The organism is Nocardia sp. NPDC051463 (assembly GCF_040681975.1).
GTDB lineage: Bacteria > Actinomycetota > Actinomycetes > Mycobacteriales > Mycobacteriaceae > Nocardia.
This window is the reverse complement of sequence record NZ_JBFBAB010000032.1, coordinates 1-57671: the sequence shown is the minus strand read 5'-3', so window position 1 is coordinate 57671 and position 57671 is coordinate 1. Positions and strand designations below refer to the sequence as shown.

The 57671-nt window shown below is 66.1% G+C and carries 53 protein-coding genes (1 of these 53 running past the window's edge); 26 read left to right on the top strand and 27 right to left on the bottom strand.

Going from position 1 to position 57671, the window contains the following annotated elements; all coding sequences use genetic code 11:
• Positions 1-2637, top strand: partial view of an amino acid adenylation domain-containing protein gene (locus AB0M74_RS30105; RefSeq protein ID WP_366529677.1) — the 3' portion only. 3546 nt of this gene lie to the left of the window's left edge; only the last 2637 of its 6183 coding nucleotides appear in the window; the start codon falls outside the window, past its left edge; its stop codon occupies positions 2635-2637.
• A gap of 210 nt (positions 2638-2847) precedes the next feature.
• Here the strand turns inward: AB0M74_RS30105 and AB0M74_RS30100 are convergent, their stop codons facing one another.
• The 5 genes from AB0M74_RS30100 to AB0M74_RS30080 form a co-directional block, all read right to left on the bottom strand.
• Positions 2848-4302: an NAD-dependent succinate-semialdehyde dehydrogenase gene (locus AB0M74_RS30100; RefSeq protein WP_366529713.1), complete on the bottom strand. Its 1455-nt coding sequence runs from the start codon at positions 4300-4302 to the stop codon at positions 2848-2850.
• Between the two features lie 55 nt (positions 4303-4357).
• Positions 4358-5701 (bottom strand): 4-aminobutyrate--2-oxoglutarate transaminase, encoded by a 1344-nt coding sequence (gabT, locus tag AB0M74_RS30095; protein ID WP_366529676.1) that lies wholly within the window; start codon positions 5699-5701, stop codon positions 4358-4360.
• A gap of 140 nt (positions 5702-5841) precedes the next feature.
• Positions 5842-7422 carry an APC family permease gene (locus tag AB0M74_RS30090; protein WP_366529675.1) on the bottom strand — a complete coding sequence of 527 codons (1581 nt, stop codon included), beginning with the start codon at positions 7420-7422 and terminating at the stop codon, positions 5842-5844.
• Complete coding sequence (locus tag AB0M74_RS30085; RefSeq protein ID WP_366529674.1) at positions 7412-8302, bottom strand: universal stress protein; 891 nt, start codon at positions 8300-8302, stop codon at positions 7412-7414. The genes AB0M74_RS30090 and AB0M74_RS30085 overlap by 11 nt, the downstream gene beginning before the upstream one ends.
• A 13-nt stretch (positions 8303-8315) precedes the next feature.
• Positions 8316-9746 carry a gamma-aminobutyraldehyde dehydrogenase gene (locus AB0M74_RS30080; RefSeq protein ID WP_366529673.1) on the bottom strand — a complete coding sequence of 477 codons (1431 nt, stop codon included), beginning with the start codon at positions 9744-9746 and terminating at the stop codon, positions 8316-8318.
• Positions 9747-9880: 134 nt separating this feature from the next.
• Between AB0M74_RS30080 and AB0M74_RS30075 the strand changes: the two genes are divergently transcribed.
• From AB0M74_RS30075 to AB0M74_RS30065, 3 genes are all read left to right on the top strand, one after another.
• Positions 9881-11407: a PucR family transcriptional regulator ligand-binding domain-containing protein gene (locus AB0M74_RS30075; protein WP_366529672.1), complete on the top strand. Its 1527-nt coding sequence runs from the start codon at positions 9881-9883 to the stop codon at positions 11405-11407.
• Between the two features lie 138 nt (positions 11408-11545).
• A complete protein-coding gene (locus AB0M74_RS30070; RefSeq protein WP_366529671.1) occupies positions 11546-12022 on the top strand; it encodes an Lrp/AsnC family transcriptional regulator in 477 nt (158 codons plus the stop codon).
• 143 nt (positions 12023-12165) lie between these two features.
• Entirely contained in the window at positions 12166-13554 is a 1389-nt protein-coding gene (locus tag AB0M74_RS30065; RefSeq protein ID WP_366529670.1) for an aspartate aminotransferase family protein, read from the top strand.
• Between the two features lie 169 nt (positions 13555-13723).
• On the opposite strand, the gene AB0M74_RS30060 is transcribed toward AB0M74_RS30065, so the two are convergent.
• Together AB0M74_RS30060 and AB0M74_RS30055 are read right to left on the bottom strand one after the other, a co-directional pair.
• The gene (locus AB0M74_RS30060) at positions 13724-14383 is read right to left on the bottom strand and encodes a hypothetical protein (protein ID WP_366529669.1); all 660 of its coding nucleotides are present in this window, start codon (positions 14381-14383) and stop codon (positions 13724-13726) included.
• A gap of 230 nt (positions 14384-14613) precedes the next feature.
• Positions 14614-15573, bottom strand: a complete 960-nt coding sequence (locus tag AB0M74_RS30055; protein ID WP_366529668.1) for a polysaccharide deacetylase family protein — start codon at positions 15571-15573, stop codon at positions 14614-14616.
• A gap of 156 nt (positions 15574-15729) precedes the next feature.
• Between AB0M74_RS30055 and AB0M74_RS30050 the strand changes: the two genes are divergently transcribed.
• The 4 genes from AB0M74_RS30050 (at position 15730) to AB0M74_RS30035 (ending at position 19523) form a co-directional block, all read left to right on the top strand.
• Positions 15730-17337 carry a putative glycoside hydrolase gene (locus tag AB0M74_RS30050; protein ID WP_366529712.1) on the top strand — a complete coding sequence of 536 codons (1608 nt, stop codon included), beginning with the start codon at positions 15730-15732 and terminating at the stop codon, positions 17335-17337.
• A gap of 56 nt (positions 17338-17393) precedes the next feature.
• On the top strand, positions 17394-17894 hold the full coding sequence (locus tag AB0M74_RS30045; protein WP_366529667.1) for a helix-turn-helix domain-containing protein: 501 nt from the start codon (positions 17394-17396) through the stop codon (positions 17892-17894).
• A gap of 79 nt (positions 17895-17973) precedes the next feature.
• The gene (locus AB0M74_RS30040; protein ID WP_366529666.1) at positions 17974-18489 is read left to right on the top strand and encodes an SRPBCC family protein; all 516 of its coding nucleotides are present in this window, start codon (positions 17974-17976) and stop codon (positions 18487-18489) included.
• Positions 18486-19523, top strand: coding sequence for an LLM class flavin-dependent oxidoreductase (locus AB0M74_RS30035; protein WP_366529665.1), 1038 nt, complete (start codon positions 18486-18488; stop codon positions 19521-19523). The genes AB0M74_RS30040 and AB0M74_RS30035 overlap by 4 nt, the downstream gene beginning before the upstream one ends.
• A 79-nt stretch (positions 19524-19602) precedes the next feature.
• Here the strand turns inward: AB0M74_RS30035 and AB0M74_RS30030 are convergent, their stop codons facing one another.
• Positions 19603-21309 (bottom strand): hypothetical protein, encoded by a 1707-nt coding sequence (locus AB0M74_RS30030; RefSeq protein WP_366529664.1) that lies wholly within the window; start codon positions 21307-21309, stop codon positions 19603-19605.
• Between the two features lie 317 nt (positions 21310-21626).
• Here AB0M74_RS30030 and AB0M74_RS30025 point away from each other — a divergent pair, with 317 nt between their 5' ends.
• The gene (locus AB0M74_RS30025; RefSeq protein ID WP_366529711.1) at positions 21627-22892 is read left to right on the top strand and encodes an APC family permease; all 1266 of its coding nucleotides are present in this window, start codon (positions 21627-21629) and stop codon (positions 22890-22892) included.
• 149 nt (positions 22893-23041) lie between these two features.
• Here AB0M74_RS30025 and AB0M74_RS30020 read toward each other — a convergent pair whose 3' ends face one another.
• The 3 genes from AB0M74_RS30020 to AB0M74_RS30010 all read right to left on the bottom strand — a co-directional run bounded on the left by AB0M74_RS30020 (position 23042) and on the right by AB0M74_RS30010 (position 25776).
• The gene (locus tag AB0M74_RS30020) at positions 23042-23821 is read right to left on the bottom strand and encodes a DUF72 domain-containing protein (protein ID WP_366529663.1); all 780 of its coding nucleotides are present in this window, start codon (positions 23819-23821) and stop codon (positions 23042-23044) included.
• Positions 23822-23891: 70 nt separating this feature from the next.
• Entirely contained in the window at positions 23892-24755 is an 864-nt protein-coding gene (locus tag AB0M74_RS30015; protein ID WP_366529662.1) for a Sir2 family NAD-dependent protein deacetylase, read from the bottom strand.
• 172 nt (positions 24756-24927) lie between these two features.
• Entirely contained in the window at positions 24928-25776 is an 849-nt protein-coding gene (locus AB0M74_RS30010; RefSeq protein ID WP_366529661.1) for an alpha/beta fold hydrolase, read from the bottom strand.
• 54 nt (positions 25777-25830) lie between these two features.
• On the opposite strand from AB0M74_RS30010, the gene AB0M74_RS30005 reads away from it, so the two are divergent.
• Positions 25831-26415 carry a TetR/AcrR family transcriptional regulator gene (locus tag AB0M74_RS30005; RefSeq protein WP_366529660.1) on the top strand — a complete coding sequence of 195 codons (585 nt, stop codon included), beginning with the start codon at positions 25831-25833 and terminating at the stop codon, positions 26413-26415.
• Here the strand turns inward: AB0M74_RS30005 and AB0M74_RS30000 are convergent, their stop codons facing one another.
• On the bottom strand, positions 26416-27204 hold the full coding sequence (locus tag AB0M74_RS30000; RefSeq protein WP_366529659.1) for a hypothetical protein: 789 nt from the start codon (positions 27202-27204) through the stop codon (positions 26416-26418).
• Between the two features lie 319 nt (positions 27205-27523).
• The gene (locus tag AB0M74_RS29995) at positions 27524-28981 is read right to left on the bottom strand and encodes an MFS transporter (protein WP_366529658.1); all 1458 of its coding nucleotides are present in this window, start codon (positions 28979-28981) and stop codon (positions 27524-27526) included.
• Between the two features lie 53 nt (positions 28982-29034).
• On the opposite strand from AB0M74_RS29995, the gene AB0M74_RS29990 reads away from it, so the two are divergent.
• Positions 29035-29745, top strand: a complete 711-nt coding sequence (locus AB0M74_RS29990; protein WP_366529657.1) for a TetR/AcrR family transcriptional regulator C-terminal domain-containing protein — start codon at positions 29035-29037, stop codon at positions 29743-29745.
• An 8-nt stretch (positions 29746-29753) separates the two neighbouring features.
• Here AB0M74_RS29990 and AB0M74_RS29985 read toward each other — a convergent pair whose 3' ends face one another.
• Positions 29754-30890 (bottom strand): serine hydrolase domain-containing protein, encoded by a 1137-nt coding sequence (locus AB0M74_RS29985; RefSeq protein WP_366529656.1) that lies wholly within the window; start codon positions 30888-30890, stop codon positions 29754-29756.
• 144 nt (positions 30891-31034) lie between these two features.
• Positions 31035-31493 (bottom strand): SRPBCC family protein, encoded by a 459-nt coding sequence (locus tag AB0M74_RS29980; protein ID WP_366529655.1) that lies wholly within the window; start codon positions 31491-31493, stop codon positions 31035-31037.
• Between the two features lie 410 nt (positions 31494-31903).
• Between AB0M74_RS29980 and AB0M74_RS29975 the strand changes: the two genes are divergently transcribed.
• On the top strand, positions 31904-32320 hold the full coding sequence (locus tag AB0M74_RS29975) for a nuclear transport factor 2 family protein (protein WP_366529654.1): 417 nt from the start codon (positions 31904-31906) through the stop codon (positions 32318-32320).
• A 63-nt stretch (positions 32321-32383) separates the two neighbouring features.
• Here the strand turns inward: AB0M74_RS29975 and AB0M74_RS29970 are convergent, their stop codons facing one another.
• The gene (locus AB0M74_RS29970) at positions 32384-32620 is read right to left on the bottom strand and encodes a hypothetical protein (protein WP_366529653.1); all 237 of its coding nucleotides are present in this window, start codon (positions 32618-32620) and stop codon (positions 32384-32386) included.
• Positions 32621-32791: 171 nt separating this feature from the next.
• Between AB0M74_RS29970 and AB0M74_RS29965 the strand changes: the two genes are divergently transcribed.
• The 3 genes from AB0M74_RS29965 (at position 32792) to AB0M74_RS29955 (ending at position 35136) form a co-directional block, all read left to right on the top strand.
• Positions 32792-33886, top strand: a complete 1095-nt coding sequence (locus AB0M74_RS29965) for an LLM class flavin-dependent oxidoreductase (protein ID WP_366529652.1) — start codon at positions 32792-32794, stop codon at positions 33884-33886.
• A complete protein-coding gene (locus AB0M74_RS29960; RefSeq protein WP_366529651.1) occupies positions 33883-34494 on the top strand; it encodes an FMN reductase in 612 nt (203 codons plus the stop codon). The genes AB0M74_RS29965 and AB0M74_RS29960 overlap by 4 nt, the downstream gene beginning before the upstream one ends.
• Positions 34495-34587: 93 nt before the next feature.
• Positions 34588-35136, top strand: coding sequence for a YceI family protein (locus AB0M74_RS29955; RefSeq protein WP_366529650.1), 549 nt, complete (start codon positions 34588-34590; stop codon positions 35134-35136).
• A gap of 25 nt (positions 35137-35161) precedes the next feature.
• Here the strand turns inward: AB0M74_RS29955 and AB0M74_RS29950 are convergent, their stop codons facing one another.
• On the bottom strand, positions 35162-35323 hold the full coding sequence (locus AB0M74_RS29950; protein WP_366529649.1) for a hypothetical protein: 162 nt from the start codon (positions 35321-35323) through the stop codon (positions 35162-35164).
• Positions 35324-35627: 304 nt separating this feature from the next.
• Between AB0M74_RS29950 and AB0M74_RS29945 the strand changes: the two genes are divergently transcribed.
• From AB0M74_RS29945 to AB0M74_RS29925, 5 genes are all read left to right on the top strand, one after another.
• Positions 35628-37259, top strand: a complete 1632-nt coding sequence (locus tag AB0M74_RS29945; RefSeq protein WP_366529648.1) for an LCP family protein — start codon at positions 35628-35630, stop codon at positions 37257-37259.
• 117 nt (positions 37260-37376) lie between these two features.
• Positions 37377-38597 carry an Ig-like domain-containing protein gene (locus AB0M74_RS29940; protein WP_366529647.1) on the top strand — a complete coding sequence of 407 codons (1221 nt, stop codon included), beginning with the start codon at positions 37377-37379 and terminating at the stop codon, positions 38595-38597.
• A 36-nt stretch (positions 38598-38633) separates the two neighbouring features.
• Positions 38634-38963, top strand: a complete 330-nt coding sequence (locus AB0M74_RS29935) for a hypothetical protein (RefSeq protein WP_366529646.1) — start codon at positions 38634-38636, stop codon at positions 38961-38963.
• Positions 38964-38988: 25 nt separating this feature from the next.
• Positions 38989-40413, top strand: a complete 1425-nt coding sequence (locus tag AB0M74_RS29930) for a WGR domain-containing protein (RefSeq protein ID WP_366529645.1) — start codon at positions 38989-38991, stop codon at positions 40411-40413.
• A 137-nt stretch (positions 40414-40550) separates the two neighbouring features.
• Positions 40551-42038, top strand: coding sequence for a mannitol dehydrogenase family protein (locus tag AB0M74_RS29925; RefSeq protein WP_366529644.1), 1488 nt, complete (start codon positions 40551-40553; stop codon positions 42036-42038).
• A 13-nt stretch (positions 42039-42051) separates the two neighbouring features.
• Here AB0M74_RS29925 and AB0M74_RS29920 read toward each other — a convergent pair whose 3' ends face one another.
• A complete protein-coding gene (locus AB0M74_RS29920; protein ID WP_366529643.1) occupies positions 42052-43068 on the bottom strand; it encodes a helix-turn-helix domain-containing protein in 1017 nt (338 codons plus the stop codon).
• Between the two features lie 109 nt (positions 43069-43177).
• Here AB0M74_RS29920 and AB0M74_RS29915 point away from each other — a divergent pair, with 109 nt between their 5' ends.
• Positions 43178-43615 (top strand): nuclear transport factor 2 family protein, encoded by a 438-nt coding sequence (locus tag AB0M74_RS29915; protein WP_366529642.1) that lies wholly within the window; start codon positions 43178-43180, stop codon positions 43613-43615.
• Positions 43616-43648: 33 nt separating this feature from the next.
• Here AB0M74_RS29915 and AB0M74_RS29910 read toward each other — a convergent pair whose 3' ends face one another.
• From AB0M74_RS29910 to AB0M74_RS29890, 5 genes are all read right to left on the bottom strand, one after another.
• Positions 43649-44092 carry an Rv3235 family protein gene (locus AB0M74_RS29910; RefSeq protein WP_366529641.1) on the bottom strand — a complete coding sequence of 148 codons (444 nt, stop codon included), beginning with the start codon at positions 44090-44092 and terminating at the stop codon, positions 43649-43651.
• 285 nt (positions 44093-44377) lie between these two features.
• Entirely contained in the window at positions 44378-45544 is a 1167-nt protein-coding gene (locus AB0M74_RS29905) for an ROK family protein (protein ID WP_366529640.1), read from the bottom strand.
• Positions 45545-45570: 26 nt separating this feature from the next.
• Entirely contained in the window at positions 45571-46989 is a 1419-nt protein-coding gene (locus tag AB0M74_RS29900) for an ABC transporter permease (protein WP_366529639.1), read from the bottom strand.
• A 32-nt stretch (positions 46990-47021) separates the two neighbouring features.
• Positions 47022-47795 carry an ATP-binding cassette domain-containing protein gene (locus AB0M74_RS29895; protein WP_328410091.1) on the bottom strand — a complete coding sequence of 258 codons (774 nt, stop codon included), beginning with the start codon at positions 47793-47795 and terminating at the stop codon, positions 47022-47024.
• A gap of 10 nt (positions 47796-47805) precedes the next feature.
• On the bottom strand, positions 47806-48975 hold the full coding sequence (locus tag AB0M74_RS29890; RefSeq protein WP_366529638.1) for a substrate-binding domain-containing protein: 1170 nt from the start codon (positions 48973-48975) through the stop codon (positions 47806-47808).
• A gap of 350 nt (positions 48976-49325) precedes the next feature.
• Here AB0M74_RS29890 and AB0M74_RS29885 point away from each other — a divergent pair, with 350 nt between their 5' ends.
• On the top strand, positions 49326-49778 hold the full coding sequence (locus AB0M74_RS29885; RefSeq protein ID WP_366529637.1) for a hypothetical protein: 453 nt from the start codon (positions 49326-49328) through the stop codon (positions 49776-49778).
• Positions 49779-50012: 234 nt separating this feature from the next.
• Positions 50013-50720, top strand: a complete 708-nt coding sequence (locus AB0M74_RS29880) for a TioE family transcriptional regulator (RefSeq protein ID WP_366529636.1) — start codon at positions 50013-50015, stop codon at positions 50718-50720.
• A gap of 55 nt (positions 50721-50775) precedes the next feature.
• Here the strand turns inward: AB0M74_RS29880 and AB0M74_RS29875 are convergent, their stop codons facing one another.
• The 3 genes from AB0M74_RS29875 to AB0M74_RS29865 form a co-directional block, all read right to left on the bottom strand.
• Positions 50776-51276 carry a CGNR zinc finger domain-containing protein gene (locus AB0M74_RS29875; protein WP_366529635.1) on the bottom strand — a complete coding sequence of 167 codons (501 nt, stop codon included), beginning with the start codon at positions 51274-51276 and terminating at the stop codon, positions 50776-50778.
• 240 nt (positions 51277-51516) lie between these two features.
• Positions 51517-52815, bottom strand: a complete 1299-nt coding sequence (locus AB0M74_RS29870) for a diguanylate cyclase (RefSeq protein WP_366529634.1) — start codon at positions 52813-52815, stop codon at positions 51517-51519.
• Positions 52816-52848: 33 nt separating this feature from the next.
• Positions 52849-53658, bottom strand: coding sequence for an SAM-dependent methyltransferase (locus AB0M74_RS29865; protein WP_366529633.1), 810 nt, complete (start codon positions 53656-53658; stop codon positions 52849-52851).
• Between the two features lie 438 nt (positions 53659-54096).
• Between AB0M74_RS29865 and AB0M74_RS29860 the strand changes: the two genes are divergently transcribed.
• Entirely contained in the window at positions 54097-54978 is an 882-nt protein-coding gene (locus AB0M74_RS29860; protein WP_366529710.1) for a cation diffusion facilitator family transporter, read from the top strand.
• Between the two features lie 17 nt (positions 54979-54995).
• On the opposite strand, the gene AB0M74_RS29855 is transcribed toward AB0M74_RS29860, so the two are convergent.
• Positions 54996-55577: a TetR/AcrR family transcriptional regulator gene (locus tag AB0M74_RS29855; RefSeq protein WP_366529632.1), complete on the bottom strand. Its 582-nt coding sequence runs from the start codon at positions 55575-55577 to the stop codon at positions 54996-54998.
• A 217-nt stretch (positions 55578-55794) separates the two neighbouring features.
• On the opposite strand from AB0M74_RS29855, the gene AB0M74_RS29850 reads away from it, so the two are divergent.
• Positions 55795-56022, top strand: coding sequence for a DUF6196 family protein (locus AB0M74_RS29850; protein ID WP_366529631.1), 228 nt, complete (start codon positions 55795-55797; stop codon positions 56020-56022).
• A 243-nt stretch (positions 56023-56265) separates the two neighbouring features.
• Positions 56266-57522 (top strand): hypothetical protein, encoded by a 1257-nt coding sequence (locus AB0M74_RS29845; RefSeq protein ID WP_366529630.1) that lies wholly within the window; start codon positions 56266-56268, stop codon positions 57520-57522.
• Positions 57523-57671 lie beyond the last annotated feature (149 nt).

Here is a 57671-nt window from a genome sequence, read left to right as displayed (position 1 = left end):
TGTGTCGTGACCACCAGTGGTGACGCATTCACCATTGCTCCCGCGCACGCGGTCGACACCCTGGATCTCTCGCAACTGAGTCCCGAACCGGTGCTCGATGCCGAGCGCGGCGCGGCACTGCGCGGCGACCATCCCGCCTACGTGATCTACACCTCCGGCTCAACCGGTCGACCGAAAGGTGTGGTGGTAAGCCACGACGCAATCGTCAATCAGCTCGCGTGGATGCAGCAGCAGTACCGTGTCAGTGCTGCCGACAGGTACCTGCAGAAGACTCCCGCGACGTTCGATGTCTCGCTGTGGGGGTATTTCCTACCGCTACGTGCCGGCGCCCGGCTGGTGCTCGCCGGACCGAGCGAGCACCGCGACCCCGCGGCATTGGGCAAGCTGATCGCAACGCACCGGGTTACGCTCACCGATTTCGTGCCCGCCATGCTCTCGATGTTCGCCGCGCACGCCACTTCGGCCGAATTGACTTCACTGCGTGCGGTTTTCGTCATCGGCGAGGCGCTGCCACCAGAGACCGCACGGGCGTTCGCCGCGGTCTGCGGCGCCGAACTGCACAATCTGTACGGTCCGACAGAAGCCGCGGTGAGCATCACCCATCATCGAGTCGAGGCCACCGACCTGACCTCCGTGCGCGTGCCGATCGGTGCACCGGAAGGGAACTCCCGCAGCTTCGTCCTCGACACCCGGTTGCGGCCGGTGCCGGTCGGCGCGGTGGGTGAGCTCTATTTGGCCGGAGTCCAACTCGCCCGCGGCTATCACGGCGCGCACGCTCTGACGGCGGGCCGATTCGTCGCGAATCCGCTCGGCGGCCCGGGCGATCGGATGTATCGGACCGGCGATCTGGTGCGGTGGACGCCGCGCGGCGCACTGGACTACATCGGGCGCAGCGACTTCCAGGTAAAGGTCCGCGGTCACCGCATCGAACTCGGCGAGATCGAAGCCGCACTGCTCGCCGACCCCACCGTCGGTCAAGCGGCTGCCGCGGTGAAACCGGCGCAGGACGGGGACCAGCTCGTCGGCTATGTCGTCACAGCGCCCGGTGCGGCAGTCGACCCCGATGCCCTGCGGCGCTCGGTATCTCGGGTGTTGCCCTCGTACATGGTGCCGTCGGCGGTTCTGCCGCTGGATGCGCTGCCGGTCAACGCCAGCGGCAAACTCGACCGTCCGGCGCTGCCACTGCCGGTGTTCGCCGCACGGGCCGGTATCGCGCCGTCGACCGCGCTCGAACACGCGATCGCCGAGGTATTCGCCGAGGTCCTCGCGGTGTCACCGATCGGGGTCGAAGATGATTTCTTCGAGCTCGGCGGGTCCTCGTTGATGGCTTTCACACTGCACCAACGACTTTCGTCCCGCCTCGACCGCGAGGTACCGATGTCGGTGCTGCTCACCACACCCACGGTGGGCGGCCTCGCCGCGCAGCTCACCACGGCCACGGGGCCGACACGAACGGACCTACCGTCGCCGGCCGAGGACGCCGTGCTCGACGCCGCGATCACCGTCGACGGGATCGCCGCCGCCCATACCGCACCACCGCGTGAGCTGCTGCTGACCGGTGCCACCGGGTTCCTCGGCGCCCACCTGCTGCGCGAACTGCTACACCGCACCGACGCCAGGGTGTCGTGCCTGATCCGGGCGAACACCGAGGTCGAGGGCGCCAACCGAATTCGGTTGGCGCTGCACCGCTACCGGTTGTGGGACGAGGCCGTCGCCGATCGGATCATCGCGGTCCCCGGCGACCTCGCCGCACCGCGCCTTGGCCTCTCCGACGCCGACTACGACCGCCTCGCCGAAACCGTCGACGTCATCTATCACAACGGCGCTCGCGTCAATCACCTCGACCCCTATGCTCGACTACGCGCCGCCAATGTCGAAGGCACCAGGAACATACTGCGGCTGGCGACGACGCAGCGGGCCAAGCCCGTCCACTTCGTGTCCACTATCGGCGCCGCCGTCTCGACCGCGCCGGAATCCCGCGTCGTCGAAGAGGACACGCGGCTGCGAGCCGACCAAGTCTCCGACAACGGCTACCTCACCTCCAAGTGGGTCGCCGAAGAACTGGTTCGGCAAGCGGGCGAACGTGGGGTGCCGGTCACCGTCTATCGTCCCGGCACCATCAGCGGCGACACGCGCATCGGTGTGAACAGCGCCGACGATTCGATCTGGAACATGATCCGCGCCGCCGCGATCCTCGGAATCGCCCCCGATGTCGGCGACGCGACAGTGTCACTGGTTCCGGTGGACTACGTGGCGAGCGCGCTTGTCGAGATCTCGGCCCATCCAGCGTCGGAAATCGTCTATCACCTGGTCAACCGCGCCCCGGTGACGGTACGCGATATCTTCGACTCGCTGCGCGACCACGGCCTCCCGGTCGAGACCGCCCCGCTGGAGACCGTCCGCGCCGAGCTGGACCGCGAATCCCGCCTGCGCAACGACGCGGGCGACGATTCGCTCGTCCGCGCGGCGCTGCTCAGCGCGAACTTCGCCGGGCTCGCCGGACACCTCGACTGGGACGACAACCACAGCCGTACCGCCTTGGCGGACACCGGCATCGAGTGCCCGCCCCTCACACGCCCGACACTCGACATCTACATCAGGGAGTTCATCGCATCGGGATTCCTACCGCCGCGGTAGTACATGAGCGCATCCACTGGCGCGCCATAAAAACGCGGGGACGGTCTGCTCGGGCGGCCACAGTTTCGGGTGCGCGCGCAAGATGCAAAACACCTTCCGCCGATCGGCAGGACTACACCGGCCGCCGATCGAGTGCTCGGCGGGGTCGCGCCAGAAACGCTCCCGCGGCCCCTCATCTTCGCCGCGGGTGCGGGCCGACCCCGCCGATCGCTACCGCAATGCGATGTATTTGGTCTCGAGGTATTCCTCGATGCCCTCGCTGCCCGCCTCGCGGCCGAGGCCGGATTGCTTCACACCACCGAACGGGGCGGCGACGTCGGAGATGATGCCACGGTTCACACCGACCATTCCGGATTCGAGCGCTTCGGCCACCCGCAAGGCGCGGTCCAGATCTGCGGTGTAAATGTATGCGGCCAAACCGAATTCGGTGTCATTGGCCGCCGCGATGCCCTCGGCTTCGCCGTCGAATCCGGTGATCGCGGCAACCGGCCCGAATACCTCCTCGCGCAGGATCCGCGCGTCGGCGGGCACCTCCGCCAAGACCGTCGGCTCGTAGAAGTAGCCCTCTCCTTCCGCATTCGCGCCGCCGGTAGTCACCACCGCACCCTTCTCGACCGCATCGCGCACCAGCTCGGCCACCGTGGTGCGCTGCTTCTCACTGATGAGCGGCCCCACCTGCACACCGTCGAGATGGCCAGGCCCTACCTTCAGTGCGCGCATCCTCGCGGTCAGCATCGCCGTGAACTGTGCGCGCACTGCGTTGTCGATATGGAAGCGGTTCGCCGCGGTGCATGCCTCGCCGGTATTGCGCATCTTGGCTGCCATCGCACCGTCCACCGCCGCGTCCAGATCGGCGTCCGCGAACACCACGAACGGCGCGTTGCCGCCGAGCTCCATGGAGGTGCGCAGCACGCCCGTCGCCGACTGGGCGAGCAGGAGTTTCCCGACGCCGGTCGAGCCGGTGAAGGTCACCTTCCGCAGCCGATCGTCGGCGAACATCGGGTCGGTGAGTTGCGCGGCCTGCGAGGTCGGCAGGATCGACAGCACACCGGCGGGCAGTCCGGCCTCGGCGAACACCTGTCCGAGCAGCAGCATGGTCAGCGGGGTTTCGGCGGCGGGCTTGACCACCATCGTGCAGCCCGCGGCGAGGGCGGGCGCGATCTTCCTGGTGCCCATAGCGAGTGGGAAGTTCCACGGCGTGATCGCCAGGGTCGGACCGACCGGCTGCTTGGTGACCAGGATGCGGCCGGCGCCCGAGGGTGACTGCGTGTAGCGGCCGTTCACCCGGACCGCTTCCTCAGCGAACCAGCGCAGGAACTCCGCACCGTAGGTGACCTCGCCGTAGCTCTCCGCGAGCGGCTTGCCCATCTCCAGGGTCATCAGCAGCGCGAAATCGTCGCGATGCTCGATGACCAATTCCCAAGCGCGGCGCAGGATTTCCGAGCGTGACCGGGATGATGTTGCGGCCCAGTTTTTTTGCGCACGGGCAGCGGCTTCCAACGCGCGTGCGCCGTCGGCGGCGGCCGCATCGGCCACCTCGACCAGGACCGCGCCGGTCGCCGGATCGTGCACCGGGAAGGTACGACCACCTGCCGCGGGCACTTGCTCGCCGGCAACCCACAGTCCGGTCGGCACCGCGGCGAGCAGAGCAGCCACATCACGCATCGTCAGGTTCTCCTCGATCACATCGAAAGGGTTCGTGGTCAGTGCGCGGCTTCGATCAGCCGGCCAGCCGGCGCAGTGCGTCCGCGAGCACGTCGATGCCGTCGGCGAGCAGCTCGGCGCCGATCACCAAGGGCGGAAGCAGCCGGATGACATTGCCGTTGGTCCCGCACGTCAACAGCACGACACCGGCGGCGAGCGCTTCCGCGGCAACGGCTTTGGTGAGCACCGGATCCGGTTCGGTGCTGCCCGGCCGCACGATCTCGATCGCGAGCATGCCGCCGCGGCCGCGCACCTCGCCGATCACGCCGACCTCCTCGGCCAGCGCACGCAATCGCGGCACGACGGTGGCTTCGATGGCCCGCGCCCGTGCGGGCAGATCGAGCTCCCGCATCACCGACAGCGTGGCGAGCGCGGCCGCGCAGGCGACCGGGTTACCGCCGTAGGTGCCACCTAGACCGCCGGGGTGCACCGCGTCGAGCAGCTCGGCCCGTCCGGTGATGGCCGCGAGCGGCATACCGCCCGCGATCCCCTTGGCCATGGTGATGATGTCAGGCACCACACCCTCGTGCTCGCTGGCGAACCAGGCGCCGGTGCGCGCGAACCCGGTCTGCACCTCGTCGGCGATGAAAACGACGCCGTTGTCGCGCGCCCACTCCGCAAGTGCCGGAAGGAAACCCGGTGCCGGGACGATGAAACCGCCTTCGCCCTGGATCGGTTCGATGATCAGCGCGGCCACCGAGGTGGCGCCGAGCTGTGCCTCGATGCGCGCGATCGCGCGCTGCGCCGCCTGTGCGCCGGTCAGCCCGGCCTCGTCGCGGTACGGGTAGGAGGTCGGCATCCGGTAGATCTCCGGAGCGAAAGGCCCGAAGTTCGTCTTGTACGGCATCGACTTCGCGGTCAAGGCCATCGTGAGATTGGTGCGCCCGTGGTAGGCGTGGTCGAAGGCGACGACCGCGGTGCGTCCGGTGGCCAAGCGCGCCACCTTGATCGCGTTCTCCACGGCCTCCGCACCGGAGTTGAACAGTACGGTGCGCTTCTCGTGGTCACCGGGTGTCAGCGCGTTCAGTTCCTCCGCTACCCGCACATAGCCTTCGTACGGCGTGACCATGAAGCAGGTGTGGGTGAACCGGGCCGCCTGCTCGGCGACCGCCGCGGCGACCGCGGGGTGCGAGGCACCCACACTGGTGACGGCAATGCCGGAACCGAGGTCGATCAACGAATTGCCGTCGACATCGACGATGACGCCGCCGTCGGCATCGGCCGCATACACCGGCACCGCTGAACCGACACCCGCCGCGACCGCGCCCTTGCGGCGGTCGGCCAGCGCCGTCGACCGCGGCCCCGGCAGGGCGGTGACGATGGTGCGCTGCTGCGCCAGTCGGTGGTCGATGGCGATCATCTTCGGGCTCCTGTCCAGTCGAAATATCTGTGTCGAGTCTCGGCGCAATCGGCTGCCCGAACCAGCGCCACTTCGGCCATCCGCCACCCCCCACACGCGCCATTTCGTCGACTGCGCCGATGGGCCGCGGTATGCCGGGTCTACCGCTTGTCCACCTGGATCAATGCGGCGTCATCGCTGATGACCGCAGTCTGCCTGGAGAGCGTGTCGCCACGGAAGAACTCGGGGTTGCGCCACCGCATCACCGACATCAGTACCGCGCCGAAGCACAGCATCCCGAAGCCCATGAAGAACACCAATCCGACGCCGCCCACCGATGCGCCGCTGCCGTTGTCCGGGTTCATGCTCTCGCGTACGGAGATCACGAACACCGTCGCCAGCATCAGCCCGCCGAGCAGCGGGAACAGGAGTTTGAAGACGGCATTGCGGACACTGCCGAACAGCTCTTCGCGGAAGTACCAGACACACGCGAAGGCCGTGATGCCGTAGTACCAGCAGATCATGATGCCCAATGCCGCAACGGTATCCAGCAGTGTGTGCTCCGAGAGCAGTGTGACCACGGTGTAGAAGACGCCGGTAACAACGCCCGCGACGACGGTGCTGAACGACGGCACCAGGAACCGCGGGCTGACCTCGGCGAATTTCTTCGGGAACGCACCGTAGGCACCCATCGCGAGCATAGTGCGGGCGGCGGGCAGGAACGTCGTCTGCAGGCTCGCCGCCGAAGAAGCGAGGACCGCGAGCATCAACAGCGGCCCGGCCCAGCCGCCGAGCACCGGATCGGCGAGCGCGCCGAACACATTGTCGGCACTCTCCTCGTTGCCGAGGCCGAGACCACTGTCACCGACGCCCGCGTACATCATCACCGCGACCGCGACAAGCAAGTAGGTCAACAGAATCGAGAGCACGCAGAGCAGCCCCGCACGCCCGGGCACCTTGGTCGGATCCTTGGATTCCTCGCCGAGGGTCAAGCAGGTGTCCCAGCCCCAGAAGGCGAAGATGGAGCCGGTGAGGCCGATAGCGAACGCGCTCACCGTGATTCCGGTGAACGGGTTGAACCAGTCGAAGCTGAAGCTGAGTGATCCCGGTGCCGCGCCCCGGCCGACGTGCACGAGCGCGACCACCGCGAAGGCGAGCAGCACGACCATCTGGAAGCCGACGAGCACGTATTGGACGTGCTGACTGGTGGTGATGCCGCGACTGGCGATGAAAGTGGCGACCGCGAGGAACAGCAGGGTCGTCGCGATGTTGATGCCCTTGTTATCCGCGAGATCGGCAATGCCGGGATCGCTGAGGACTCTGGCGAGAAAGAGATATAAGAATTCCACGGCGATCGAGGCCAGATTGGACAGCACGATGATCGAGGCCATCACCATGCCCCAGCCGCACATCCACCCGGTATAGGGACCGAAGGCCTTGGTGGACCAGGTGAACGACGCACCACAGTCGGGCACCCGCGAGTTCAGCTCGCGGTAGGCGTAGGCGGTCAAGAACATCGGGATGAAGCCCGCGATGAGAATGGCGGGCATCTTCAAGCCGACGGCGGCCACGATCAGGCCGATGCTCGCGGTCAGCGTGTATCCCGGCGCTACGCACGAAATACCTAGTACCGCACCGGCCAAGGTGCCGACCTTACCCGCGGCCAGCCCCTTGTCGACGAACGGCTCGGCGGCGGTCGGACCGGAGGCGACGGGCGGCGGGATAGCAGTGTCACCGGCCATCGTCGTTCACCCCCGCGTTCGGAACCACCACCATCGGCACCTGGAGAACCCGGAGCATCTTCACGGCGGTAGAGCCGAGGAACAAGCGGCGCGGTTGGGCCAGTCGGCTGGAGCCGACCATGATCAGGTCGCCGTCGTGCCATTCGAGCTTGTCGACGGCGGCTTCGATCGTCGGACCGTCGGTTGTCGAGGACGTCACCGGAAAATCGTCGGGTAGTTCGGATTTCGCGCTGTCCAGGGTTTCTCGTGCGTGTCCGAGCGCGCGGTTGCGGACCGCGGCGGGCAGATCGTCGGCCCGGCGGGAGCCATGCATCGGATCCAGGGCGACCAGTGAGACCAGCCGTAACGGCGTGCCCGCCGCTCTGCTGGCGCGCACTGCGATGTCGAACAGGAGATCCGCGCCGGGGCGGTCGCCGATGGCACAGGTCACCTCACGTACCCGATCGACCGTCGAATGACGGGTGCCGCGCGGCGCCAAGGCCAACGGGACCGGCGCCGAATGCAGCAGGTCACCGGCAACAGAACCGAGGGAGTGGCGGCCGATCAGTCCATCGCCCGCCGCGCCGATGACGATCGCCGTGGCCTCCAATTTCTCGGCCTGTTCGATCAGACCGGCGGCAAACGATTCGTCGAAGCTGATATGCGTTTCGGCCACAATGTCGTTCGGCACCGCCGCCGCAGCCTCGGCCAGCCACCGGTGCGCCTGCCCGACGAGCACATCCTCGTATCCGCCGGTCGGCCCCGCGCCCGCCGCTGCCTGGTCCGGCGGCAGCACCATGCAGATATCCAGCTGCGCGTCCAAGGTCCGAGCAAGCCGAACAGCGAGCGCCACACCGTCCGCGCCGCTCGGGGTGGCGAGGTAGCCGACGACGAGCCTCATGTGCGTGCCCGCCCTACTCGTGCGAACTCATGACGTGCTTGACGCGGGTGTATTCCTCCACGCTGTAGGCCGAGAGATCCTTGCCGTAGCCGGAGTGCTTGAACCCGCCGTGCGGCATCTCCGCGACGAGCGGGATATGGCAGTTCACCCATACCGCACCGAAATCCAGTGCGCGAGTGAGTCGTTCCACTCTGGCGTGGTCCTTGGTCCAGACGCTCGCCGCGAGCCCGTAGCGGACACCGTTGGCGTATTCGATGGCCTGGGCTTCGTCGCGGAACGGCTGCACCGTCAGTACCGGGCCGAAGGTCTCGTCCTGGACGATGCTGTCGTCCTGGTGCACCTCGGTGACGATGGTCGGCTCGACGAAGAAGCCTTTGTCGCCCGAGCGCTTTCCACCGGTGACGAGCTTCGCGTGCGCGGGCAGTGCGTCGAGTTTGCGCAGTACCTCGGTGAAGTGGTTGATGTTGTTGAGCGGGCCGTAGAACGTGTCCGGATCCTCGGGCAGACCGGGCTTCAGCATTTCCGCCTTCTTCACCAATGCGTCCACCAACTGGTCGTGGATCGACTCGTGCACCAGCACGCGGGTGGCCGCGGTACAGTCCTGGCCCGCATTGAAGAACGCCGCTTCGGCGATACCGCTTGCGGCCGTTTCGATATCGACGTCGCCGAACACCACGGCGGGTGCTTTGCCACCGAGCTCGAGATGCGTGCGTTTGACCTGTTGTGCCGCCGTCGCGGCGACCGCGATGCCCGCGCGCACCGATCCGGTGATCGAGACCAGACCCGGCGTCGGGTGGCCGACCAGCTCGGCGCCGGTGCCGCCGTCGCCGAGCACGACATTGAACACGCCATCGGGCAGGATGCCCTTGGTCAGCCGGGCCAGCACCAAGGTGCTCTCCGGGGTGGTGTCGCTCGGCTTGAGCACAATGGTGTTACCCGCGGCCAGCGCGGGGCCGATCTTCCAGATCGCCATCATGAACGGGTAGTTCCACGGTGTCACCTGACCGACCACACCGATCGGCTCGCGACGCACGTAGGAGGTGAAGCCCGCCATGTACTCGCCGGCCGACTTACCCTCCAGCATCCGGGCGGCGCCTGCGAAGAACCTGATCTGATCGGCGCTCACCGCGATCTCCTCGGCGGCGATCACCGCCTTCGGCTGCCCGGTGTTGCGGCATTGCGCCTCCACCAGTTCATCGCTGTGCGCTTCGATGGCATCGGCCAGCTTCAGCAGGGCGGCCTGCCGGACGCTCGGGGTGGTCCGGCCCCAGGATTCGAAGGCTCGCTGTGCGGCCGCCATCGCGGCATCGATGTCGGCCCTGTTGGAGATCGGGGCTTGCCCGATGACGGTTTCGTCCACCGGATTCACCAGGTCGAGGGTTTCGGTGGCGGACGAAGCCACGAATTCGCCGTCGATGTAGTTCTGGAGCGCAGGCCTCGACATTGTTTTCCGTCCATCTCTCGGTGCGTTGTCCGGGGTTTGCCTAGGTCAAGTGTGCCCCGCGACACATCCATGGACACCCTGCCAAGATGGATAAGACGACGGCGGTTCTTCGACATTCTGTACACTCACCGGCGATGGCGGTTCCTGTTAGCTGGGTGTTGTCCCAGCCCGATCTCGCGGTGCGGCTCACAGGCGGCGCGGCAGGCGTCGGCCGCGAGATCGACCTCGTCGTCACCTCCGAACTCGAAAGCCCGTTCCGCTGGCTATCGGGCGGGGAACTACTGCTCACCACCGGGATGCGGTTGCCTGCCGCGCGAGGCGACCGACTGGAGTATCTGCGCGGCCTTGACGAATGCGGTGTCGCCGCAGTCGGATTCGGCACCGGGCTGACCCACGCCGAGGTGCCCGGGGATCTCGCGGACGCGGCCGACGCGATCGGCCTTCCGCTCTTCGAGGTGCCGTTGCCGACGCCGTTCGCAGCCATCGTCAAACGTGTGACCGCGCGGCTGGCGCAGTTGCAATACGACGCACTGCTGCGCGCCTCGCGCGCCCAACCGCGCATGACGAGAGCGCTGGTCAAGGCAGGAGCACAGGCCATCGTCCGCGAATTGGCCGGATCTCTCGGCGCGAAGGTCCTGATGCTGGATTCGACGGGCGCCGTCACCGAATGCCATCCGGGCGCGCCGGATGACGACCTGCTGCGTACAGTGCGCGCGGCGCTGGCCGCGGACCCTGCCGCATCGGCTAGCAGCGTCCACACCGATACGTCGGGGATGTCGATCACCCACCAGCGCATCAGCGTCGGCCGCAGCTCCTATGGCGATCTGGTGGTGGTCAGCCCGGCACCGCTCGGCGCCGTCGATCAGATCCTGCTCGGGCACGCCAACTCGCTGCTCGCGCTCGATTTCGAGAAGCCTGCGCGGCTGCAAGCAGCACAGCACCTGCTCAATAGCACCGCGCTCGGGCTGCTGCTCGGCACCGACGCCGACCTCGCTCCGGCGTGGGCACAGCTGGCCCAGGCCGCCGACGCACAAGGCCGCATCCGTGCCCTGGTCGCCGAGTGCGACACCGCCGGCGCGGTCGCCGGAGTAGGGGTAGCGCTGGAAGGCGCACTCGTCCGAGCCGGGCTTCCCCTGTTCATGCACGTCCGCGAGCGCCAGGTGCTTGTCGTGTTGCCCGCCGCCGAGGGCGCGGCGCCGGCCCGCAGGCTCACGACCGAGATCGACGCCGCGACCAGAAAGCTGGTCCGCCTCGGTTTGAGCGGCGCGCATCCCCTGCACGATCTCACCGAGATGCTGGCGAATGCCGAGCTCGCCGCTGCCGCAGCCGAACGTGGCGGGCCCCCTGCGGAATTCACCGAACTGGCCGGTCGTTCGCTGCTGTCGTTCGACGCCACCAGGCAGGTGCTGAACGCGATGGCCGACACCTTACTCACCCCACTCGTCGACTACGACCGCACACACGGCACCGATCTGCTGAGCTCGCTGCGCGCGTTCCTGGAGTCCAACGGACAGTGGGAATCGGCGGCGGCCGTGACCGGTGCGCATCGGCACACGCTGCGCAAGCGGATCGCCACCGCACAGACTGTGCTGGGCTGCGATCTCGACAATGCCCGGGTGCGCGCGGAGCTGCTGCTCGCGCTACTCGCGCGCGGATCCTGAACCACGACGGCCCGACTCTCGGGCATCACTGCGATATAAGGTCTTCGATCATAGAATTCGACGGATTTCGTTGTTCGCAGCGTCGAATTTCGACGCATCCGATGTTTTCACCACAACTCCCGAGGAAGGACGCAGCGTGTGAGCGATCAGGAGAACCACCGGCCCGCGCCGGTGCTCGACGACATCTCGAAGCGGATCATCGCCCAGCTCCAGGAGGACGGTCGCCGGGCCTACGCCACCATCGGCAAAGCGGTCGGACTGTCGGAGGCGGCCGTTCGGCAGCGGGTGCAGCGGCTGTCGGACGCCGGCGTCATCCAGATCGTCGCCGTCTCGGATCCCCTGCAGGTCGGCCTTTTTCGCCAAGCGATGATCGCGATCACCGTCGATGGACCGTTGCAGCCGGTGGCCGATGCCCTCACCGCCATGGACGAGATCAGTTACGTGGTCGAGTGCGCCGGGCGCTACGACATCCTGTGCGAAGCGGTCTGCGCCGATGACGCGGCACTGCTGGACCTGGCCTCCAACCGGCTGCGCACGCTGCCCGGCGTGCGGCACGCGGAGATCATGGTCTACCTCAAGTTGCGCAAGCAGACCTACAAGTGGAGCACTCGCTGATCGAACAACGAAATCCGCAGCCATATCGACATAGATGATCTTTATTAGTTGCCAATGACGCGTGTGACAGCAGATTTAGTTGCAATGCGCCGGAGGGTGTGGAATAACCGAGTGGACCAGTCCCGCCTCCGAGGAGTCCGTACATGACTGCCACGATCGACTTCCATCCCCTTGCCGCCCCGGACGCCTCGCGCGTCATCCGTGACCACCTGTGGATGCACTTCACCCCGCACACCGGCCTGACCGGCGCGGACGTGCCGGTGATCGTGCGCGGCGACGGCGCCTATGTCTGGGACTCGCACGGCAAGCGGTATCTCGACGGACTCGCGGGCCTGTTCGCGGTCCAGGTCGGCCACGGCCGCGAGGAACTCGCCGAGGCGGCGGCCCGCCAGACGCGCCAACTGGCCTACTTCCCGATCTGGGGCTACGCCCACCCGACAGCGATCGAACTTGCCGAACGTCTCGCCAACGCCGCACCCGGCGATCTCAATCGGGTCTTCTTCACCGTCAGCGGCGGCGAGTCGGTCGAGACGGCATGGAAGCTGGCAAGGCAGTACTTCAAGCTCGTCGGCAAGCCGACCAAGCACAAAGTGATCAGCCGTTCGATGGCGTATCACGGCACCTCGCTCGGTGCGCTGTCGATCACCGGAATCCCCGGCGCGAAGGCCGATTTCGAGCCGCTGGTGCCGAGCACCCAGCGCGTTCCGCACACCAACTTCTACCGCGCCACCGAACACGCCGACGACTACGAGGCCTACGGCCGGTGGGCCGCGGACCGGATCGAAGAGGCCATCGAATTCGAGGGCGCCGACACCGTGGCCGCCGTCTTCCTCGAGCCGGTGCAGAACACCGGCGGCTGTTTCGTGCCGCCACCAGGATACTTCCAGCGCGTCCGCGAGATCTGCGATCGGCACGACGTACTGCTCGTTTCCGACGAAGTGATCTGCGCTTTCGGTCGCCTCGGCCACGATTTCGGCGCGAAGCGCTTCGGCTACCAGCCCGATATCCTCACCACCGCAAAGGGACTCACGTCCGGGTACGCCCCGCTGGGTGCGGTGCTCGTCAGCGACCGGCTGATGGAACCGTTCCAGCACGGCGCCACCTTCATGCACGGCTCCACCTACGGCGGCCACCCCGTTTCCTGCGCGGTCGCGCTCGCCAATCTCGATCTCATCGAACGCGACGGCATCTACGAGCACGTGCTCGCCAACGAGTCCGCGTTCCGCTCCACCCTGGAAAAGCTCTCCGACCTGCCCATCGTCGGCGATGTCCGCGGCACCGGCTACTTCTACGCGGTGGAGCTGGTCAAGGACCGCGACACCAAGGAGCGCTTCACCGACGAGGAAGCCAACCGCATCCTGAAGGGCTATGTCTCCAAGGCAATGTTCGAGGCGGGCCTGCACTGCCGCGCCGACGATCGCGCCGAACCGGTCATCCAGTTGGCCCCGCCGCTGATCTGCGACCAGACTCAGTTCGACGAGATGGAACAGATCCTGCGCCACGCGCTCACCGGAGCTTGGGCCCAACTCTGAGCCACGCACGGCTGCTGACTCACACCGTCGGTGACGCCAGTTGACTCGACAGCGAAGGCGGCGCCGCGGCAGCTCGATCGACGCAGGGACGTAGGCGGATTCGCAAGCGCGCCTAGGGTTTCTGCGCGATGTCGAATCGGGTCGTCTCGCTGTCCCTGATCACGGAGACTCACTGAGTGGAAGTCGCAGGCGCTGTAGACCCCGCTCCGGCGCCGGAGTCAAGAGTTGGAGTCAGTACTCGAAGAGTTGAAGCCACTGCGTCCGCGATCCGACGTGCGAGGTCGATGTACTCGTGTGCGCGCTCACCACTCACATCGACGTCGTCAGCATGGGCGATCTGGCCACGCAGCAGTGACAGCTCGTAGACAACATCCGCCTCGGGAGGACTCAGAAGACCTCGTTCCACAGCGAAACGTGCCACCTGATTGGTGCCACCCCGCCGCTGGAGCCTGCCCACATTGGGGTCATCGACCTTGCCGATCAGCTCACGCAACAGGATGTCGACGCTCGCAAACGTGGTCAGAATCGCAGCGCGGGGCTCGATGTCGGCCACCAAGTGTGCCTGTTCGAAGACATCGCGGGGTGCCGCCGGCGCGGCGTCGTCGGCGCGTGCCGACCGCCCGGTAGCAGGCTCGCCGACCTCGGTGCGTGCGTGGTCCAGTCGGTCCCATTCGATCTCGACACCAGTCGCCCCCGCTTTGAGCCGCGCAATCGGTCCGGCGGTGAGCGCTCTGGTGATAGGTGTGCGCAGCATCCAGACGATAATCACCACGAAGACGGGCCACGCGAGGCTGCCGACCAGTGAACTGACGAGTTCAACTGCACCCATGAGGATTTCACGCTCCCGATTGCAGATACACCGCACGATCTGGAGACCTGGACGTTACGCGGCCCGCATTGACCGGTCAACGGATGGGCTTTGGGCCGTAATCCCTCCATCCGCCCGGCCGCAGGGCGCCAGGCGGGAGCACTTCCCGAGTCATCGAGACGCACGGCCCCTGATCTCGAGAAGGCATGCGAAGCTGATCGACCAGCCTCAGGCCGGAAAGGATCGACCGGTCAATAGGCGTTGACGCGGCGCGCTCGCGGTGAGCTCAGCTCTCCTGCCAGGCTGTGGGGAAAGCTGACCGTGTTCGGATCGCCGTCGGAGGTGTAGCGCTGATCGGGGTGGTCGGCGAGCCGGTCGAGCCAGTAGACCGAGTCGAAAGCGACCTCGCCTTTGCCGGATCGGATACGTGGAACGCCCATGGGGTCGATCGCGCCGAACGGCGAGGGGGCGGGCTCGGCTCCGACCAGCATCACGGCGTCGAATGTGTACAGGGTGCCGTCCCAGTTGCCTCCGGCGGCGAGCGAGTGCTCGGCCGGGAATATCCCGAGGGGCAATGCCATGGTGCGTATGTTATTCCGAGGTGCGGCGGATTCGATGGCGCGAACGTTTTCCGCTAATTCGCGCTGCACGCCCACGACGTCCAGACTCGCCAGGTTGGCGTGGGTCGCGGTGTGCGCACCGATCTCGTATCCGTGTTCGGCCAGCCACGGCAGCGCTCGTGGGTCATCGCCGAAAGGCTCGTTATTGACGTAGAAGGTGGCCCTTGGCGTGAAGTCCGGATTCCTGGCGGCGAATTCCGTGAGAATGCCCAACGCAGTATCCGGGGCGATGGTGCCGTCGTCGGCGAACCGGACCTGGCTGCTGGTCGAGTCGTCGAAGGTGAGTACCACAGGATGAGTGCCCGCGGGGAGGTCGATCCGGCCGGAAATGTAATCGGCGGCGGTCACCGGGCGGTAGCCCTCTCGGTAGAGTCGTTCGAGTTCGAGGCCGAATTCTGTTGCCGTCTGGTCGTATTCGCTGACCGGTGACGACGTGAGCTGGTGGTACATCAGGACGGGCACCAGCCCGAGTTCGTTCGCCGCAACCGCTGCCGCATCGGGCAACGAACTCGTCGGCGGCGGCATACTTTCGACGACAGCGGTGCCGGGATCTGTCGGCGTTTCGCAGGCGATGATCGCGGCGAATGCCACGACCGACACGATAATGATGAGTCCGATGCGAGTATTCCGCGGCACCGATCCAACATTACGTGGCGGCGGGTGAGTTCGGCTTCGAGAAACGCGGAAATACGTGCCTGCTTTCGGTGTCCAGAGTGGATAGTGAGGGAAAGCGAGGAACGAAAGTTGGTGCGCACGTTGAACAAACTGGTCTTGCCTACAGGACGAGGTCGACTGCTGGCAATAGCGGTTATCGCAGCTTTATCAATTCTGGTCGCTTCGGTAACCCTTGGCGCGTTCCGCGCAGAACCCGAGGGTTTGACGCTGACGGGGCTCCCACAGGGCGTTGTCGGCGCGAGCGCCATGGCCGCGCTGGAATTGCGGGTAGACGCCCTCGGTCACGACCCGAAGGACGTGCGACTCGAGCTCGACGGCACACCCGTCACCGGCGCGGTCGCGGGCACTACCGTCAGCTACCGGCCCGGCGACCTCGCCGACGGCACCCACAGGTTCACCGCGGAGATCCGGTCGGGCGGCCTGCCCGGCTTCTTCAAAGCCGGCCCCGGCGTCACCAAGACATTCACCGTCGACACCGAGCCACCGGCGCTGGAGCTCAGCCCGCCCGCGAGTGTGCCCTCCTACCGCCATGCTGTCGTGTTGCGCGGCAGGGCAACCGGTGCCCACCACGTCTCGGTCGGCGATCGGTCGGCACCGACCGCCACGGATGGGTCTTTCGAGATCACGTTGCCGCGCGCACCGATCGGCGCGGAGATAGTCGCCGTCGACGCGGCGGGCAACACAGCGTCGATGGCCATCAACGCCGCTCTCGACATGCCACGAATCAAGGCGGTGCACGTCACCGCCCTTGCGTGGATGCACGAGGGTCTGCGCGCGGGCGTGCTCGACATGGCGCGCGAAGGACGCATCAATACCGTCCAACTCGACATCAAGGACGAGGACGGCGTCGTCGGCTACGACTCCCAGGTGCCGCTGGCCCGGGAATCGGGCGCTACCGCCGGGATCTACGACGCCCGCGCGGCATTACGGGAGCTGCACGACATGAACCTGAGCGTAGTCGGCCGAATAGTGGCATTCCGCGATCCGACGATGGCGGAATGGGCCTGGCGTGCGGGACATCGGGACTGGGTCATCCAGAACCCCTCCGGCCAGCCGTATTCCAGTCACTACGGCCCTATTGCCTTCACCAACTTCGCCAATCCCGAGATCCGGAAATACAACATCGACCTCGCCGCCGAAGCCGCCGAACTCGGCTTCGACGGGATCATGTACGACTACGTCCGACGTCCGGACGGCGCCCTGGCGCAGATGCAATTCCCCGGCTTGACCGACACTCCCAGCACGTCGATCGCACAGTTCCTCCACGAGAGCCGTGACCCGGTGCAGGACAGGGGCGCTCATCTCGGTGCCGCGGTCTTCGGGATCGCCTCGACCCGGCCGGACGCGATCGCCCAGGACATTCCCTTGATCGCCCAGTACGTCGACTACGTCGCGCCGATGCTCTACCCGTCGCATTGGAACCCGGGTGAATACGATGTCGCGCACCCCAACGCACAGCCCTACGACATCGTGTTCCGCTCACTGGCGGACTTCAACACGCTGACCGCGGGCACACACGCGGACGTCATCCCATGGTTGCAGGACTTCAGCCTCGGGGTGAACTACGGCGACGCCGAGGTCCGGGCGCAGATCGATGCCGCCGCGGCCGCGGGCGACAACAGCTTCTTCCTCTGGAACGCCGCGACTCGCTATCACGCCGAGGCCATCACGCCGAACTGACACTCCGCAGTACTTCTATCAGCAGAGTCTCAACATAGGACCCCTATGCTGAGGTCATGAGACGGACTTCTTTCGCACGCTGGCCATGCTCGGTCGCACGGACCATGGACCTGCTCGGCGACTGGTGGACGCCGCTGGTACTGCGCGAAGCGTTCTACGGGATTCGGCGCTTCGACGAGTTCCGCCACGAGCTCGGGATCGCCCGCACCACCCTTTCCGAACGGCTGCACCGGCTGGTCGAGGAAGGACTGCTGGAAAAGCAGGCATACCAGCACGAGCCGGTGCGCTACGAGTATCTGCTCACCGAGAAGGGCGCCGACTTCTGGAGCGTGTTGCTCGCCATGTCGAAGTGGGGCGATCGGTGGCTCGCCTCCGAGGAGGGGCCACCGGTCGTCCTGCACCACACCCGGTGCGGTCACGACACCCAGGTGAACGTCGTCTGCGCACATTGCGGCGACCCGGTCCCTGTCGAGGAGTCCCGCATGCGGATGGGGCCCGGATATCCACCGCATCTGGCCGAGCGGCCCGAGATCGCCCGGCGGTTCGCAGAGGAGTAACCCATTTTTCGCCGCTTGACATGCTAAGTCTATCTACGGGACTATCCCTCGCGAGGCATGTCACAGAGAGGTGGTTGCTATGGAGTGGACGGGCGCCAAGTACGCCGACTGCCCGACTGCGGAGGTCGAGACGTGGATCGAAGCTCCGCCACGGCGGGTCTGGGAGATCGTCACCGATGTCGAGTCGATGCCGCAGATGAGCCAGGAACTGCAAGCAGCGAACTGGCTCGACGCGGTGGGGCCCGCCGTCGGCAGCGCGTTCGTCGGCACGAACAGTCACCCGGCGCTCGGCGAGTGGTCGACAACCTCCTACGTGGTCGAATGCGACCCGGAGCGGGTATTCGCCTGGGCGGTACAGGATCCCGACAATCCGACAGCCACCTGGCGCTTCACCCTGCAGGCCCGCGACGGCGGCACCCAGCTGCGCCAGTGGGTCCGGATGGGTCCCGGTCGGTCCGGGCTCTCGCAAGCGATCGACCAGATGCCGGACAAAGAAGAAAAGATCGTCTTCGTACGGATGCGGGAGTTCGAAACCGCGATGACCGCAACGGTCGCCGCCGTCAAGCAGCGCGCGGAATCCGCGGGTGACCGGTGAGGACCGCGACCACGATCGAGGCGTCCGACGCCGCGGGGCAGACGCTGGACTTCGTGCTCGAGGCCGAGAAGCTCGGCCTCGACATCTGCTGGGTCGCGGAGGCCTGGGGCTCGGACGCACCGTCGGTGCTCGGCTACCTGGCCGGCCGTACCAACCGAATCCTCCTGGGCTCCGGCATCATTCAACTCGGCACCCGAACACCGGTGGTCATCGCCCAGACCGCACTCACGCTCGCCGACCTGTCCGATGGGCGATTCCTGCTCGGGCTCGGCGCCTCGGGTCCGCAGGTCATCGAGGGCCTACACGGCGTCCGCTTCGACCGGCCACTGACCCGCATGCACGAGACGGTGCAGATCATCCGCCGCGCCTTGGCCGGGGAAAAGATCGCGTTCTCCGGCAAGGTATTCCAGATCCCGTTGCCCGGCACGGCCCGGCCGATGCGGCTGTCGAAGGCCGCGAATCCCGACATCCCCATCTATCTCGCCACCCTCTCCCCCAAAATGCTGGAACTGACCGGCGAAATCGCCGACGGCTGGCTCGGCACCAGCTTCGTGCCAGAAGGTGCCGCCGCCTACTTCGACCACCTCGACGCCGGACTCGCCAACGCCGGCCGCACCCGCGCGGACCTCGACACCTGCCAGGGCGCCGAGGTCGCCCTCTTCGACGACGAAGAACTGCTGCGGTCCCACATCCATAGCCGCAAAGGGGAACTCGCGTTCAGCATCGGCGGCATGGGCAGCGCCGACACCAACTTCTACAACGCCGCCTACAGCAGGCAGGGCTGGTCCGAGGTCACCGGCGAGATCCGCGAACGCTGGCAGGCAGGTGACCGTGACGGCGCCACCGCCCTGATCACCGACGACATGGTCTTGGCCACCACGTTGATCGGCACCGAACCCATGGTCCGCGGCCGACTCCGAGTCTGGCGCGACGCGGGCATCGATACCGTCCGGCTGTATCCCGCAGGCGCAACCCTGCCCGAGCGCCTCGCCACCCTCGGCCGCGCCATCGAACTCGTCGCCGAGGTCGACTGACCCCCCGGTCCAGGTACGGCGGAGTGTTCTGTTTCAGATGGTCACTACGATTGCCGCAAGCGCTGAGCGACAACCGTATTCACGGCTGCTGGACGGCAGGCGCGCAGCAGTGCTCCGTGGCCGACTCCCGGCTTTCGTCCGAAGCGACCGACAATCGGCAACAGCACGAGGCTTCGATCGGAACATCCGCCATGGCGGCTGCCAGTTTCAGCTGTTGGCCGATGACCATGGCTTCGCCGGTCTTACCGAGCCGCCTCAGACACTCGTGATAACCGTGCAGGCTCCACACATTCGCGGGATGCTGTGCGGCGCGCGGCAGACTGTCGTCGATGCCGAGATCGGCGCGGTAGACGGCTTCGGCCTCGCGCACGTGACCTTGTTCGAGCAGTAGCGCGCCGTAAGCGTGCCTGGTCGGCTGCATCCAATCCCACGGTTCGTCGTAGGGCAGATGATCGTCGATTTCGATCGATCGCCGCAGAGCTTCGAATGCCTTGTCGTAGTTGCCTTTTCGGTAGTTCAGTTCGCCCTCCAGCATGGCCGAGGCGACGGCGAGGATATCGCGGCAGGTGTTGTTGAACAACGTCCTGGTCTCGGGGACTCGGTCGAGCGCGGCATGGAACAGGCGCTGCTGCTGGTGTGCCTGCGGGATGTCGTCGGTCGCCGAGTACGCGACGCCCTTGGCGTAGTGCAGCATTGCCGTGCTGACGCAGTACAGGTCCTGGTCTTTCGGGAGCGGGAGGTCGATGATCTCCGGCCATTTGCCGAACCTGACGAGCACGTGTGCCCGCATCGACAGAAAGCCCTCAAGCCAGTCGGCCATCGGCGGAACCCGCACCCGCAGAAGTTGTTCGGAGATCGAGTTCTCCAGCTGCGCCACCGTGTCCAGTGCTACTTCGTATTGCCCGAGGAACATCGCGCCGTACACCTTGAAGTGATAGTTGTGGGCGCGATACAACGTGTAGAAGTTGATCTCGCCTGCCTGCTGCACATATTTCCGGTCCGCGACGATGGCCGCAGAGTTGGACGAGACCACGGCCCGATAGTCACCACACAGCACGTCGATGTGCGAGGGCATGTGCTCGAGATGACCGGCATCGGGCACCAGCCCGCGCAACCGATCGGCCGCAGGCCGCGCGGTTTCCGGCGTCGCCGACATCTCCATCAGGTGGATGTACATGTGCAGCACACCAGGGTGCGCCCGGCCTGTTTCGCTGCGCAATGCCCGATCGAGCACCGCCTTGGTCTCCACCGCACCCGCGCCCGGTTCGCCGGTGTGCTGGTCCCACAGGCCCCACGGTGTCAAGTTCATCAAGGCATCGGCGAAGAGGGCGGCCACGTCGATGTCGTCGGGGAACCGCTCGTAGACCGCGCGCATCGCGTCGGCGTAGTCGCGATTCCACGCCGAGCCGTCGCCGTCGGGCCGGTCGCACTGGTAGCGCGCGGCGAGCGATTCGATGAGTGCACGTTCGACCGGCGCCACCGAGCCCCCGAGTTCGAGCGCCCGCCGCGTCGCCTCGAACGTGCGGGTGACGATGTCGGCCAACTCGGCCTCGTCGAAGAACTCCCACGGCTTGTTGTAGTTGGGGCCGAGCGCATAGGCCAGGCCCCACTGTGCCATCGCGCAACCCGCATCCTCATCGGACGCCAGGGAGAAACACCGAACCGCTTCTTCATGATTGAAGGCATAGGTCCAGATCAGCCCCCGGTCGAACCATCGCTGGGCGGCGGCCGACGGCGTCCTCACCGGTCGCGTATATGTCCCGAGATCGTAGTAATCCACAGCCATCTCCTCCAAGCCCCCACGACGAGTCGAGCACAGCATCGGCGATGATCGTGCCATCGCCTGCCCGTACCGCGACAAGGTCCCCGGCGGTGTCGCCCGACGCCGCCGGATCGGGGATGCTCCAATGGATCCACCGCGGATCGTCGCCGCAGTCGGGTCAGACCTCGGACAGTTCGGTCGACAGCCGCGACCACAACGGAGGAACGAACGCTGGGACGGCTTGACGGGAAGGCGTCATGAGCAGTAGCACCGAAAAGATCGCAAGAGGGTGATCGAACCGGCCGAATCGGGTCTGTGACGGGAGCGTGGTGGCCGAGACAATGCCGACGGATTCGCCGGACGAGCTCCGCCGGAGCCTGGGAGTGACCGATGCTGTCCTCATCGGGCTCGGCTCCATGATCGGGGCCGGGATTTTCGCGGCCCTCGCTCCAGCGGCACGAGCGGCGGGATCGGGGCTACTGCTCGGGCTCGCGATAGCGGCGGTGGTCGCGTACTGCAATGCGACCTCGTCGGCGCGGTTGGCCGCGCGGTATCCGGCCTCCGGCGGCACGTATGTGTACGGGCGCGAACGGCTCGGGGACTTCTGGGGGTATCTCGCGGGGTGGTGTTTCGTGGTCGGCAAGACCGCCTCCTGTGCGGCCATGGCGTTGACCGTCGGCGCTTACGCGTGGCCGGAGCAGGCACACGCCGTCGCGGTCGCGGCGGTCGTCGCGCTGACCGCGGTGAACTATCGCGGCATACAGAAATCGGCGCTGGTGACCAGGGCGATCGTCACGATCGTGCTGGCCGTGCTCGCCGCGGTGGTTGCCGCGGCGTTCACCTCCCACGCCTCCGACCTCGCACGGCTGGAATTCGGTTCCGACATCACCGTGGTAGGGGTATTGCAGGCGGCGGGTCTGTTGTTCTTCGCCTTCGCCGGATACGCGCGGATCGCGACACTCGGTGAGGAAGTTCGCGACCCGGCGCGCACGATTCCCCGCGCGATCCCACTCGCGTTGGGCTGCGCCCTGCTCGTCTACACGATTGTCGTGGTCGCGTCACTGGTAGCGCTGGGGCCGCGGGGACTGTCCGAGGCGGGCGCGCCGCTGTCGGACGTGGTCCGGGCGGCCGGCGTCGAGCAGTTGGTACCGGTAGTGCGGGTCGGAGCTGTGATCGCTGCGCTGGGATCGCTGTTGGCGTTGATCCTCGGTGTCTCGCGCACGACACTGGCGATGGCACGCGACCGGCACCTGCCGCACGCACTGGCAGCAGTGCATCCCCGGTTCGCGGTGCCATACCGCGCCGAAGTGGCCGTCGGGGTCATCGTAGCCGTCGCCGCCGCGACCACCGATGTCCGTGCCGCCATCGGATTCTCCTCCTTCGGCGTGCTGCTCTACTACGCCATCGCGAACGCGGCCGCCTGGACACTGACACCGACCGAGGGGCGGCCGGTGCGGCTGATCCCGGCGATCGGCCTGCTCGGCTGTCTCCTCCTCGCCTTCACCCTGCCGATGGCGTCGGTCCTGGCAGGCACGGCCGTCGTAGCCGTCGGCGCCGCGATCTACACCGTCCGCCGCAAATTCGTCACCGGTTCGGCCACATCCTGATCCTCGCGGGACTGCTCATGCGACCGCGGAGATTCCGATGATCATCGACGTGCTCGGCGCCCTGCTGATCACGAAACCGCCTATCAGGATGGGCAATTGGTCACAGTTCACCAGCAGATCCTCCGGCGATGGATCGCCGGAATCGCCGGTCAGAACAAGGTCATCGGTTCGACCGGCAGCGGCTCGGGCAGCGGCGCCAATTCCGGGAGCCGCGCCTGTATCTCGTCGTAGAACCGGCGCGCGAGATCCAAAGAGCTTGCGTTGTCCGGGGTATGGAGGAAGACGGTCGGCGATCGACCGTCTCGCAACCAGTCGACAACCGTATCGAGCCACGGCTGCCAGCCCTCGATCGTGCGTTCTTCCGCATCCCGCCCGTGATACCGAACAATCGGGAACTCGGTGAGCGCCCGCATACGACGCGGCAGGCGCGGCTTCTTCGACCGCGCCTCGGCCTCGGCCGGACTGGTCGACGGGCCCTCGAAAAGCACTGTCGTGTCGAAAGGTATCCACTCCGCATCGACAGGTGCTAGCACGCTTTCCAATTGCCGTGCGGCGGAATCGCTCTCGAAGAAAGCCGGATGCCGAACCTCGACAGCTGATCGATATGCGCGCGGGAGCCTGCGCAGGAACGTGGCAAGCGCGCCGAGATCGTTCGGGCCGAAGGAGCCGGGCAACTGCACCCACAGCGCGTGCGCGCTCGCCCCGAGCGGCTCGATGGCGTCGAGATACGCGCGCATCTCGACGTCGACCCCTGCCAACCTGCGCTCGTGGGTGACCGTCTTCGGCAGTTTGACCACGAACCGGAAGTCGGGCCCGACCTGTTCGGCCCACGATTGCACCGTCCGTCGCTGCGGTGTCGCATAGAAGGTGGTGTTGCCCTCCACCGCATTGCACCACTCGGCATAGGACCGCAACTTCTCGCTCGCCATGGGCTGCCGTTCCTGCCAGGCGGCGTGCGTCCACATCGCACATCCCACGTGAAGCCGCATACCCACGACGCTAGCGCAGACCGGTGACAGCGGCGATCGCGTCCGCGAGGCCGGTCAGCGCGGTGGAGCAGCCGACATCGAGAGTGAGCGCGGCGAATTCGTCGCCTCGGGTCCCACCTCTGTTGATGATGGCGACGGGCCGCCCGTGTTTCGCCGCGTGCCGGACGAAACGCAGGCCCGACATGACGGTCAGCGAAGAACCGGCGACCAGCAGGACCTCGGCCTCGTCGACGAGGTCGAAGGCGGCGGCGACGCGATCCTTGGGGACGCTTTCGCCGAAGTACACGATGTCGGGTTTGAGCATGCCGCCGCAGTGGGCGCAGTCGACCATGCGGAAGCTTTCGGTGTCGGCGATCACCGCGTCGGCGTCCGGCGCCACCTCGACTCCACTGGCCGTCGCATCGGCCGCGAACCCCGGGTTCGCCGCGTCCAATCGCTCGGCGAGCGTCATGCGGGAGATAAGCGCTTCGCAGCCCAGGCAGCGCACCCGCGCGTAGGTCCCGTGCAGGTCGATCACCCGACGGCTGCCCGCCTTGGTGTGCAGCAAATCGACGTTCTGGGTGATCAACCCGGTGACGATGCCCATCACCTCGAGTCGGGCCAGCGCGCGATGCCCGGGATTGGGGCGGGAGCCGTCCATGGCACGCCAGCCGATGTGGTTGCGGGCCCAATACCGCCGCCGGAAGACCGGATCCCCGACGAACTGCTGGTAGGTCATGGGATTGCGAACCGGAGAGGTGGGGCCACGATAGTCGGGGATGCCGCTGTCGGTCGACACGCCGGCACCGGTCAGCACCGCCACCCGGCGGCCGTTGAGCAGCTCGAGCAGCCGGTCGAAGTCCGCATCAATGCTCGGTTCCGCGATTACCGACATGAAATCAGAGTACGGCGGCGCGCCACACCCGATCCGGCACGTCCGCGTTCGCGGCGGCCGGGGGGTTGTCGGTCCGGGAATTGCGCCGCGGCTGCCCGCCCGGGTTTGCCACTGCGGAATTCGACGACAATCGCGATGCCGATTTCGACAGCGTGGTGCGGTGACTCGCGCCTCAGACCGCCCCGGTCCGCTGGTTGGCCAGGAAGGCTGCCATCGCCTCGGCGACCGCGGCGGGTCGATCGAGCATGGACAAGACATAGGCATCATCGATCTCCACGAGCCTGCCCTTGGGCAGCAACTGCGCGAGCCGACGACCGTGGTCCCTCGGCATCACCTTGCCCGCCGACGACCACAGCACCAGGGCGTCACCGGAAAAGTGCTGCAATGCCTCGGTATTTGCGATCAGCTCAGGTCCATGGAAGTCCGACTTGGCGTACTTGATCAGGTCCCGCCGAATTGCTCTGTCGCGCAGCGCCGGTTCGGTCCACCCATGCATAAGGTCGTCAGGCAGCGGATTACGCGCCATCAACCCCATCAGCAACGGCGAGTTGCGCAAGAACCGGATCCGCAACTGCCGCAACGCCAGGGCGACCCCGCCGGGAATCGCGACCGCGATGGCGACCATCTTGCCCGGCAGTCCGGGCGGAAAGTTGTCGAACGCCTCGCACGGCAGCACGATCAATCGGGCCACCCGCCGATCGAGACCGTATGCGGTGAGGAACAGTCCACCACCCCAGTCGCTGTGCACCAATGTCACCTCGCGCAGATCGAGCGCGTGGAGGAAGTCGGCGATGATCTGATTCTGCCCACGCAGCGAGAGATCCGTGCCGGGATTCATCGGCGTCGCGTGCGCGCCGAGCGGCAGATCGGGCAGCACATAGCGAAATCCGCTCGGCAACAGGTCGATCACGCGATCCCACACGGTGTGGTTCATCAAAAGACCGTGGAGCAGCACCACGGGCGGGCCCTCGCCACGCTCGACATAGTGAATCCGACCAGCGGCAATATCGACTGCCGGCATCGCAGCACCTCCGCTGGAGTAGTCGCTCTAGAGCATTTGCTCTAGTCTTACGGAGTGGCCGAGAAGATGTCAACCAGCACCAGGGAGCGGATCCGCACGGCGATGGCGGAGCTGATGCGCACACAGGGCTACGGCGCGACCACCGTCAAGCAGGTGAGCGAGCTGGCGCAGGCACCGATGGGCTCGCTCTATCACCACTTCCCGCAGGGCAAACAGCAGATCGCGGCTGAAGCACTGCGAGCGGCGGGCGCCGCCTACATCCAACTACTGCCGATGCTGATGGATCCGCACGAGGATTTGCGCGCGGCGGTGACCGCCGCCTTCACGGATGCCGCCGCGCAGATGGAACAGGCGGGCTGGCTCAATATGTGCCCGGTCGTCACGATCGCAGGCGAAATCGCCGACAGCGAACCAGCACTGCGTGCGGTCACCGCCGAAATCCTCGACTCGTGGATCGCTCGCGGCACCGAATACTTCGTCCTGCGTGGGCTCGATGTCCTGCAGGCGCGCGAGTTCACGCTCGCACTCCTGAGCGCACTGGAGGGGGCTTTCATCCTCAGCCGCACCCTGCATTCGACCGAGCCCCTGCGAGCCGCAGGTCGCGCGCTGGCAGTTCAGCTGGTCGGCGACACGATGTAGCTACCGCGGTTGTTCCGGCTCCGGCTGCGCCTGGGCCGGCTGGGCCGGCTGTGGCTGCGCCTGGGCCGGCTGCGGCTGCACCAACTTGGGTCGGTCCGCCCAATGCGTCGTGCCATCGGCGGCCATGATCGTGCTGACCAGATCGACACCCGCGGCGAGCAGAACAGGACCACCGACAGCGATGGTTCCGATGATCCCGCCGATCCCTGCGCCGGTGAGGAATCCAGCGATGCAGCCCGCGGCAATGGTGACCACGCAACCGATGGTCGCGCCGACCGCGGTCCCGATGAAACCGCCGATCGCGGTGGCCAGGCCGAATTGGCTGGCGAATTGGTTTCTGGCACGCTCGTTCTCGAGCATCGAAGCCACCGGCTTGACGGCAACCGGCTGCGAGATGGCCAGCCCCGCCGGCTTCCTCGGCGTCAACGCCAGCACCGTGCCGTCCTTCTGCACGGCCGGTTCGACCGGGATTCCGGTCTGCGCGATACGGAAGTCGAGCGGCAGCGTCAGCACGGTGCGACCCGTGCTGTCCTCGAGGTCGACCACGTCGACCACGTCGGCGATATCGGCGGCCTTACCCGTGGCGTCGACCAGCGTGCCGTCCCGCTCGACAAGACGACCGTCACCGCCTGCGGCCAGCACACCCGCGAGCGCTTTCGACAGTTCGAAAGTGCCGCCCTTCACGGTGGTCACCACGGCCTTGTCCACTAGCTTGACCGAGTACGTGATGTCGGGCTGTGCAGGCTCCACGGTGGGTTCGGCGTGGACGATGCCTGTACCAAGGGTCACGGCGCCGATAACCAGGGCAGCCGCTGTTGTGCTGTCGCAAAGCCTCATTCGGTTTCCATTCCGTCATCAGGGGCAATTGATTTGCTGCTCCTGCACACCGATGCTCGAACCAGTTCCGCACTCGCGATACTCCCCAATCGACTGTGCCGACACGCACGACGAGGAGGCAGAGGGGAGCATAGCCGAGCGGCCCGCGAGATGCGAGCGGCTACGCCGCCCGCGAGATGCGAGCGGCTACGCCCCAGAGAACCGGTGACGGCGGATCGATTCGCGGTGTCGGCCAGTACCGTTCGACGAACGGCACCGGCCGGGCACCGCCCTACCCGACGGTAGCCTGCGCCGTTTCCTTCGGCGACTCGGCAGAGCGCGACCGCAGCAGCACCAGGCCGAGCAACGCGGCGGCGATGCTGAAGCCCGCGCTGATCCACGCTCCGGTGGACATAGCGGTCGTGAAGGCCGACTTCGCCGGCTCGACATAGCCGAGTTGGAAAGCTGCGCCGATGGATTCGCGTGCCGCGTCCGGGGCATCCGCAGGCATGTTCGAGGTGAACACCCCTGCGAGAACGCTGCCCAGAATCGCGATGCTGATCGCCATGCCGACCTGCTGCAGGGTGTCGTTCATCGCCGAGCCGACGCCGGCATGCTCGAGTGGGATCGCACTCATGATGGCGGCGTAGGCGGCCGGACCGGCGAGGCCGCCGCCGATACCCATCACCAGCATGCTCCCCAGCACCGCGAAGTATCCGGTGCCGAGGGCCAGGATGCCGAAGGCCACGCCCATCACGAGCAGCCCTGCCACGATGAGCGTCTTATTGCTGAGCTTTTGCCCCAGCGTCGCGCCGAGACCGTTGCACACCGCGGCGGCCACGGCGTACGGCAGCAGCGCGAGACCGGCCTTCATCGGCGAGTAGCCGAGTACGAACTGTAGGTACTGGGTGAGCATCAGCATGATCGCGCCCATACCGAACACCATGAGCAGCAGTGTGAGTGCCGTGCCGGTGAAGTCGCGCTTACGGAAGACCGCCAGCGGCAGCATCGGGTGCGCGGATCGGCCCTCCCAAACCGCGAAAGCGATGAACGCCGCGATCGCCAGCACGATCATCCCGATGTTCCACTCACGTTCGATGATCACGTAGACCGTCGAGCCGAGCGCGGTGATCGACAGCACTACGCCGAGCAGATCCACCGGGCGCTGCTCTCCTGTCGATTCGGGCATCAGCACGATCGCGGCGACGATGGCCGCCGCCGCGACCGGAATATTGAGTAGGAACACCGAGCCCCACCAATAGTGTTGCAGCAGGAAGCCACCCAGCGTCGGCCCGAGCACAATGCCCACCATCGAGACGGTGGACCAGGCGGCCATCGCCTTGCGCCGCTCGTCTTCGGCGAAGGTGGTCATCAGGATCGACAGCGTCGACGGCATCAGCAGCGAGCCACCGACGCCCATGGCCGCCCGTGCGGCGACGACCTGCCACGGTTGGGTGGCCAGCACGGCGAACAGGGATGCCGCGCCGAACACCGCAAGGCCGACGATCAGCATTCGACGCCTACCGAATCGGTCCGACAGGCTGCCCGCGGTGAGCAGCAAACCGGCGAACACTAGGACGTAGGCGTCCAGAATCCACTGCACATCCGACGGCGAGGCGCCGAGCTCGCGAATGAGCGACGGGATAGCGATATTGAGCACGGTGCCGTCGATCATCAACACCAGCAAGGACAGACAGAGGACCCCGAGAATCCACCAACGGCGGGGGTCTCGTACAACGTTCGATTCCACTCGCACACCGTACGATAGAATCGAACAGTGTGCGAGCGAATTATGCTGGCCCAATGACCAAGCAGTTCACCTCGGTGTGGACCCGCGAACCTCGCCAACCCAAAACGGCAGGCCTGCGTCGCGACCAAATCGTTGCTGCCGCAGTCGAACTCTTGGACGCCGAGGGGCGAGAGGCGCTGAGCATGCGCAAGCTCGGCGCCAAACTCGGCGCGGGCGCGACCAGCCTCTACTGGCATGTCGCGAACAAGGACGAACTACTGGAGCTGGCCCTCGACGAAATCTGGGGCCTGGTGGACACTCCGGAACCCGACGAGGCCTCGTCGTGGCGCGAAGTGGTGACGACCTTCGCCTACAGCTTGCGCGTCACCATGCTCGCCCACCCGTGGGTGGCGTCCATGGCAGTCCAGATGCCGAGCATCGGCCCGAATTCGCTCCGCCTCGGCGACCGGCTGCGCCGCACTTTCCTCCGTGCGGGCTTCGCTGGCGTGGACGTCCACCTCGCCACCAGCACAGTGATGAGTTACGTTCTCGGCCAAGTCATTCCGGCGATCGCGACGGACAAGGCATTCGACGGCGACCTGAACACAGCGAACATGATGGAGTTGATGGAGCAGATCGGCCACGACTACCCCGAGATGATGGCGGATTACCGCACGACCGTGCCGACCGACCCGGATGTCGCCCGCGCCATGGCCTTCGACTTCGGCTTGCTGTGCGTCATGGACGGCCTCGAAGCGCGGCTGCGCGCGGCGCCGAAGTCCTGATACCGCCGCTACCCGCAGAGGGCGGCATCGACCAGGGCGTTCATAGCCCCTAGGAATACGCCCATGCCCAGGAAGACGGTGAGCTCGTTCGTGCTGATGGTCACCGCCCGGTTAGTGGTCGCTGCGCCGAAGACGAGGAAGCCGTTCATCGCGCCACCGTGGCTCCAGGTTTCCATGCCACAGCTGTTGATGCGACGGAACAGGCCGAGACCCACCTCGGGGGGCCGGGCCGGATGGTTGGTGCGGATGGTGCGCGTCATCTCGGCCTGCACTTCGGGTGGCAGCAGCCGCCCGGATACCAAGGCCATGAAGAATCGGTTCAGGTCCGCACCGGTGGACACCAGCGCGCCGTCGGAAAGGCCCCAGTTCGGGTCGATGTCGGTGATGTCGACGCGGGTGCCGCTGAAATTGTGATACCCGCGCGGATGCGGTTGCCGAATCACGTTCTCCACCGGGAACAATGGCCAGTAAGTACTGGTCAGCCCCAACGGCACCAGGATTCTGCGGGTGACCTCGACACCGACCGGAGCCCCCGTGACCTGCTCGATCAACTCCCCTGCCAACAGGTAGTTGGTGTTGGAGTAGCCGAAGGCCGAGCCGGGGGTGAAATCGGACGGATGGTCGAGAGCGAGCCGGATCAGCTCATCGGCCGGCCGAGACCGCCGCAATGCGTCTGCGGAATCGAGGTCGAGGTAGCGGAAATAGTTGGGAATACCACTGGTGTGCTGCAAGAGATTCCGGACGGTGATCACCCGGCCGTCGCCACCTGGCCCGTAGACCCGCCCCGGGAGATACCGCTCCAGCGGAGCGTCGAGTTCCACGCGATGTTCAGCCACCAATTGCAGCACGACCGTCGCGACGAAAGTCTTGGTGTTGCTGGCTATCCGTACCTGAGCGTTATCCGGAAAAGCCGCGCCGGTCGCCACATCTCCCACACCGCTGTTGATCTGGGTGTCGGTTCCGTGCTCGGTGAGCACCAGTTGCGCACCGGGCACCAAGGTGTCCTTCACCAGCTCGTCCAGACCGACCTGCAGCACCTGCGCTCGCACCGAGAATTCCGGGTCGGCACTCGACGCCGATGTCAGTGCCAGTGGCGAAACCATCACTACCACAGCCGAAACCGCCGTCATCGCCAACCGTCTCATCGGGCCCCATCCTGCTCGGCCAGTGACCATCCCGCTGCTCGGTGACCATTCGTGGCTGGAGTTCGAGTACTGCATGAGGCAATACCCGGACGGGTCCCGTTCGGTTCGAACCGACGCCGTACTGCAACCACCGACAATGCGGTCTCACTTCCGCTCGACGAACTCCTTGATACGGTTCAGCGTTTTCCGCATGCCATCACGATTGGTCTTCCCGCGGGCCCGACCGGCCACCAGCCAGTACAGCCGCAGCCCGAGGATGTCGGCGAGCCGGAACGACTCGGTGACGTCGGTGCCGCCATCGACCGTCTCGAACCGGTAGCTCCAGGTGTTGACCGCCATCCCGCCGGGACCGAGCACCGTAAAGGTGAACTCACGGCCCGGCTCGCAGGCGTCGATCCGGCAGACCGTCCAATACTTCAGACCCCAGCCATTGCGGTTGACGTGGCCACGGAACTTGACGCCGACGGCGGGTGCGGTCGCGCCACCGAGCCATTCGGCGCCGAATGTTTCCGGGCTGAACCGGCCGGTATTGGTGATGTCGCTGACCAATTCCCAGATCTCTTCGGCAGGCGCAGCCATCCGAACTGTCACGCTATCGTGCATATTCGAACGCTATCACCGAGCGTGCGCACCAAGACCTGACAGCGACGCGGCGGTCGATGGCGCCAGCTCGAAGTCGGCCCGAGGTAGGGCCCCGCCCACTCGGCCTCGGCACGGTACGCCTGTTCGCTCCGGCTGTCGAGCAACCGGAGGCGAAGTCGCCCGCAACGCGCAACCTCGGCCTACTCCCCTTGCCGGCGCGCGGCGATCGAGGGCCGGATCGCGTCGGCATTTTCGGAGCTCGGCCCGGCGCCAGCAGCTGGTCGCGGAACGCGGGCCGTTTCGGTACATCGACCGCGAAGGCGTGCAGCGCCGCGCGCCCCCGTCGAGGTTATCGATTGCAGTCGCCTGAGGAGGTAGCGCCCGATAGCGTTCGAGTCGAATACTCACAAATCGACCTCGAGAGGTGGGGCATGCACGCGTTCCGGAATGCCGTCGAAGCCGGCGACGCGGCCGCCGTCGAAGCACTGCTGGCCGACAACGTCGTCTTCAACAGCCCGGTGGCATTCAAGCCGTACCCGGGCCGAGCCATCACCGCCGCCATCATCCGCGGCGTCATGCGAGTCTTCGAAGATTTCCGCTACGTTCGCGAGATCGCCGACATCAACGGGCTCGACCACGCCTTGGTCTTCGAGGCGAAGGTCGACGGCAAGCAGCTCACCGGCTGCGATTTCATCCACCTCGATGCCGACGGCAAGATCGATGACCTCATGGTCATGGTCCGCCCGCTGTCGGCGGCCAATGCGCTCGCCGAGGCCATGGGCGCCCAGTTCGACCAGATCCAACGCGAGGCCGCCGAGCAGATCGAGCGAGAAGCCGCCGGCGCATAGGCGCTGGTACGCGCCCGCTCGCCGATCCCACCGCGAGCGCACACGGCCCCGCCCGGACCACGACTACGCGTTGCGCCTGCGCAGCTCGACTCCAGCGGCGATGAGCCGCTTGGCATGCTTCTTGTGTACCGCCTGCCTGGTGACCCCGAGCGCCTCGGCAACCTGCGGCCAGCTCCAACCCTCCCGCATCGCGCGTTCGACGGCAGCGTCTTCGACCTGATCGGCCAAGCGACGCAAGGCCGCAACCGACGCAAGCGCATCGGCAGGGCCCCGGGTACCGGGAGGATCGACAGCAGCCATACAAGCAACCCTAGTTGACTATCCAATTCAGTCAACCAGAGTTGCTTATCCGCGGACGTCTCCAGTGACGTGAGCCACGTTCCCGTTCGACGGAATAGCGGGCACGCTGTTCATGTTCCATTGGTTGCCACATCCACCAACTGGATGTACAACTTGGATTGAGGAGGTGTCGTGCAGTTCGGAATCTTCACGGTCGGGGACGTGACCACCGATCCGACCACCGGTCGTACGCCGACCGAGCACGAGCGCATCAAGGCGATGGTGACGATCGCACGCAAGGCCGAAGAGGTCGGCCTCGACGTGTTCGCCACCGGCGAGCACCACAACCCGCCGTTCGTGCCGTCGTCGCCGACCACCATGCTCGGTTATATCGCCGCACAGACCGAGCGGCTGCAACTGTCCACCGCCACGACGTTGATCACCACCAACGATCCGGTGAAGATCGCCGAGGACTTCGCGATGCTGCAGCACCTGGCCGACGGCCGGGTCGACCTGATGCTCGGGCGCGGTAACACCGGGCCGGTCTACCCCTGGTTCGGCAAGGACATTCGCGACGGCATCCCTCTCGCCATCGAGAACTACCATCTGCTGCACCGACTGTGGCGTGAGGACGTGGTGGACTGGGAAGGCAAGTTCCGTACGCCGCTACAGTCGTTCACCTCGACGCCACGCCCGCTCGACGGTGTGCCGCCGTTCGTGTGGCACGGGTCGATCCGCAGCCCCGAAATCGCCGAACAGGCCGCCTATTACGGCGACGGGTTCTTCGCCAACAACATCTTCTGGCCGAAGGGACACTTCCAGCGGCTGATCGAGCTGTATCGGCGGCGCTACGAGCACTACGGCCACGGCTCCGCCGACCAGGCAATCGTCGGCCTCGGCGGTCAGGTGTTCATGCGCAGGAACTCCCAGGACGCGGTGCGCGAATTCCGTCCATACTTCGACAATGCGCCGGTCTACGGCCACGGCCCGTCGCTGGAGGACTTCACCGAGCAGACACCGCTGACCGTGGGCAGCCCACAGGAGGTTATCGACAAGACGCTGAGCTTCCGCGACTCTTTCGGCGACTATCAGCGCCAGCTGTTCCTGATGGACCATGCGGGTCTGCCGTTGAAAACGGTGCTGGAACAACTGGATCTACTCGGCGAAGAGGTGGTCCCCGTGCTGCGCAAGGAGTTCGACGCGCTGCGCCAGGAGCGCGTGCCCTCGGCACCGACCCACGCCGCTCTCGTCGCCGCCCGACGCGCGGGAGTGGAGGTCACGCAGTGACTCGGATCGCCGTCATCTCGGCCGGGCTGGCACAACCGTCCTCGACGCGGCTGCTTGCCGATCGTCTCGCCGCGGCGGCCGATCGGGCACTGACGGCGTCCGGTCGGGCCGCGCATTTCGACGTCATCGAATTACGGGACCACGCCCTCGATTTGGCCAAGAACCTGGTGGCCGGGTTCCCGGCTGCCGGTCTCCGAGAGACGATCGGCACCGTTGCGGACGCGGACGGCATCATCGCCGTGACACCGATCTTCAATGCCTCCTACAGCGGCCTGTTCAAAACCTTCTTCGATGTGCTCGAGCCGGATTCGCTCACCGGAATGCCGGTGCTCATCGGGGCGACCGGAGGCACCTCCCGCCACTCGCTCGCACTCGAGCACGCCGTACGGCCGATGTTCACCTATCTGCGCTCGGTCGTAGTGCCGACCTCGGTGTACGCGGCCTCCGAAGACTGGGCGTCCGCGGACGCAGACGGCCTCAGCGCCCGAATCGACCGAGCGGCAGTGGAATTCGCTGACGCACTGGCCACAACTCACCACGACCGCCCGTCCGATCCCTACGACGAGCCGGTGCCGTTCGCGCGATTGCTCGGAGGCACCGCGAGCTGACCACCGGTGCAACGGCGCACCGCCCCCCAGCACGACCGCTGGACACCTTTTCACATCCCAGTAATTGAAAGATCAACTACACTAGGAGACAACATGACGACCAACACCGCCAACGCCCTGACCGCGGGCACCTGGGCGATCGACCCCGCCCACTCCACCGTCGGTTTCTCGGTTCGCCACCTCATGGTGAGCAAGGTGCGCGGCCGCTTCGCCGACTTCTCCGGCAAGCTGGTCATCAACGAGGACGGCACCGCACAAGCCGATGCCGAGATTCGCGTCGACTCGGTGACCACCGACAACGAACAGCGCGACAGCCACCTGCGCACCGCGGACTTCTTCCACGCCGCGGACTTCCCCGTCGCGACGTTCTCCTCGACCGGATTCCGTGTCAACGGCAACGACTTCGTGGTGGACGGCAACTTCTCCATCCGCGGCGTCACCAAGCCGGTATCCCTGGACGTCGAGTTCCTCGGCGTCAACCCGGGCATGGGCAACGGCCCGGTCGCCGGCTTCGAAGCCAAGACCGTGATCAACCGCCGGGACTTCGGCATCACCATCGACATGCCACTGCCCGATGGCGGCGCCGTGATCGGCGACAAGATCACCCTCACCCTCGAGATCGAGGTCGGCCTGCAGAGCTGATCAATCCTCGCGAAGCCCGAAGCCGCTACACCGGCTTCCGATCGGCGCCGAGCTCACTCGTGGGCTCGGCGCCGATTCCGTTGCTGCCGTCCACACCGGCCGCGCTCGAGGAGATCGCCGCAGGCCGTACCACCAGCACCACCGAACTCGCTCGCCGACTCGGTGTTTCGCCCGCAACAGCAAACACGCATCGATATTGCGGGAGGCGGGGCTCATCGATGACTTGCGGCACCGCAATGCCATGAAATACCAGGTGACGACACTCGGCGCGGTCTTGCTCGACGATGATTTCGGCAGCGGGCGTGCACATCGCGCAAGCCGTCCCGCATGTCATGTCCGATTCTTGCCACGATCGCAGGGGCGGGTGACACTGGATCGACCGAGTGTGGCAGCCATCCGCGGATGGTCAGCACCGGCTCGTGCGCAGTGTCGAACGAGTCGAAACGAAAGTTGAGGCGGCGACGAATGACCCGACTACAAACGCTGCCGCGATGATGGATGACGACACTGTTCCCGGCGTCGACGGCCGTTGGCCGCAGCGCCCGCCGCGCCACCGGCAGGCGTCGCACCGGCGTGCGGCGCAGTTCCCGAGACGGCGGCAGGCGGCCGAACCCGCGCCACGGGCTCCTCGAGCCGCCGAACCCCCACGACGTGGTCGCCGCGCCGCGCAGCTCATGACCCGAGCGGTCGCCTGCGCCGCCGCACTCGCTGTTCTGTCCGGCACCGGATTCGCCTGGTCTGCCAAGACCGATTTCGAGCACGGATTCACCCGCACCGAAGCCATCCCTGACGATGCACCGCATTCACTGGGTGGCGACATGAATATCCTGTTGATCGGTCTGGACACTCGAAAAGACCTGAACGGCAACGACTTACCGAAGGCAATCCTCGACCAGCTGCACGCGGGCGACAGCGAAAACGGTGGATACAATGCCAATTCGTTGATCCTGCTGCACATTCCGGCGGATATGAAAAAGATCGTCGCCTTCTCCATCCCGCGCGACGACTACGTCGCGGTGTCGGGCATTCCCGGCTACGACCACGCCAAAATCAAGGAGGCCTACGGCCTGAAGAAGGCAGCGGCCCAGGCCAGACTGATCAGCAATGGCGAAAAAGACCAGGTCATGCTGGAGCGGCAGGGCCGTGAGGCGGGCCGGGCGTCCATCGTGCAGACCGTCCGCAACCTCGTCGGCGTGCCGATCGACCGCTTCGCCGAAATATCGCTCGCCGGTTTCTACGACTTGGCGACCGCGCTCGGCGGTGTCGATGTCTGTCTGAATCACGCTGTCGACGACAGCTACTACTCCGGCGCGACCTTTCCCGCGGGCCCGCAGCACTTGAGCGGCTCCGACGCACTCGCCTTCGTCCGCCAGCGGCACGGCCTGGAAAACGGCGATCTCGACCGCACCCATCGTCAGCAGGCTTTTCTCACTTCGGTCGCCAAGTCGCTCAAGGACACCGGCGCCCTGACCAACCTCGGCAAACTGTCCGAGCTGATGGACCTCGCCCATCGCGATGTGGTGTTGTCGAGCGGTTGGGACCTGCTCGATTTCGCCCGCGACCTCGGGTCCATGGGCTCGATGTCGGTCGAGTTCCGCACCCTGCCGGTGCTGCGCTACGACGAGGTCGACGGCCAGGAGGTCAACATCGTCGATCCGGTCGCCATCAAGAAGCAAGTGCGCGCCGCCTTCGGCTTCGAGGCGGCACAGCCGAGCCCGGCCCGCGTCCCGACGAGCACGGTCGATGTCCACAATGCGAGCGGCCGGACCGGTCAGGCCGCCAAGCTCTCCACCGCACTCATCACACGCGGCTATCGGCCGGGCGTGGTCGGCAACGGCACCTACGCCGATGGCTCCGCATCCACCGTCACCTACGGGCCCGGCGCCGAAGCCGATGCCACCCAGCTCGCCGAAACCCTCGGCCTGACCGCGACGGCCTCGCCGACCACCGCGACCGACCACATCACGGTCGTCATCGGCAGTGATTTCACGATCCCCTCCGAACTGACCCCGGCCTCGGCCACTGCCTCGGCCGCGCCGACCACCACACCGGATCTACCCGTCCCCAACTCCGGCAAGCCGGTCGCGACCCAGATCGGCAGCACCGTGCCCTGTGTGAACTAAGTCTCGGTCAGCTCGGTTCTCGACGGCAAAGGCAGCCCTGAGCGGCCGGTAAACTACGGATGGGGACAGTAACTAGAGGTGCGCCGCTGGGAATGCACGGCGATACATAGGAGATCCATGTCGAGTCGCCGCTTCCGATCGAGTGTTGCCGCGGGTGTTGTACTGGTGACGGTTCTGGTCGTTGCCGCGTGTTCGTCGTCCGCGCCGCAACAGGCGACGGGATCCGCCGAGCAGGTGCCCGCCGGGATCTCCATCAGCCCGGGGGACGGCGCGAGCAAAGTCGACCCGCTCGGCCCGGTTCGGGTGAGCACGGGCGACGGTCAATTGACTTCGGTGACCATGACGAACGAGCAGGGCAAAGCTGTCGAAGGGATCCTGACCCCGGACAAGACCGCGTGGAAGCCCGCCGAGCCGCTCGGCTACGGCCGCACCTACACGGTGACCGCCGAGGGGCTCTCGATCACCGGCCGCACCGGCCCGACCACGGCGACCTTCTCCACGCTGACCCCGAACAACCAGACCAAGGTGTATCTGAACACCACCGGCGGCACACCGTTGAAAGACGGCGGCACCTTCGGCGTCGGTACCGTGATCGTCGCGCACTTCGACGAGGACATCCCCGACCGGGCCGCCGCGGAGAAACGACTGGTGGTGACAACCACCCCCGTCGTCGAGGGCGCGTGGTACTGGGTCGACAACCGCAATGCGCACTGGCGCCCACAGCAGTATTACGCGCCGGGCACCAAGGTGAGCGTCACGGCGAACATCTTCGGCGCCGAACTGGGCAAGGGCCTGTTCGGCCAGGAGGACAGCAAAACCTCCTTCACCATCGGCCCCTCCCATGTGTCGATCGCCGACGACAACACCAAGCAGGTCCAGGTCTTCGAAAACGGCAATCTGATCCGGACCCTGCCCACCTCGATGGGTATGGGCGGCAGCGAGGTCGTCGGCGGCAAGACGATCACGTTCTGGACCCAGCCCGGCGTGTACACGGTCATGGACAAGGCCAACCCGGTGATCATGGACTCCTCCACCTTCGGGCTGCCGGTCAACTCACGGCTGGGATACAAAGAGTCCATCAACTGGGCGACCCGAATCAGCACCGACGGCATCTACCTGCACGAACTGGCGTCCAGCGTGTGGGCCCAGGGCAACACGAACACTTCGCACGGCTGCCTCAACCTCAGTCCTGCGAACGCGCAGTGGTTCTTCGATTTCGCGGTGCCCGGCGACATCGTCGAGGTCCGCAATACCGGCGGTGCGCCGCTCGAGGTCTGGCAGAACGGCGACTGGGGCCTCCCATGGGACCAGTGGCAGCAGGGCAGCGCACTGCACTGAGCTCGGCCGCCGCGGCTTCGACCGAAGGGCACTGACTTGGACATCTCGACCATGCCGCACTCCTACGGGGTAACCATGCCGGAATGGGTCTTCGACGAGCTGCGCGCGACGCCCGACACGCTGAGCACCGACGAGGAACGAATGTCGCTGGTGCACAAGCTCGCCGCACGCAACCCACCGAGGGCGCGGGCGGCCCGTTCGCGGCACTCGTCGTCGACACCGAAGCCCGCTCGATCACTGCCGCACCTCACCCCACAGGACGGCGGGAACGTCACCGCTTCCCAGGGCCGGACGCCGGTGAGGAATCGGCCGTCAGCGGTCGCACCGGAATGTCGGTGCCCCTTGCTAACTTTCGAGATGTTCTGATCTCACGAAAAAGCGGGGCTATGCGATGACCATCGGGGGCACTACCTATCTCGAACTGTCCGAAGACGGCGGTTCGGCACACAAGTTCTACGAGGTCGCCGTGGCGGGCACCGAGGTGACCATTCGGTACGGACGCATCGGCGACCAGGGGCAGACGCAGGTGAGTTCCTTTGCCACCGCGGAGAAAGCTGCCGCCGCCGCCGCGAAGAAGGTCGGCGCGAAGGTCCGGCGAGGCTACGCACCCGCGGTGCTGGGTGCGCGGACCAAGCGCCCGGTCACCCGGCGCGCGATCGTCAGCCAGCGCTCCACCGCGAAGTCGGCGCCGGTGCTGTGGACCTTCGACTCGGGCGCGGCCGCGTTCGGCATCTTCGTCGACGAGCACCGCTGCTGGGTCGGCAACGAGCACGGCGATGTGTTCACCTTGACACCCGCCGGCGATGTAACCGGCCGCTTCCGCCTGCCCGATGCGGTGAAATGCATTGTGGCGGACGACTTCTGGATTTATGCCGGATGCGACGACGGCAGGGTGTACGACCTTTCGGGCAAGGTGCCGCGCGCCGCTTACGACGTCGCCGCCGATGTCGACATCTACTGGCTCGACATCCACGACGGCATCCTCGGTGTCTCCGATCGAAACGGCGGCATCACCGTGATCGACCACGAGGAGGAGTCGCTCTGGACTCGACACAGCACCGGGAACTCGGGCTGGATGGTGCGTATCGACCGGGACGGCGTCTACCACGGCCATTCCGACGGCGTCACCAAATATGGTCTCACCACCGGAAACCACCAGTGGCATGTCCGCACCGGCGGCCCAGTCCTGTTCGGATGGCAGGAGGCCGACGCGGTGTACGCGGGCACCAGCACCCGCCAGGTGCGGATGGTGGCGAAGAACAGCCGATCCGAGCGCTCCTACCAGTGCGATGCCGCCGTATTCTCCTGTGCCACTTCGCCGGACGGCCGCTACGTCTTCGCCGGTGACAACCACTCGTCGGTCTACTGCTTCGATTCCAGCGGTCAGCGCCTGTGGAAACTGGCTACCGGCTGCGGTTCGGCGTACTCGATGCAATACCACGACGACAAGCTGTATCTGGTCACCACGAACGGAACGCTGGCTTGCCTCGATGTCAGCGAAACTGCCATCCGCAATGCCGAGCAAGGCGTCCTGCCCGAAACGCTGTCGATCAAAGCGCCGGAGATCTCTGCCGTAACTCCGAGCAGGACCGTCGAAGTGGCCGTGAACGCGGGTTCCGGCATCGTCGTCGAGTGCGTCGAGGACGGCGGCAATCTGCGAGTGCATGTCGTGTCTCCCGGTTACCAACGCGCGTGGAACGTCCAGTTCCCCCGCGATATTCGCGAGGCGGGCGTCCGCTACGTCGTCGATGCCGTCGCCGAGTCGGCACGCGGCGGTTTCTACCGGGTCCGTGGCGATATCCGGCGATTGAGCTGACACCGGTGGCGAGCCGGGTGTGCCGGATGCACCCGCCACACCTGGCTCGCCGGGCGAGCTGCGCAGTCCGAGCCGAGTGACGCACCGGCCGCTATCATCCATAATGTGACGCAGGCGACACTGGACCGGTTTCAGGAATGACCGAGCTCAACACGCAGACGCTGGCCCGTCTCGGCGCTCCGGTATCGATCCCCACCTATGAACGCACCGGAATACACACCGGCATAGTGCATTTCGGTGTCGGCGGCTTTCATCGAGCCCACCAGGCGCGATATCTCGACCTGCTCCTCGAATCGGGTGCCGCCCGGGAATGGGGAATCTGCGGGGTCGGTGTGCTCGCCAAGGATCGCCGGATGAGCGAGGTGATGGCCGAGCAGGACCGCCTGTACACCCTGTGCGTCACCGAACCCGACGGCGCCTGGACGCCGCGGGTCGTCGGCTCGATTGTGGAGTATCTCTTCGCCCCCGACAATCCCGAAGCGGTCGTCGAGAAACTCGCCGATCCGGGCACCCGTATCGTCTCACTGACCATCACCGAGGGTGGATACAACATCTCCGCGACCACCGGTGTGTTCGATGCGGCGAATCCTGCCGTCCGCGCCGATCTCGCGCCGGGAGCCGTCCCTGCGACGGTGTTCGGCCTTGTCACCGAGGCACTGTCGCGGCGCATGGCAGGTGGCGCCGCACCGTTCACGATCATGTCGTGCGACAACATCCAGGGTAACGGCCATATCGCTCGAAACTGCTTCACCACCTTCGCTCGCCTGCGTGATCCGGCACTGGCGGACTGGCTGGACCGCGAGGGCGCGTTTCCGAACTCGATGGTCGATCGGATCACCCCGGCGACAACCGCCGCCATGAGGGCCGAGCTCACCGCCCGCTTCGGCATCGAAGACGGGTGGCCGGTGGTGACCGAGCCGTTCATCCAGTGGGTGCTCGAAGACGAGTTCACGCTGGGCCGCCCCGATTTCGGCAGCGTCGGCGTGCAGCTGGTCGAAGACGTCGCGCCCTACGAATTGATGAAGCTGCGGATGTTGAATGCCAGCCATCAGGCGCTGTGCTACCTCGGGTATCTGACCGGATACCGACTGGTGCACGAGGTGGTTCAGGACGAAGCGTTCCGCCGGTTCCTGCTCAGATATATGAACGAGGAAGCCCGACCGACGTTGCTTCCCGTCCCCGGTATCGACCTCCACACCTACCGAGACACACTCCTCGAACGGTTCGCCAACGCGGCGATCGGCGACACCGTGGCCCGGCTGTGCGCGGAGTCGTCCGACCGGATACCGAAGTGGCTGCTGCCGGTGCTGCGCAGCCAGTTGGCTACCGACGGCGAAATAGCTTGCTCCGCAACGATAGTAGCGGGGTGGGCGCGCTACTGCGAAGGGGTCGACGAGGCCGGTGCGCCGATCGACGTCGTGGATCCGCTGCGCGATCGTCTGATGGCGCTTGCCCGCCGCCAACGCGACGACCCGACCGTATTCCTCTCCGACCGATCGGTATTCGGCAACCTGATCGACGAGCCCCGCTTCGTCGTCGCCTACTGCGCGGCATTGGCAAGCCTGCACACCCGAGGCGCGCGCGCCACCATCGTCGACCTGCTGCGCGATCAGCGGACCCGGTGACAAGCAGCGGCCGTCACTGCGGGCCGAAATGTCGGCTGAGGTCACGGAGGACCCGCGCGCACTCGGCGTCGACGCCGTCGAATTCCCTCAGATCGGCCGGTGCCGGGAACAAGCGCCCGAGCCCGAACTCGCCCAGCCCGGCGACCGGTGCTCCGCACTCCGCGACGATCTCACCGAGGACGCCCGGAGCAGCTGCCGCGCCGACGTGGTCGAACACGATGGCGCGGACACCGGCCTCGAACGGATCCCAAGGGCGTCCACCGAGGAAACGCCGCACCTGGTCCACCTGGTGGATGAGTCCCTCGATGCGCGGGAGGTGGGCGATCAGACGCGCGTCGGCAGGCCCGGCCGCGCTGATCTCGATCACGCCCGGATCGCCGTCGACACGCACCGTCCGCCGGTAGACCGTCGCCGTGGCGTTCTCGACATCGCGGATCGCCTCGCGAGCCAGCTGCGAAAGCCGGCGACCGAGGTCGATGGATGCCGGCAACGGCACCCGGAGGGCGAGTCCACCGTCGGCAACAAGCCGATCCGCGCGGAGTCGACGTCGGCGCAGTTCGAGCGGCGCGGCGCGGAAGGTGGCGGCCATCACTCGATTGAACTGGCGGAGGCTGCCGAACCCGGCGGCAAAGGCGATATCGGTGACCGACAGGTCGGTGTCGTCCAGCAGTCGCCTGGCGAAATGGGCCCGCCGGGAGCGCGCGAGCTGATCGGGTGTTGCGCCGACCTGTTCGTGGAACATCCGACGCAGATGCCGCTGCGACACCGCGAGCCGGGCGGCGAGCGCCGCCTCGTTACCCGTGTCCAGCACACCCTCGGTAATGAGATCGACAGCGCGGCATACCAATTCGGAGGTATGCCCGGGTCCGTAGTCGGCCCGATACGGCCGACAGCGGTGGCAGGCGCGAAACCCTGCCGCCTCCGCTCCTGCCGGTGAGGAAAAGGACACGACGTTCGACGGCAGCGGACGACCAGGACACGGCGGCAGGCAATAGATGCCCGTGGTGACGACGGCCTGGAACGCTCCCATCTCCGAAGTCTGCCCGCAGCCGGGGCCACTGACCAGACGTATTCGGACACCTGCCACCGTGTCCGAATATGGCGAGATCAGTAGCTGCACACCACGCAGAATTGCCCGTATGGACGCAACGACGAGCTCCGAATTCATCCTGCGGGCCTGGCGCGAGTTCGCCACCCGAGACCCCGAACGAATCGCCGCCGTCTTCACCCCCGACATCGAATGGCTGGCCCCACCCCACAACGCCACCGCCCGCGCACTCGACGACATCAGCCACCTCGTCGGCCGAGACCGCGTGGTGCATTTCCTGACCACCGAATTTCCCGCGGTGTTCGTGGCCGACCGGCAAGTGGACTTCACGGCAGTCACCGCGACCGACACGACCGTCGTAGTCGAGACCCGAATGCGAGCGACCCTGATGAACGGCCGCCCCTACGACAACGACTACTGCTTCATCTTCGAACTCTCCGACGGCCGGATCCACCGGGTACGCGAGTACATGGACACGCAACGCGCCCAGGAAATGTTCGACGGCAGCGGTTTCCGCCAGAACGGCTGAAACTCGACGCCGTGCCGCTCGATCGGTTCGTGGTCAGAACAGCCGCAGCGCACTCAAGCGCCAGCCCTTGGCACGCGTGCGGGTGATCCGGGCAGCCAGCGCGAAGTGGCGGCCGCCGCGGTCGTAGGCGGCGCACACTTCCGCCGCGGCGGCATCGACCATGATGACGTCCACTCGGGTCAGCACCGCTGCGCCCAGGGTGCGTCCTGGTACCAGGTCGGCTCTGACCAGAGTCCGTACCGCTGACAGCACCGGAGGCTCGGCGACCGCGGCCAGCTGCGCGACCGGTCGACGGTGATCGAGCACTTCGAGTGTGAGTCGCAGTGTTCGATCCGCGAATAGTTTTGTCGCCGAGTTCACTTCGAAAATCGCGGTCTCGGCCGCCGACGGACCGGCAATCCGGCCGACACCGGCCGAATCCCCCGCGGGACGGGCACGGCACATCCGCTCGCGTGGCGACGGTGGCAGCTCATCCAATCCCGTTGTTCGACGTGTTGGTCGGCACGGCCGCAGCGGCGGCTCGCTTCGTGGCGCGCGCGACAACGCCCTGGGATACCCGTCCATACAACCCCCTCGCCCCTGATCGCGACCCCCGCGATCGAATCGCGATAGCATGTCACGGATCTCGATGCAAGTAAAGCCGCAGGTCAGCAGGTCAAGCGACCGCTCGGGTGCGGTGCGCACCGAAGACGTTGATACTCGCATGTATTGATTCGAGCAGGTCGACGGTCTGCCTCGGTCGCGGTGGGCCCGGATCAGCGCTCAGACCGTACCGAGAACTCCCTCGAACGCCGCTTCCGCCGCACCGAGAAGCTTCAGATCCGGTCCGAGAGAAGATTTTTCGACTCGGACACCGCCGATCGCCCGGCTCACCATGCTGCGGCGACGCAACTGCCCGGCAGCATGCTCCACCACGGCATCGGGCAGCGCGGTCAGCAGGTCGCCGAGGACGACGAGTTCGGGGCCGAGGATGTTGACCACGTTCACCAGACCCAGGGCGAGCCAGTCGATGTATTCGCCGAGTCGGTCGACTGCGCCGCAATTGCGTTCCAGCTCACGCAGCTCCGCGACAATCGCGCCGCGCGGGCTGTCCGCGGCGAGGCCGAGCGCTCTGGTCAGCGCTGCCTCACCGACCTCGGTCTCCCAGCAGCCCTCGTTGCCACAGTGGCACGGGCGGCCACCCGGCCGCACCGTCATATGGCCGATCTCACCGAGATACCCTGCCGCACCGCGTAAGAGCGCACCCTGCGCGATCAGTCCGCCACCGACGCCGATGTCCGCCGACACGAAGACCGCGTCCGAAACACCGCGCCCGACACCGCGCAGATGCTCGGCCAGCGCACCGAACTCCGCATCGTTGCCGACGACAACGGGAACGCCGAGCAGCGTGCTCATCCGATCGCCGAGCGCGACATCGACCCAATTGAGGTTGGCCGCGTCGTGCACATACCCGTCGGAACGCCGCACCACACCCGGCACCGAGATACCGGCGGCGGCGGGACGCAGGTCGAGATCGCTGGCGAGCAACGCCGCGGATTCCGCGACGTGAGTCATCACCTCGCTCGATTCCCGTTGCCGCCCACGCAGATTCCAGCTGTCGCGACCGAGGATCTGGCCACCGAGCCCGATCAACGCGATCCCGACATGCTCCACCTGCACATCCACCGCAAGCACGACCACCGCCTGCGGTTGCGGCAACACCAGCAGTGACGGTCGGCCCGCGCCCCGCGCGAGCCGAGGCACCCGCTCCTCCACCACTCCGGTCTCGGCAAGCCCATCCACCAGCATCTTGATGGTGGAACGGTTGAGACCGAGTTCCGTCGCCAAGGCCGCCCGCGTGGCCGGGCCGCCCGCGTGCAACCGGCGCAGCAGGATCGCCCGGTTGACGCGTCGCAACTCGTCAGGGCGGGCGACGGTGGGGCTGGTCATGCCCTCAGGGATACCATCACCCGCACTCAACCTTCCGTAGTGGCGGCACGGCGGCGCGTCAGCGCGTCGACGGTCGCCGCCAACAACAGCACCAGACCGGTGACGATGGCGACCACCGCGGCAGGCTGTTCGAGCAGCCCGAGCCCATTGGCGACAACAGCGAGCACCGTGCCGCCGATCACCGCGTCCGCGACCCGACCCTTGCCGCCGAACAGCGAAGTGCCGCCGATCACCGCGGCACCGACCGCGAAAAGCAAAGTGTTGAGGCCGCCGGCCTGCGGGTCGACCGAGCCGACCTTCGACGAGTACACGATCGCGCCGATGGCCGCGCACGCCGAGCACACCACGAAGACGCTCGCCCGTATCCGTGTGACATTGATACCCGCCCGCCGCGCGGCCTCGCGATTGCCGCCGACCGCGTAGATGTGCCTGCCGTAGGTGGTTCTGTTGAGGACATAGGTCCCGATGACCAACAGTGCCAAGACAATCGGCACAACGTAGGGCACACCGCGGATCTCGATGGCGTCATTGCGCGATCTGTTGATCGTGAGCAGAGCGGTGGCCACCGCCGCCAGCACGGTCAGCACCGAAACCTTGGCCACCACAAGCGGTGTCGGCTGGGTGACCAGACCACGCCGCAAACGCAGGAGGTGTCTGCCGATGGTGAGCGCCGCATACCCGCCTGCCGCCACAACGAACAGCGCCCAACTGCCCACTGTCGACAGATTGCCATTGGCCACCCGATCCAGCACCGTGGACGAGCTGATGCCCAGCACGCCGCCCTCACCGATCAGCTGCAGAATCACCCCCTGCCACGCCAGGAACAATGCGAGGGTCACCACGAAGGACGGCATGCCGATCTTGGCGATGAGGAACCCGGTGATGCAGCCGATCGCCGTACCGACGCACACGGCGAGCAGCATCTCGATCCACGGATTCGCTTCCAACCCGAACACGGTCAGCGCGAGCCCGAGCAGCGAGATCGCGACGCCGGGCCAGATCCGCAGCAGCCCGGCCAGGGCAGCCGCCAGTATCAGCATCGCGACGAAGATGATGAACACCGTCGAACCCATGCCCGCCAGCAGGTTTCCGTTCTCGACATAGTGCATCGCCAGCACTGCGCCCGCGACACCCGACGCCGTGCCCGCCGACAGGTCGATCTCCCCGATCAACAACACGAAGACGATCCCGATGGCAATGATCGTCTGCCCCGCACCCTGCGCTAGCAGGTTCGCGATGTTGTTGAGCGAGAAGAACACGTCCGACAGCGCCGAGAACATGACGACGAGCGCGACAAGTCCGAGCAGCGCGGGCAGCGAGCCGATATCGCCACCGCGCAGCCGGGACAGATACTCGCGCACCGCATCCGCGGTGGACTGTGTCGTGGTGTCGATCCCGAAGTCGGCGACTGCCGTTGTCGTCGGGGCTGCGGAAGAATTCGTCATCACATTGTCTTTCTCGTGCACAGCGCTCTCGTTCACAGCACCGCGGATTCCGGTCGAGCCAGCCCTAGGTCACCGGAACGTCCCGCGGTGATCAGTTCGACGACCTGACTATGGGTGACGTCCTTGGTGTGTACCTCGGCCGCCATCCGCCCCAGATACAGCACCGAGATCCGGTCGGCGACCTCGAAAACATCGGCCATGTTGTGGCTGATCAGCACCACGCCGAGCCCCTGTTCGGCGAGCCTGCGGACCAGGTCGAGGACCTGCCGGGTCTGCGCAACACCGAGCGCGGCCGTCGGCTCGTCGAGCAGCACCAGATTGCTGTTCCAGAGCACCGATTTCGCGATGGCGACGGTTTGACGCTGCCCGCCCGACAGCGCCGACACCGGGGTGCGCACCGATTTCACGGTGCGCACCGACAGCGATGCCAGCGTCTGCCGTGCTGCCTCCTCCATACTCGCCTCGTCCAACAGCCACGGACGTCCGCGCTCCCGGCCGAGGAACATGTTCTGCACGATATCGAGATTGTCGGCCAGCGCGAGATCCTGGTACACCACCTCGATGCCGAGCTCCGCCGCGTCCTTCGGACCTCGGATATGCACCGGTTCGCCCCGGTACCTCACCGTCCCGGAATCGAAAGCATGGATGCCGGCAATGCATTTCACCAAGGTGGATTTGCCCGCACCGTTGTCCCCGACCAGGGCGGTGACCTCACCGGCAGGCGCCGTGAAATCCACATCGTGCAGGACATGGACCGGTCCGAAACTCTTATTGAGACCGGTGATCTGAAGTAGCGGTTCACTCATGCTCGGCACCTCAGGAAATGCCGAGCTCGGTGCAGGCTGCCTGCAGCTCGCCGCCGCAGATCTCGCGTGCCGGGACATAGCCTTCGGCGACCACCCGCTTGACCTCCGGCCGGGTGATCGTGAACGGCTCCAGCAGTACGGACCTGACCTCACGCTTGCCCTTCGCATCCCGACTCACGCCGCTGGCGAAGGCATCTGCCGCCGCTTTGTCGTTATTGGCGAGCGCGACAGCAAGTTCGGCGACCGCGTCGGCCTCCTGCTGGATCGGTTTGAACACGGTCATGTACTGGTCGCCGCGCAAGATCGCCTTCAGTCCTTCGGCTGTCGCATCCTGTCCGGTCACCGGGACCTTCCCATTGAGCCCGTTCTTCTTGAGCACCGTGATCACCGCGCCGGCAAGGCCGTCATTGGCGGCGACCACGCCATCGACCTTCCCGGCATTCGTGGTCAGTATCTGTTCGAAGGTGGTGCCGCCCTTCTGGTTGTTCCATCCATCGATCGGCTGGCTCTGGACCAGCTTCAGCGCGCCCGAGTCATACAGCGGCTGTAGAACTTTCCGCTGCCCGTCGTGGAACAACGTGGCGTTGTTGTCGGTCGGGGCCCCTTCGATCTCGATCACCTGCCCGCCGGGCTTGTCCTTCAGCGCATCGGCCAACCCCTGTCCCTGCAACTGCCCGACTCGCTCATTGTCGAAGGAGACGTAGTAGTCCGAGGATCCGCCGAGGTTGAGCCGGTCGTAGTCGATCGTCGGAATCCCGGCCTTCTTCGCCTTGGCCGCAACCGCGCCGCCGACTTCGCTGTTGATCGCCGCGATGATCAACACCTTCACGCCCTTGGCGATCATGCCGTCGGCCAAGGTCGTGAACTTCTGCACCTCGCCCTGGGCATTCTGCACATCGGCATCGAAACCCTGTGCGCCCAGAGCCTTCTCCAGCATCGGTTTATCGAAGCCCTCCCACCGAGCCGACGTCGCGGTCTCCGGCAGGATCACCCCGATCGTCCCGTTCTTCCCACCGCCGGACTTGCTCTCGCCGCCGCCGTCATTACGTGCGGAGTTCGCACCGCAGGCGGTGAGCGCCAACACCCCGACCAACCCCACCGCCACAGCCGCGTGCCGCATCCCGGCCCGTGCTCGTCCGTGCCCGTTTTTTCCGAACGAGACCTGGCTTTTAGTCCGCATCTGGAGGAACCTTCCTGGAACAACCGACGACCCGTCGGAAGGACTCCGGCACTGCGTCGAGCTAATATGTTGTGGGCAACAACATATGCTGGGCGGCGGCGCTTGTGGCGCGGATAACATCACGATTTGATAACAGATTACATGTCGGCGCGTGTCGCTCACGATGCGCCCTCGTCGCCCCCCGCCGCAGACACGACGAATATCGGCCGAACACCCGCCGAATGCGCACCTGCCCTACTGCGCGAGTGGGACCCCTGCAATCTTCACCGATAGCTGAAACGAATACTTCGTGACGATCGACAGACCCGGGGTTCGTTTATCCGATCCACCGAAATCATCGAGGAGATTGCATGAATCGCATCATCAAGAGGTTCACCGGTGTGTTCGCGGCTGCGGCGGTGGCCCCTGCCCTGCTGGCCGGTACCGCACAGGCCGATGACGCCAACACCGCGTATTTCAGCAACGGCGTTATGCAGTGCGCCATGACCGGCGAAGGCACCGTCGGCTGCGATCTGACGAACCCGATGCAGATCCAATACTCGTTCCTGCCGTTCCTCTTCTCGGTGCGCGACATCGTGATCGACCAAATGTCGCTGCCCGCCCACCCCACTTTCATGAGCGGCACGTCACGCACACTGCCGGGCGGCAACCCGACCCTCTATGACGTCAGGACCGGCGACGGCCAGTGGGGCCCGTTCATCGAGCACGCCGGGGCCAGGTGTGAAGCGGGGTTCCATGGCAGCTTCACCTGCCGGGCGAAGGGGCGTAGCTTCTCGATCTACAGCGGGATCATCTCCGCCTGAGCCGAGTGCCGCAGCCGACGCCTCGATCGTGCCGGGGCGTCGGTGCGCGTCGGTTCCCAGGTCGTGCGGCACCGACGTCGGCGAGGTCGGATCCGGACGTGATGATCGAGGCTTGCGTCGTGGTTGTTCGCATTTCGCAACTCGACTGCCGTCAACCGTATCGTTGAGCGCACATGTAAGGTCGTGCGCCGAATAGCGCGGCTCATTGCACAGAATCGTCAAAACTAGGTAGAGATGGGTAAGGAACGACTGCGTCCGGTCGACCTCGCGCGGGCACACGGCCTGTCCACGCAGGCGATCCGAAACTACGAAGAAGCGGGCATCCTCCCGCCTGCCGAACGCACGCCCACTGGATACCGCGTCTACACGCCCGTGCACGCCGAGGCGCTGCGCGCCTTCGCCGCCCTCGTGCCGGCCCACGGCCACCACACTGCGACAGCGATCATGCGGGCCATCAATGACAACGCCGTCGCGGACGCGCTCGCGCTGGTCGACGCGAGCCACGCACAACTTCTGGAAGACCGCAGGACACTCGACCTGGTCGACAAGGCGCTGCGGGACCTGACCTCACCACATCTCCAGAGCTCGCCACGCACGGGAGCGATGTTCATCGGCCCGCTCGCCCGTCAACTAGGTATCCGACCGGCGACACTGCGGAAATGGGAGCAGGCCGGATTGATCACACCGGACCGCGATCCCGAGACCGGTTATCGCGTCTACACACCGGACGATGTCCGCGACGTTCACCTGGCTCACCAATTGCGGCGGGGCGGATACCTTTTGAGCCATATCGCCCCGCTCCTCGCCCAAGTACGCACCGCAGGCGGACTGGCTCCACTCGAGGCCACCCTCGGCGACTGGCGCGACCGCCTCACGCAACGCGGCCGGGCCATGCTGGCCGGCGCCGCCGAGCTGAATTCCTATCTGACGCACCGTGAATGACGTATCGCCCGGCGTGCGCCACACCCGATGCCCTCGGCGCAGTCCGCACCCGTCGTCAGGCCGAGCGACGAACTCGGTGCTCGGCCACATGCACACGGTTCGAGCAGCGCGTCGAGCAGAACCGTCGCCGTCCGTTGCGGGACGTGTCGACGAAGACCAGGCCGCACCCCGACCGAGCACACCGTCCGATTCGGGCCGGATCTTCGCAGAACAGCTCCGCCAGGCCTGCCGCGGTGTAAGCCTTCACCCGCTCATCGATGGGCGCGGTCTCGCGGGCGAAATGCAGGTGTGGCTTCCTACCGTCGTGGGTGGAGATGTACGGCCGACTGGTCGTCTCGGCCAGTAGTGCGTTGAGCAGCTCGACGCTCGGCGCGGAGAAGGCCGCGTCGAGCTTGGTGATCCAACGGCGCAGTTCCGCGTCTTGGCGGGCATTCAGTGCGCTCAGCGGCTTGTATCCAGCAGCGTCGAGCAGCGCGAGTAGATCTTGGTCCGGAGCGGCATTCACCAATCGGACCGCGAGTTCGGCCGCCGCGCCTCCGTAAGGGTTGAAATGCACTGACTCATTACATCAGGCTGAACCCATGATCGCCACCTGCCCCGCGTGCTCCTGGCCCGCCCCCGCTCTCGTGTCGTCACACGGCCCCGTTCGCTACCTGCGCTGCGTCTGCGGCCAGTGGTTGGTCAGCGAGTGCGGTGCCGTGGTGGCGACCGCGGGGATCAGTATTTTCAGCGATTCGCGCGACGCGGAATACAGTGCGCCGGTGACACTTCCGGAGCGCTGACCACTAATCACCCACTACGGCAGCGGGAAACGCTGCCCGCGCCCCCGTGCTCCCCCGGCGGCCTTGTTCCGATACATCGCAGAGTCGACCGCATGCATCAGCTCGTCGACCTCCGTCGGCCGGTCCTCGGCGAACACCGCGCCGATGCTGGCGCCGACGGCTACGGAACGTCCGGCGACCTGCATCGGCGCGGCGAGAGCGGCCAGTAGCAGGTCCGAGATCGAATCCAATTCTTTTTGGCTGGAACACTTTTCGACCAGCATGATGAATTCGTCGCCACCGATCCTGGCTACCAGGCCGCCGGTCGGTTCGACAGCAGCCTGTAGTCGCTGCGCGACGTCGTGTAGCACTCGGTCGCCGACGGTGTGCCCCCACGCATCGTTGACCTCCTTGAAGCCGTCGAGATCCAGATAGCACACTCCCACCGGCGGTATGGCCCTGGCCAGCCGATCGAAGAAGAGCACCCGATTCGGCAGGCCGGTGAGACTGTCGTGGTTGGCATCGTGCCACAGGCGATCGGAGAGCTGCTTACGCTCGGTCACATCGACGGCGACCCCGATCAAGAAGCGGGCCCGACCACTGCTGTCGCGCACCGCGGACATCGACAGGTCGATGCTGGCCACGGTGCCATCGGGGCGCACGTGACCGGTCTCCAGACGGAAGCGATTGATCGCGCCACTGAGCATGCGCTCGAGCTCCGCGAAGGCGTGCCCGATATTCTGCGGGCCGAGCAGCTCAGCCACGGAACGGCCGGGCATGCCGGCCGCGGGCCTCCCGAGCATTTCGGCCATGGCCGCATTCACGTCGAGCACCTTGCCGGTGACATCGACAGTGCCGATGCCCACCGACGCGCCCTCGAAGACCGCCTCGAACCTGGCCTCCGACAACTGTCGCCGCGCCTCGGCGTCCTGCGCAGCCGACAGCACGGCTGCCAGCGTGGTTTCCTGTTCACCCAACGCCGCGCTGCGCAGCGCCCCGGTGAAGCCCGCGGCGAATTCGGCGGCCACCATGATCGCCCGATCGCGAATCTGCTCGTAGTCGGGGGCGGTGGGGGTCGGGCGGATCGCACGGACCATGTCCTGACAGATCACCGGAATCGAGCGGCTGACTGCCACCGGGTCGCGATAGTTGGCGGCGACGAGCGCCGTGGCGGCAGCGTGCGCGACGGTGACATCGGCTGTCCCCTGCACCGCGGCCACCAGCGCCTCGGCTTGCTCGCCGAGCAATCCCTCGATCTGGGTTCGCGTGAGGGTCGGGGCGACGACACCGTCGAGTGCATCGGCCCACCGCACCGCCAACTCACGCAACCCCACGCCACCAACCCCCTGCCGGTTCTGTTCGCCCTCTCAGACCTTGAAGCCGACGCCTGCCAAGCCGAGCGAGCGGCCCGGCGCCTCGTGGAGATCGCGCTCGGATTCGGGACGCCAGGCGGGCAGCTCGACCACCCCTGGCTCGACCAGCTCCCATCCTTCGAACATAGCCGCGATAGCGTCCCGGGAACGGAAGTGGATGCCGATCCGGATCTCGTTGGCCGCGTTGGCGCCGAGCTTGTCCGCATCCTCGGGGCGCAGCGCCGAGGTCAGGTGTGAGATCGCGACGTAACTGCCGGCGGGGACGGCCCCGCGGAGCCGGGCGACCATGTCGGCGGGTCGATCCTCGTCCGAGAGCAGGTGCAGCACCGCGATCAGCAGCACGCCGACGGGCTTGTCGAGGTCGAGCACCCCGGTGTCCCGGACGCGAGCCAGCAGTTCATCCGGTTTGCGCAGGTCGGCCTCGATCGCGGTGGCATTGTCGTTGCCCTGCAGGATCGCCCGCGAATGCGCGACGGCGACCGGGTCGATGTCCACATAGAGCACCCGACACTCCGGATCGATGGCCTGCGCGACCTCGTGGACGTTGCCTGCGGTCGGGATACCCGAGCCGATGTCGAGGAACTGCCTGACGCCCGAATCGGCGAGGAAACGCACGGCCCGCCGCAGGAAAGCACGGTTGCTCAGCGCCAATCGCGGCAGGTCGGGCACCAATTGCTTGCCCATCTCGGCGGCCTTGCGATCGATCTCGAAGTTGTGCGAGCCACCGAGCAGGGCGTCATACATCCGTGCCGGGCTCGCCTGCTGCATATCCACGCCTTCGGGCGCCCACGCCGGCCTATCCATCGAAACCCCTCTACGCTCGCGATCGGACCTTCCCGACTCCGAGCCGGCCCGCCCCGTCCGGATGCGGTGCTCTCGATCACCCGAAAGGCGCAGTCCGCATAGTAGCCGGACCGGCCAATCCCGGTGCACCGCACATGATCACGGAACCCGCACGAGCCGGAACGCGGCACCCGGCCTTCGGGTCTGGCGCGATTGCATGACACGCGCCTAATATTCATACATGCGCATGCGTGCAAGATGGGTTACCCTATCCTGCGGCAGGCCCGTGAACAGAAGGGACGTTCGACTATGGGAGAACAGTGCGTGTCGTCGAAGCGGTCGGTGCAGACAGTCCCGCACACCGGCCACGACCATGGCAAGGAGGCCGGTCACGGCCATCCGCATGACCACTCGCACGGTCACGACCATGGCGTTTCGGCGAATTCCGACCCACGCTGGCTGTCCATAGCGCTCGGGCTGATCGTCGCCTTCATGACAGTCGAGGTGGTCGTCGGCATCCTGGCCCACTCGCTGGCGCTGATCACCGATGCCGGGCACATGCTCACCGATGCCGCATCGATCGTGCTCGCCATGATCGCCATCCGGCTCGCCAGGCGGCCTGCGGCAGGCCGGTTCACCTACGGGTTCAAGCGCGTCGAGATACTGTCCGCGCAGGCCAACGGGATCACCCTGCTCTTGCTCGCGGTGTGGTTCGTGTACGAAGGCATCAGCAGACTGATCGATCCGCCGGACGTCTCGGGTCCGCTGGTGCTGATTACCGCACTGGTCGGGATCGTCGTCAACATCGCCGCGGCATGGAGCATCAGCCGCGCCAACCGCACCAGTTTGAACGTCGAAGGCGCCTTCCAGCACATCCTCAACGACCTCTACGCCTTCATCGGCACCGCCATCGCGGGTGCGGTGGTGTGGCTGACCGGTTTCGCCCGCGCCGATGCCATCGCCGCACTGGTCGTCGCAGTCCTGATGGCCAAGGCGGGCTGGTCGCTGGTCCGTGAATCCGGCCGCATCTTCCTCGAGGCCGCGCCCGCACACCTCGACCCCGATGCCATCGGCGCGCGCATCGTCACCATCCCACAGGTGACCGAGGTGCACGACCTGCACGTCTGGCAGATCACCTCCGGCCAGCCCTCGCTGTCGGCACACGTCCTCGTCACCGACGGCGCCGACTGTCATGCGGCTCGCTCGACGATCGAAACAACGCTGCACGACGAGTTCGGCCTGGCACACACCACTCTGCAGGTCGACCACGTCTCGGACCTCGATCCGTCCCCGGCAGACCTGCATTGCGCGGATTCCCACGGGCCGATCCACCGATCCTGACCACCGACGGCGGCCCATTACGTTCCGTCGAGCAGCGTCAGCAGGGTCCGGCGCACCGCCTCGGAGGCCACCTCCGGTGACCTCCCGCACCGATCGACGAGATGGTGACGAAAGCTCCACGCGGCCGTGGCCTCGATCAGATCGAGGAGTTCTTCGTCGACGGCGCCGTCGGGCCGCCCGAGCTCGACGGCGAAGGTGTGGGCGAGCTGCCCGCGCAACAAGCGATCCCCACGCCGCATCCGCTCATCAATAATGGGCACATTCGGCGATTCGACGAGACCGGTCACCCGGATCCGGCGTTGCAGGGTGAATACCTGCGCGGTCTGCGCCACGACCGCCTCGACCCGGTCGCGCAACGGCAACCCCGGGTCGGCACCGGCGATCAGCTGTTCGACGCGATCGGTCTGCTGAATCGTCGCGGCGGCCTTGAGTTCGTCCAGGTCCGGGAAATGGACGAAGATACTGCGCAGCGAAACCCCGGCCCGCTCGGCAATACTCTTCGCGGTCGGCGACACCTCCCCCGCATCCAACGCCGCCAGCAGCGCGTCGATGATCACTGCTCGCGTCCGAATCGGATCACGGATCCGTCCGCGCGCCATATCGCCTCCTGTTGAGCTGATTGACCAGAGATTAACGCCGAGCCCGCCACGGCGACCGGCAGACCCGCTGGCGCCCCCATCACTCGGGCCGGCAATAACCACCTGCACGATTCGGCCCACCGGAGACACTGCGCCTCCCTACGAGCCAGGTGGACATCGTCTGTGAGCAACCCGGGGTGCTGCCGCTGCTCGGTCGGGTCGCTGCTGTCGCGACACCATGGTCAACGTCAGTGTCGAAACCCCCGAGCAGACCGAACAGCGGTTGCGTCGCGTCGTTGCCGCCGCCGAGTTCGTCGTGCACCGCCAGCGACAACCCCGCCGACGCCTGGCGTTGTGTGGTGCCCGCCCTACAGGCCCGCCCGGCGGCACGGTGCCGATCCTCGGCGGTGCCCGCACAGAGCATCGGCCTCCACGCGCCTGGACTGGCGGTACAGCACGGCGCTGAAATCGTATTACGTCGACAACCGGGGCGAGCGTCTCGAGATTTCCGAAAAGCTCGGTGCGCGAGCGCATCACGTGGCCAAGAAGGGCGCACTGACCGCTACCCATATCCCGCGCCACGACTACGACGTCGTCATCGAGGGAATATCCACCGCCACCGGGGTCGATCTCGCGCTGCGCGCTCGCACCGGACGGCAACCGTCGACCCGTCGGCTACTACCTGGCGCCCGGCACCAAGGTTCCGCTTATGCACATGTACGCCAACGACGCGACCCCACAGATAGGTGTTTCGAACGTCTGGCCGGTTCTGCCGGAATTGCTGGATTTCATTGTCCGCGAGGGCTTCCCCGCCGAACACGTCACCACGATGATCGCGAAGTGGGAAGACGCCCCGGAAGCGGCAAAGCACACACCACCAAACTCGTACTCCATCGCCCGCCGCTGTACGCCGCACACTGATCCGACGGCAGACCGTCCGGCTCCGTACTCGGAGTCGGTGCCCCCTTCCCACGCAGATGCTGGATTCGACTGTTCTGGTCAGCTGGGCATGCCCGCGATCCAGCACCCTGACCACACCGGATGTACGCATGAGTTCCACACTCGCGCAACGCAAATCACCACACTGCACCTGCATACGACGGTCCTGTGTGCAGATAAGTTTCAGTACCCGGCGAGCGTTGACACTTACTTGCACCGCTCTCGAACGAGGACAGCGATGCGACCAACGGGCGGGCCGGCGAGCAATGAACATCGACAGGTCGACCCGCCGAGCCGTGCCCGACGACATCGAGCCGAAGTCGTGAAGGTCCGCACCGCGCTCCGTGAGAACTGGGGCTACCTATGCGCTGCGGCCGGGAACGTTGTCACATTCGGCTTACTCTTCGAGCCGTGGATCGACACCAAATTTGGCGCTGACTCCATCAAATCGGACGCCTTCGGGAAATTCCAGATATCCAGTTCGCTCGTGGGCCTTTGGTCGGGATCTGCGCAGCCCGCCGCGAAGATCAACGGCACGTGGCCCGTCCTCGCCTGCGTAGCCATCGGCGTAACCATCTGCACTGTACTGGTGAACCTTCGTGCACGTACCATGGCACTTTTTCATTTGACTGTGGTTTCCTCGGTAGCAGTAGCGCTTTTCGTTGTCTTCGCTCTCGTCCACATGAACGGCAAAGTGTCCGAAGTGCGAGGCATGCTCGGGTATGGCTCCTTTAGAGATCTAGGCACCCAAGCCGGGCTGATGATGCGCTGGGCCTCCGGCAACGGCGGCCCACCGCCGGTGCCCGGACGTCGCCAGGTTTCCTATACCACTGCCGGTCTCACGTCCAAGGCGTGGTTCGCGGGCGTGACAGCGGTGAGCTCTGCTGTGGTAGCTATCGCTCAATGGTCACGCAAGCGCCCGAGCGGCGCCGTCCGGTTGCCAGTGGGTGGATCTGGTGGCCGCGCGTTGACCGAAGCTCCGACGCTCGACACCGACCCGAAACCATCGGTGGATCCAGCATCCTGAGCTCAGGCAAGGGCCCGAAATGCTCCCACATGGCAGTGAAACGGCCCGGAACATGGCGGGTTCACGCGATCGTCGCAACACTCTCGATTTGAGAGGTTGCGGCGATCGTGTCGTTTCAGGAGGATTTGGCCCGGTTCGGTGATCAGCTG

Bases quoted from the DNA above. Each gene is read 5' to 3' on its own strand.
- AB0M74_RS30100 (WP_366529713.1), bottom strand. From the start codon at position 4,302: ATGCGTGATGTGGCTGCTCTGCTCGCCGCGGTGCCGACCGGACTGTGG.
- gabT (WP_366529676.1), bottom strand. From the start codon at position 5,701: ATGATCGCCATCGACCACCGACTGGCGCAGCAGCGCACCATCGTCACC.
- AB0M74_RS30090 (WP_366529675.1), bottom strand. From the start codon at position 7,422: ATGGCCGGTGACACTGCTATCCCGCCGCCCGTCGCCTCCGGTCCGACC.
- AB0M74_RS30085 (WP_366529674.1), bottom strand. From the start codon at position 8,302: ATGAGGCTCGTCGTCGGCTACCTCGCCACCCCGAGCGGCGCGGACGGT.
- AB0M74_RS30080 (WP_366529673.1), bottom strand. From the start codon at position 9,746: ATGTCGAGGCCTGCGCTCCAGAACTACATCGACGGCGAATTCGTGGCT.
- AB0M74_RS30075 (WP_366529672.1), top strand. From the start codon at position 9,881: ATGGCGGTTCCTGTTAGCTGGGTGTTGTCCCAGCCCGATCTCGCGGTG.
- AB0M74_RS30065 (WP_366529670.1), top strand. From the start codon at position 12,166: ATGACTGCCACGATCGACTTCCATCCCCTTGCCGCCCCGGACGCCTCG.
- AB0M74_RS30060 (WP_366529669.1), bottom strand. From the start codon at position 14,383: ATGGGTGCAGTTGAACTCGTCAGTTCACTGGTCGGCAGCCTCGCGTGG.
- AB0M74_RS30045 (WP_366529667.1), top strand. From the start codon at position 17,394: ATGAGACGGACTTCTTTCGCACGCTGGCCATGCTCGGTCGCACGGACC.
- AB0M74_RS30040 (WP_366529666.1), top strand. From the start codon at position 17,974: ATGGAGTGGACGGGCGCCAAGTACGCCGACTGCCCGACTGCGGAGGTC.
- AB0M74_RS30030 (WP_366529664.1), bottom strand. From the start codon at position 21,309: ATGGCTGTGGATTACTACGATCTCGGGACATATACGCGACCGGTGAGG.
- AB0M74_RS30025 (WP_366529711.1), top strand. From the start codon at position 21,627: ATGCCGACGGATTCGCCGGACGAGCTCCGCCGGAGCCTGGGAGTGACC.
- AB0M74_RS30020 (WP_366529663.1), bottom strand. From the start codon at position 23,821: ATGGCGAGCGAGAAGTTGCGGTCCTATGCCGAGTGGTGCAATGCGGTG.
- AB0M74_RS30015 (WP_366529662.1), bottom strand. From the start codon at position 24,755: ATGTCGGTAATCGCGGAACCGAGCATTGATGCGGACTTCGACCGGCTG.
- AB0M74_RS30010 (WP_366529661.1), bottom strand. From the start codon at position 25,776: ATGCCGGCAGTCGATATTGCCGCTGGTCGGATTCACTATGTCGAGCGT.
- AB0M74_RS29990 (WP_366529657.1), top strand. From the start codon at position 29,035: ATGACCAAGCAGTTCACCTCGGTGTGGACCCGCGAACCTCGCCAACCC.
- AB0M74_RS29985 (WP_366529656.1), bottom strand. From the start codon at position 30,890: ATGAGACGGTTGGCGATGACGGCGGTTTCGGCTGTGGTAGTGATGGTT.
- AB0M74_RS29980 (WP_366529655.1), bottom strand. From the start codon at position 31,493: ATGCACGATAGCGTGACAGTTCGGATGGCTGCGCCTGCCGAAGAGATC.
- AB0M74_RS29975 (WP_366529654.1), top strand. From the start codon at position 31,904: ATGCACGCGTTCCGGAATGCCGTCGAAGCCGGCGACGCGGCCGCCGTC.
- AB0M74_RS29970 (WP_366529653.1), bottom strand. From the start codon at position 32,620: ATGGCTGCTGTCGATCCTCCCGGTACCCGGGGCCCTGCCGATGCGCTT.
- AB0M74_RS29955 (WP_366529650.1), top strand. From the start codon at position 34,588: ATGACGACCAACACCGCCAACGCCCTGACCGCGGGCACCTGGGCGATC.
- AB0M74_RS29945 (WP_366529648.1), top strand. From the start codon at position 35,628: ATGATGGATGACGACACTGTTCCCGGCGTCGACGGCCGTTGGCCGCAG.
- AB0M74_RS29940 (WP_366529647.1), top strand. From the start codon at position 37,377: ATGTCGAGTCGCCGCTTCCGATCGAGTGTTGCCGCGGGTGTTGTACTG.
- AB0M74_RS29930 (WP_366529645.1), top strand. From the start codon at position 38,989: ATGACCATCGGGGGCACTACCTATCTCGAACTGTCCGAAGACGGCGGT.
- AB0M74_RS29925 (WP_366529644.1), top strand. From the start codon at position 40,551: ATGACCGAGCTCAACACGCAGACGCTGGCCCGTCTCGGCGCTCCGGTA.
- AB0M74_RS29920 (WP_366529643.1), bottom strand. From the start codon at position 43,068: ATGGGAGCGTTCCAGGCCGTCGTCACCACGGGCATCTATTGCCTGCCG.
- AB0M74_RS29915 (WP_366529642.1), top strand. From the start codon at position 43,178: ATGGACGCAACGACGAGCTCCGAATTCATCCTGCGGGCCTGGCGCGAG.
- AB0M74_RS29905 (WP_366529640.1), bottom strand. From the start codon at position 45,544: ATGACCAGCCCCACCGTCGCCCGCCCTGACGAGTTGCGACGCGTCAAC.
- AB0M74_RS29900 (WP_366529639.1), bottom strand. From the start codon at position 46,989: ATGACGAATTCTTCCGCAGCCCCGACGACAACGGCAGTCGCCGACTTC.
- AB0M74_RS29895 (WP_328410091.1), bottom strand. From the start codon at position 47,795: ATGAGTGAACCGCTACTTCAGATCACCGGTCTCAATAAGAGTTTCGGA.
- AB0M74_RS29890 (WP_366529638.1), bottom strand. From the start codon at position 48,975: ATGCGGACTAAAAGCCAGGTCTCGTTCGGAAAAAACGGGCACGGACGA.
- AB0M74_RS29885 (WP_366529637.1), top strand. From the start codon at position 49,326: ATGAATCGCATCATCAAGAGGTTCACCGGTGTGTTCGCGGCTGCGGCG.
- AB0M74_RS29880 (WP_366529636.1), top strand. From the start codon at position 50,013: ATGGGTAAGGAACGACTGCGTCCGGTCGACCTCGCGCGGGCACACGGC.
- AB0M74_RS29865 (WP_366529633.1), bottom strand. From the start codon at position 53,658: ATGGATAGGCCGGCGTGGGCGCCCGAAGGCGTGGATATGCAGCAGGCG.
- AB0M74_RS29855 (WP_366529632.1), bottom strand. From the start codon at position 55,577: ATGGCGCGCGGACGGATCCGTGATCCGATTCGGACGCGAGCAGTGATC.
- AB0M74_RS29850 (WP_366529631.1), top strand. From the start codon at position 55,795: ATGGTCAACGTCAGTGTCGAAACCCCCGAGCAGACCGAACAGCGGTTG.
- AB0M74_RS29845 (WP_366529630.1), top strand. From the start codon at position 56,266: ATGCACATGTACGCCAACGACGCGACCCCACAGATAGGTGTTTCGAAC.